At 56.5% G+C, this 43,333-nt stretch carries 36 protein-coding genes and 2 pseudogenes (1 of these 38 running past the window's edge); 23 read left to right on the top strand and 15 right to left on the bottom strand.

The window, feature by feature from the left end:
* Positions 1–438: 438 nt before the first annotated feature.
* On the top strand, positions 439–1,071 hold the full coding sequence (locus HFX_RS19000) for a hydrolase (protein ID WP_004060622.1): 633 nt from the start codon (positions 439–441) through the stop codon (positions 1,069–1,071).
* A 207-nt stretch (positions 1,072–1,278) separates the two neighbouring features.
* Positions 1,279–1,920, top strand: coding sequence for a hydrolase (locus HFX_RS18995; protein WP_004060623.1), 642 nt, complete (start codon positions 1,279–1,281; stop codon positions 1,918–1,920).
* An 88-nt stretch (positions 1,921–2,008) separates the two neighbouring features.
* On the opposite strand, the gene HFX_RS18990 is transcribed toward HFX_RS18995, so the two are convergent.
* Entirely contained in the window at positions 2,009–2,380 is a 372-nt protein-coding gene (locus tag HFX_RS18990; RefSeq protein ID WP_004060624.1) for a winged helix-turn-helix transcriptional regulator, read from the bottom strand.
* Between the two features lie 76 nt (positions 2,381–2,456).
* On the opposite strand from HFX_RS18990, the gene HFX_RS18985 reads away from it, so the two are divergent.
* The 5 genes from HFX_RS18985 (at position 2,457) to HFX_RS18965 (ending at position 6,360) form a co-directional block, all read left to right on the top strand.
* A complete protein-coding gene (locus tag HFX_RS18985; RefSeq protein WP_014732863.1) occupies positions 2,457–3,092 on the top strand; it encodes a VOC family protein in 636 nt (211 codons plus the stop codon).
* Positions 3,093–3,153: 61 nt separating this feature from the next.
* The gene (locus HFX_RS18980; protein ID WP_004060626.1) at positions 3,154–4,098 is read left to right on the top strand and encodes a VOC family protein; all 945 of its coding nucleotides are present in this window, start codon (positions 3,154–3,156) and stop codon (positions 4,096–4,098) included.
* On the top strand, positions 4,098–4,760 hold the full coding sequence (locus HFX_RS18975) for an alpha/beta hydrolase (protein WP_004060628.1): 663 nt from the start codon (positions 4,098–4,100) through the stop codon (positions 4,758–4,760). Before HFX_RS18980 ends, HFX_RS18975 begins: the two co-directional genes overlap by 1 nt.
* 322 nt (positions 4,761–5,082) lie before the next feature.
* Entirely contained in the window at positions 5,083–5,499 is a 417-nt protein-coding gene (locus HFX_RS18970; RefSeq protein WP_004060631.1) for a DoxX family protein, read from the top strand.
* 363 nt (positions 5,500–5,862) lie between these two features.
* Positions 5,863–6,360, top strand: a complete 498-nt coding sequence (locus HFX_RS18965; RefSeq protein ID WP_004060641.1) for an NUDIX domain-containing protein — start codon at positions 5,863–5,865, stop codon at positions 6,358–6,360.
* 60 nt (positions 6,361–6,420) lie between these two features.
* On the opposite strand, the gene HFX_RS18960 is transcribed toward HFX_RS18965, so the two are convergent.
* Positions 6,421–8,145, bottom strand: a complete 1,725-nt coding sequence (locus HFX_RS18960) for a Coenzyme F420 hydrogenase/dehydrogenase, beta subunit C-terminal domain (protein ID WP_004060643.1) — start codon at positions 8,143–8,145, stop codon at positions 6,421–6,423.
* Positions 8,135–9,841, bottom strand: coding sequence for a nitrite/sulfite reductase (locus HFX_RS18955; protein WP_004060645.1), 1,707 nt, complete (start codon positions 9,839–9,841; stop codon positions 8,135–8,137). The genes HFX_RS18960 and HFX_RS18955 overlap by 11 nt, the downstream gene beginning before the upstream one ends.
* Before the next feature lie 290 nt (positions 9,842–10,131).
* Between HFX_RS18955 and HFX_RS18950 the strand changes: the two genes are divergently transcribed.
* Entirely contained in the window at positions 10,132–10,965 is an 834-nt protein-coding gene (locus HFX_RS18950; protein WP_014732861.1) for a DUF7847 domain-containing protein, read from the top strand.
* Positions 10,966–11,174: 209 nt separating this feature from the next.
* On the opposite strand, the pseudogene HFX_RS18945 reads toward HFX_RS18950, so the two are convergent.
* Positions 11,175–11,549: pseudogene (locus HFX_RS18945) on the bottom strand (integrase core domain-containing protein); the annotation flags it as partial.
* An 83-nt stretch (positions 11,550–11,632) separates the two neighbouring features.
* Here HFX_RS18945 and HFX_RS18940 point away from each other — a divergent pair.
* From HFX_RS18940 to HFX_RS18905, 8 genes and pseudogenes are all read left to right on the top strand, one after another.
* Positions 11,633–12,478, top strand: a complete 846-nt coding sequence (locus HFX_RS18940) for a ParA family protein (RefSeq protein ID WP_004060648.1) — start codon at positions 11,633–11,635, stop codon at positions 12,476–12,478.
* An 86-nt stretch (positions 12,479–12,564) separates the two neighbouring features.
* Positions 12,565–12,897, top strand: a complete 333-nt coding sequence (locus tag HFX_RS18935) for a hypothetical protein (protein WP_231512992.1) — start codon at positions 12,565–12,567, stop codon at positions 12,895–12,897.
* A gap of 1,015 nt (positions 12,898–13,912) precedes the next feature.
* The gene (locus HFX_RS18930) at positions 13,913–15,157 is read left to right on the top strand and encodes a COG1361 family protein (RefSeq protein WP_004060650.1); all 1,245 of its coding nucleotides are present in this window, start codon (positions 13,913–13,915) and stop codon (positions 15,155–15,157) included.
* Positions 15,154–15,816, top strand: a complete 663-nt coding sequence (locus HFX_RS18925; protein WP_004060651.1) for an ABC transporter ATP-binding protein — start codon at positions 15,154–15,156, stop codon at positions 15,814–15,816. Before HFX_RS18930 ends, HFX_RS18925 begins: the two co-directional genes overlap by 4 nt.
* 38 nt (positions 15,817–15,854) lie before the next feature.
* A complete protein-coding gene (locus tag HFX_RS18920; protein WP_231512995.1) occupies positions 15,855–16,946 on the top strand; it encodes an ABC transporter permease in 1,092 nt (363 codons plus the stop codon).
* Positions 16,947–17,720: 774 nt separating this feature from the next.
* Entirely contained in the window at positions 17,721–18,623 is a 903-nt protein-coding gene (locus HFX_RS18915; protein ID WP_004060654.1) for a zinc metalloprotease, read from the top strand.
* Between the two features lie 124 nt (positions 18,624–18,747).
* A pseudogene (locus HFX_RS18910) lies at positions 18,748–18,930 on the top strand (terminal quinol oxidase subunit); the annotation flags it as partial.
* A 124-nt stretch (positions 18,931–19,054) separates the two neighbouring features.
* On the top strand, positions 19,055–20,257 hold the full coding sequence (locus HFX_RS18905; RefSeq protein WP_004060656.1) for an ABC transporter substrate-binding protein: 1,203 nt from the start codon (positions 19,055–19,057) through the stop codon (positions 20,255–20,257).
* Positions 20,258–20,451: 194 nt separating this feature from the next.
* On the opposite strand, the gene HFX_RS18900 is transcribed toward HFX_RS18905, so the two are convergent.
* From HFX_RS18900 to HFX_RS18890, 3 genes are all read right to left on the bottom strand, one after another.
* Positions 20,452–23,574 (bottom strand): right-handed parallel beta-helix repeat-containing protein, encoded by a 3,123-nt coding sequence (locus HFX_RS18900; RefSeq protein WP_004060657.1) that lies wholly within the window; start codon positions 23,572–23,574, stop codon positions 20,452–20,454.
* 549 nt (positions 23,575–24,123) lie between these two features.
* Positions 24,124–25,152 (bottom strand): hypothetical protein, encoded by a 1,029-nt coding sequence (locus tag HFX_RS18895; RefSeq protein ID WP_231512996.1) that lies wholly within the window; start codon positions 25,150–25,152, stop codon positions 24,124–24,126.
* Between the two features lie 285 nt (positions 25,153–25,437).
* Positions 25,438–26,172, bottom strand: a complete 735-nt coding sequence (locus tag HFX_RS18890; RefSeq protein WP_004060659.1) for an MOSC domain-containing protein — start codon at positions 26,170–26,172, stop codon at positions 25,438–25,440.
* A 421-nt stretch (positions 26,173–26,593) separates the two neighbouring features.
* On the opposite strand from HFX_RS18890, the gene HFX_RS18885 reads away from it, so the two are divergent.
* From HFX_RS18885 to HFX_RS18870, 5 genes are all read left to right on the top strand, one after another.
* Positions 26,594–27,691 carry a carbohydrate binding domain-containing protein gene (locus HFX_RS18885; RefSeq protein ID WP_004060660.1) on the top strand — a complete coding sequence of 366 codons (1,098 nt, stop codon included), beginning with the start codon at positions 26,594–26,596 and terminating at the stop codon, positions 27,689–27,691.
* Positions 27,692–28,178: 487 nt separating this feature from the next.
* The gene (locus HFX_RS20430; protein ID WP_014732859.1) at positions 28,179–28,337 is read left to right on the top strand and encodes a hypothetical protein; all 159 of its coding nucleotides are present in this window, start codon (positions 28,179–28,181) and stop codon (positions 28,335–28,337) included.
* Positions 28,276–28,434 carry a helix-turn-helix domain-containing protein gene (locus tag HFX_RS20670; protein WP_231512997.1) on the top strand — a complete coding sequence of 53 codons (159 nt, stop codon included), beginning with the start codon at positions 28,276–28,278 and terminating at the stop codon, positions 28,432–28,434. Before HFX_RS20430 ends, HFX_RS20670 begins: the two co-directional genes overlap by 62 nt.
* A 161-nt stretch (positions 28,435–28,595) precedes the next feature.
* Entirely contained in the window at positions 28,596–29,198 is a 603-nt protein-coding gene (locus tag HFX_RS18875; protein ID WP_004060662.1) for a MarR family transcriptional regulator, read from the top strand.
* A gap of 138 nt (positions 29,199–29,336) precedes the next feature.
* Complete coding sequence (locus tag HFX_RS18870; RefSeq protein WP_004060663.1) at positions 29,337–30,698, top strand: dihydrolipoyl dehydrogenase family protein; 1,362 nt, start codon at positions 29,337–29,339, stop codon at positions 30,696–30,698.
* A gap of 34 nt (positions 30,699–30,732) precedes the next feature.
* Here HFX_RS18870 and HFX_RS18865 read toward each other — a convergent pair whose 3' ends face one another.
* The 8 genes from HFX_RS18865 to HFX_RS18825 all read right to left on the bottom strand — a co-directional run bounded on the left by HFX_RS18865 (position 30,733) and on the right by HFX_RS18825 (position 40,809).
* Positions 30,733–31,698 (bottom strand): patatin-like phospholipase family protein, encoded by a 966-nt coding sequence (locus HFX_RS18865; protein ID WP_004060664.1) that lies wholly within the window; start codon positions 31,696–31,698, stop codon positions 30,733–30,735.
* Positions 31,699–31,759: 61 nt separating this feature from the next.
* Positions 31,760–32,623, bottom strand: coding sequence for an SDR family oxidoreductase (locus tag HFX_RS18860; RefSeq protein ID WP_004060665.1), 864 nt, complete (start codon positions 32,621–32,623; stop codon positions 31,760–31,762).
* A gap of 117 nt (positions 32,624–32,740) precedes the next feature.
* Positions 32,741–33,547 carry a sulfite exporter TauE/SafE family protein gene (locus tag HFX_RS18855; protein WP_269321970.1) on the bottom strand — a complete coding sequence of 269 codons (807 nt, stop codon included), beginning with the start codon at positions 33,545–33,547 and terminating at the stop codon, positions 32,741–32,743.
* A 303-nt stretch (positions 33,548–33,850) separates the two neighbouring features.
* On the bottom strand, positions 33,851–34,408 hold the full coding sequence (locus HFX_RS18850) for a carboxymuconolactone decarboxylase family protein (RefSeq protein ID WP_004060667.1): 558 nt from the start codon (positions 34,406–34,408) through the stop codon (positions 33,851–33,853).
* A gap of 69 nt (positions 34,409–34,477) precedes the next feature.
* The gene (locus tag HFX_RS18845) at positions 34,478–34,879 is read right to left on the bottom strand and encodes a hypothetical protein (protein WP_239642378.1); all 402 of its coding nucleotides are present in this window, start codon (positions 34,877–34,879) and stop codon (positions 34,478–34,480) included.
* Positions 34,880–35,941: 1,062 nt separating this feature from the next.
* Positions 35,942–36,592, bottom strand: a complete 651-nt coding sequence (locus HFX_RS18840) for a hypothetical protein (protein WP_231512998.1) — start codon at positions 36,590–36,592, stop codon at positions 35,942–35,944.
* Between the two features lie 147 nt (positions 36,593–36,739).
* Entirely contained in the window at positions 36,740–37,342 is a 603-nt protein-coding gene (locus HFX_RS18835) for a hypothetical protein (protein ID WP_004060670.1), read from the bottom strand.
* Between the two features lie 545 nt (positions 37,343–37,887).
* Positions 37,888–40,809: a PAS domain S-box protein gene (locus HFX_RS18825; RefSeq protein WP_049917530.1), complete on the bottom strand. Its 2,922-nt coding sequence runs from the start codon at positions 40,807–40,809 to the stop codon at positions 37,888–37,890.
* A gap of 496 nt (positions 40,810–41,305) precedes the next feature.
* On the opposite strand from HFX_RS18825, the gene HFX_RS18820 reads away from it, so the two are divergent.
* Both HFX_RS18820 and HFX_RS18815 read left to right on the top strand, forming a co-directional pair.
* Positions 41,306–41,593: a winged helix-turn-helix transcriptional regulator gene (locus HFX_RS18820; RefSeq protein ID WP_231512999.1), complete on the top strand. Its 288-nt coding sequence runs from the start codon at positions 41,306–41,308 to the stop codon at positions 41,591–41,593.
* A 655-nt stretch (positions 41,594–42,248) separates the two neighbouring features.
* Positions 42,249–43,333 carry the 5' portion of a hypothetical protein gene (locus HFX_RS18815; protein WP_004060674.1) on the top strand. 262 nt of this gene lie beyond the right edge of the window, so 1,085 of the gene's 1,347 nt are visible here — the first part of the coding sequence; it begins with the start codon at positions 42,249–42,251; its stop codon lies beyond the right edge, outside the window.

The following is a 43,333-nucleotide window of genomic DNA, read 5'->3' as shown; positions in this document are numbered from 1 at the left end:
TGTGGGCTGATTCATCGATACCAGACCTGAAATGACTTCTCTGTGGCCATCCTACGGAACCCAACACTGGGGTCGGCCTCAGTGAGTGGGAGTGGATAAACCCAAACAGGCTTCGAGCGAGACGTGGGAAACTACCTTATCTCCACGAGAGAGCTTGTGCGGTTCGCAGAGCATGTGTCCTATCGTACGAACAGGTAATAGTCTAAAACTACGAAACGGGGAGCACATTGATTGCTGACTACCTGTCGGTCTCGTCGGCTGAGCAGTTTGTCATTGATATTGTCGTTTGTCATTATTTAATATGGGATACATCGAATAGACAGGTACTCGATAGCACTGTACTCGGGGAAATCTGTACACAGAGACGTCTCGTACAAAGCTTCGAGCAATCAGACTGCTACGGGACCCTGAGTACGTGGATATCGGGTGAGGATTACCATGGTAAACGCGACTGCAACTCCAAGCGATCAGTTACTCACACAGCAGAACTGCGCGATAACACTCATCGACCACCAACCCGAGATGGTACTCGGCGTCAATACCATCGAAACCGGTGCCCTCCGAAACAACGTTGCTGGTCTCGCAAAGACGGCCGAGGCGTACGATATTCCGGTCGTCCTTTCGAGCATCACCAAAGAGTACAATGGACCGCTCTTCGATGAGATACGGGAGACGTTCCCGAACGAGGAGGTGATTGACCGGACAACGATGAATTCGTGGGAGGACGAAGCGTACGTCGAAGCAGTCGAGGCAACCGGACGTGACCGACTGGTCATGGCTGGCCTCTGGACGGAAGTGTGCGTCTGTTTCGCCGCCCTTTCGGCCATGGAGGCAGGATACGACGTCTATGTCGTGGCCGACGCCTGTGGCGGGCGGACGACCGCAGATCACGAATATTCGATGCAACGAATGGTCGAGGCGGGTGTAACGCCAGTTACGTGGGCACAGGTACTCTACGAACTACAGCGTGACTGGGCAGCAGATGGTGCCGAAGATGCCCACCAGATCTCGATAGACCATGCCGGTGACTTCGGAATGGCTGTCGAGTTCGCGGACTTCCAGACTAAATAGAGTGGTCAGAAAATTAGAATATTTGGGCTCACTCCCTCCGAATCGTCTGACGGGATTCAGAGTGTGTTGTTTCAAAACCCGTAAGGACGGCACATAGAGCCTCTTATTTGACAGTCGTATTACGACTACCAGGTGAAGACGATGCAACCTAATTGTTTGTATGTTACTTGACATTTTATGTGCATCGGCCTGTAACTACTATTTGCAATGGCACCAACCGATACCGACGACAAATCGAGTCCGTTCTTTGACGAGGACGACGCTGCACTGCTCCTGATCGACCACCAGACTGGGCTGCTGCAGGGCGTCGAGAATCAGGATACGGTTTCGCTCCGCAACAACGTTCTCGCGCTCGCCGAGGTCGCAAAGCTGTACGACCTTCCGGTCGTGCTCACTACCAGCCGCGCCGAGGGTCCGAACGGTCCGCTCCTCCCCAAGCTGAACGAGATGTTCCCGGAAGTCGAGGTAATCGACCGCTCACTCGTCAACGCATGGGATGACCCAGCGTTCGTCGAGGCCGTCGAGGCGACGGGTCGGTCGAACTTGATCATGGCCGGTATTCTCACCGAAGTCTGCGTGGCGTTCCCGGCAATTAGCGCGGCTCAAGAAGGATACAACGTCCAAGCGGTGCTCGACGCGTCGGGCTCGCTCAACGACCGAGCTGAGCAGGCAGCTATGTCCCGGATGGAACAGGCTGGCGTCGACTTGACCTCGTGGTTCACCGTCTCCTCCGAGATGCTGAAAGACTGGACGAAGGAAGTCGCTCCCGAACAAGCGGCACACTTCAGTGAACGGACCGGGTTCTACGAACTCGTGTTAGAGAGCTTCAACGCAAGCAGCGCAGAATAATACTCGGAGAGACGGGCTCAGTACCCACGACCCGTGTCGTGGATGCTCGCCTCGGCTCTCTGTAAGATACTCCCCCACAAAGCAGCGATTAGTCGGTCGGGTTTGCATCAGCGGCCGACTCCCCTGCCCATTCCCTCGTCCAGTTCTCCAGTTCGTCGAACACGGGACAGAGCGATTCACCCTTTGTAGTGAGACTATAGTACGTTGCGACGGGCGCATCTTCTTCGAGACGGCGATTGACGTATCCTAACTCTTGGAGGTCGTCCAAGACGCGTGAGAGCGTCCGACTCGACGCTCCGGTCGAGCGCTTGAGCTCGTTAAATCGCTTCTCGCTGTGTTGGAGATCGTAGAGTACAAGCAGTCTCCACTGTGATCCGAGTTGGCTGATCGAATCGATTACTTGGCATTCTTCTTCACTCAGAATGTCCTTTTCTTCCGAATCGTCTTTTGGTACCGACATCGCTGTCACCTGGTGGTATCTTTGTCCGCGAGTGTTTATAGTGGTTCGGGTACGAACTAAGTAACATAGTGAAACCATGACTGATAACCAATCCACATCCACTGACCCACCCGTGACCGCCGACCTGCCGGAGAGTGCATTCCACGTGACCGGCACGGACCATATCTCAATCATCGGGAGCAATATCGAGGACACGATTACGTTCTATCGGGACGTCCTCGGAATGCCGCTCGTCCTCAAACAGCCCAACCTCGACGCACCGAATATTACCCACCTGTTCTTCGATACCGGTGACGGACGCATGCTCACGTTCTTCGTCAAGGAAGGCCGTGAGTCGAACACCGGTCGATTGCGAACACCAATTGGCGGTGTCCACCACATTGCCTTCCGGTACGAGCCCGAACGCCTCGAAGAGATTCGTGCTGGTCTCGAAGAACACGGCCACCACTACAACGAGTTCGACCGGGGAATCTTCCACTCGCTGTATACGACCGACCACAACGGGCTCGTCATCGAACTTGCAACGGACAAATTCGAGATTCCCGACGACCGACGCGGTGAGGTGCTTGCACTCGCCCAGCAGAAACGCCTCCAAGCCGGTGCATCGTTCGCCAAGGCAGAACACCTCGAAGCTGCACTCGAGGAACTCGCCCTTCCAGTCGAACGGAAATCGCTCCCCGATGTGCAGTCTGGTGCAGGTGGACTGGACTAAGCCCACCTGCAACCAGCGCAGAGCCGATTCGCTTTCCAACCTACTCAACGAACCACCACACATGCTCACAGACACGCCCGGCATCCACCACATCACAGGTATTGTTCGCGACGCTCAGACGAACGTCAACTTCTACACAGACGTGCTTGGTCTGCGTCTCATCAAGCAAACGGTGAACTTCAACGAGAAGTTTACGCGTCACCTCTTCTACGGTGACGAAACCGGCTCCCCCGGCACTGGATTGACGTTCTTTCCGTACCCCGCGGAGAACGACGGCAGGATCGGAAAACCGCAGATTAGTACCGCCGCACTGGTGATCCCACCGAACTCGGTGTCCTACTGGCGAGACCGCCTCGTCGAACACGACGTCGCCGTCACGGGACCGACCGAACGATTCGACGAGACGGTACTTCGGGTTTCCGACCCGGACGGCACGAAACTCGAACTCGTCACCGGCGACTCGTCTGTGACTCCGTGGGCAGACGGACCGGTTCCAACTCAGCATGCAATTCGCGGCATCTTCGGTGTGACACTGCTCTCGACGAACATCTTCGTCACCGCGAGCGTGCTGGAGACGTTGGGCTTCGAACTCCTCGAACAGGCGGGCGACCGGGTTCGGTATCGGGCACCGGGTGACCGTGCGACCGTCATCGACCTCCTCGACCGGGACGTCGAGTTCGGTCGTGAGGGCGCAGGATCGATTCACCACGTCGCTGTGCGCGTCCCGGAGAAAGAACAGCTCTACGAGTGGCACGACCTCTTTCGGGAGCGCGAGTACGACGTGTCGCGGGTGAAAGACCGACACTTCTTCCACTCGCTGTACGTCCGCGAGCCCGGTGGTATCTTGTTCGAACTCGCAACGGAACAGCCGGGACTCACAGCTGACGCCGACCTCGACACGCTCGGACAGTCGCTGTTTCTCCCCCCGTGGCTCGAGGAAGACCGCGAGATGATCGAGGGTCAACTGCAGCCACTCGAACTCCCTTCTGCGCCGGAGACGAACTAATGGGGCGGAACACAGATTCGACTGGTTCGGAAGCGAACCCACATGAAGAACAGCCAATTGAGACAGCCGGTGCCCCGCCGCAGGCGGCTGAAGCAGCCGTCATTCTACTCCACGGTCGCGGGTCGACTGCGCAGAGCATCCTCACGCTCATCGATGAGTTTCTTCATCACGGCGTGATGTATCTCGCTCCGCAAGCGGCCCACAAGACGTGGTATCCCCGCTCAGGTTATGCCCCAATCGAAGACAACGAACCGTGGTTCTCGTCGGGTCTCGCCCGCATCTCGACTGTGCTCGAGAAAGCTGCTGCGGCCGACATTCCCCCCGAACGGACGCTCCTGCTCGGATTTTCGCAAGGTGGGTGTCTCGCGAGCGAGTTCGTCGCACGAAATCCCCGTCGCTACGGCGGACTCGTGGTGTTATCGGGCAGCCTGCTCGGTCCAGACACCAGACAGGACTACGATGGCTTCATCGACGGAACACCTGTTTTCCTCGGGTGTAGTTCCGATGATCCGTACGTCGCCGCTGACCGTATTCACGAATCTGCGCGCGTGTTCGAACAGCTCGGTGGGGACGTACGCAGTCGACTCTACGATGACCTGGGGCACGCAATCAACGACGACGAAATTCAGCTGATCAATACGTTCATCGAACGACTCGTCTAAGCCGCCGCGTTTGTAGACGTTCAGACCTCTCCGTGCACAGACACAGCAGCACTGCTTATCAGTACAATCGCTTCGCCGACCGAACACGCTTCTGTGTTCTGCTTTTCGACCGATTCTTCGACTGTCCTGTTGTTCGACTATCGTCTCAGACCATCTATATCTCGGTGACATCGATGCCATCTACTATCACTAATGTCGCCAAACATACAAATAGGTTCCAAAACGAACTGGGTAACGTAATGAAACTGCCAATGCAGAACGATGCTGTGGCTGCTGTATCGACTATCGATTCCCTCGCGGACCGTTCGGAGGTGTTGGCCTAATGGTCCTCTCCGGACTCGAAGGGATTGCCCTGCTACTCGCGCGTATCCTCTTCGGCGGTGTGCTCGCCTTTACGGGGCTGAATCACTTCATGCAGACCGAACAGATGGCTGGATACGCCCAGCACAAGGGGCTGCCTGCACCGACGCTCTCAGTGCTCGGTTCAGGTGCGCTGCTCGTTCTCGGCGGGCTAAGCATCATCACCGGTGTTCTTCCCGTCGTGGGTGCACTGGTACTCGCGGGATTCCTCGTCGTGTCTGCCCTCACGATGCACGACTTCTGGGCCGTCCCCGAGGACCAACAACAAACCGAGATGACGCAGTTCCTGAAGAACATCGCGTTAGCAGGTGGTGCCCTCGCGATTTCCGTACTCGGCTCCACTCCGTGGGCGCTCAGTCTCGGTATCCGTCTGTTCTAGCGCCGGGCAACCGGATTGTTGACACGTTCCGGTACTCCCTCCGAAACCTGACAGTAAAATCACATACGCGCAACGACGACCTAACGAGGGACGTCGGTTGACACTTTTGACGAGAAGTGTCTGACTTTTGTGCGGAAAACCATCCGAGTCTTCCGCTCTGCTCGTCGCCTTACCTTAGACGTCTTCCTTACGTAATCTAAGATACGTCGCCAATAACCCAACACAACAGTTGCGATAACGCAACTCAACGGCTAAGCACCCGCAGTGACACTCCCCTGTATGCGCGAATTCGTCATTAACCTCCGTATACTAAATTAATTGAAAGAAAACAGTTGTGTACTGCTACGTTCAAGTCGGAGTCAAATGTCTCACCCCCACGAAATCGCTCCTGAGGCCCCGTGTGTCGAGCAACTATTGCGACTCCCGAAATCGAGACTTGAACTGCTTCAGGAGTGGGCGATTGACGGGACCGGGGTTGCAGCCTCGGCCCGAGTGCGAGACTCCGATGGGCGCATCGCACTCGTTAAGACTAGCTGGACAGACGGCTGGTTCTTACCCGGAGGTGCTGTCGAACCGAACGAAATCCCAGCCGAAGCCGCTCGACGAGAGGTTCGCGAAGAAACGGGACTGGACGCCACTATTGGGTCCCCACTCGTAGTTCTTGACCAGCGCTATCTCTCTGAGAATGGCGACAAAGAATGGTTCTCGGCATTATACGTGGTATATGCGGCAGCAGCTGAGGGTGAGATACCCGATGTTTCCCAGTTAGGAGTTACCGATGACGAAATCTTAGCGGCACGATGGTTCGATACCCTTCCGGAGGAGTTCCACGACGGAGAACTTCTCCGACCATACCTGTAAACTACTACTTTGGACCGTCTCCATTCAAATATCAGCATTTAGACGTGAAATACATCGGAATTAATGGTCTGATTCGTGAGGGTTCAACACCACATCATACTGGCTGGCGTGCTCGGTGTACTCGATGAATCGTGGAGCGTCCGGGTCGAAGGGACGCTGTAGCGACTTGAAGGCCTTCTTTTTGTCCCAGGACTGCAGACCGCCGATGGCCGAGCGGTCTTCCAGGTCGTGGTAGTCCAGGTCGGGTTCGGTCAACTCCCAGGCTTTCAGTCCCTGTTCAGTGCGAATGATGACGCTCGAGTACTCGTCGCTGGAACCGACCGAGCCAACTGTCAGGTCGGCACAGTAGCCGGTGAAGTCCGCACACTCGTCACAGCCTTTCAACGCCGCGCCGTGGAACGCTTCGATGTCCTCTTGGAGAATCATCTCGCCGTCGCGGTCATAGACCATCATGTCTCCGTTGAGGACGTCCATTTTGCCGATCTCCTCGGGAGCAATTCCGCGCTTCGCTTCGAGTTGCTCGCCGATGAGGCGCTCGTAGTTGAAGTTCTTCGTACACATCAGCGCAATCGTGTAATCGATTGCCCTGATACCCTCCTCCTGGCTTGCGTAGTCCCACTCGAAGTCCTGCAGAGCGCGGATGCCCTCGATTTCGCAGGGCGTCCCGACGAGTGCGAGCGAGAGGGATTCGGGGTCTTTCGCTGGGAGTTTCTCCTTCCATTGGTCGACGTTCAGGTTCCCGAGCGCCATCGTCTGGTTATAGAAGCTCCCCGCGTTCTCGATGAGTTCCTCGGGCGTCGTCGCGAGGAAGCTCTCGGCCTTCCAGGGTTCGTCCTCGCTCTCGGTGGCGATGAGCGCCCCGTCGATCTCGCCCGCCTCGAGGAGATGGATGAGAACGCTCGTGACGAGTCCGCCGTCTTGCGCGTTCTCGCGCCACGCTTCTTCGACCTTCGCGGAGAACTCGGTGATCGGATCGCCGGCACCGTTCACGTTGTCCTCGCCACCAGTTATCTTCCACTGGCGCTCGTACCGGAGTCCGCCGCGCGGACAGAAATCCCAGCAGAGCGAACAGCCCGTACACATCTTCACTAGTTTGGGGAGACCGTCGTCACCGATTCCAATGGAGTCCGACGGGCAGGACGCGACACAGGTTCCACACTGAATGCACCGCCCTTCGTCGATGACGGCCGCGTCGAGTTCCATAAACCACGTCTTGTCTTCGGGCTCGTCGATGTCGTTCATCTCCTGGCGGATAGAGTACCCTGGCGTGTCGAGTTCGACCCCTTCGGGAACCTGTACGCGCCTATCCGGGCGGCCGTCGGAAACGTCCTGACTCTTCCCCTCGCTGGGCGTCGTGAACTCGAGGGTCGTGAGATTCCCCGCAGCGTCGACGTTGCTCGGGCGAGTACCGCCGTCAGCGGAAACCGAGGATGTTTCCGTCGTACTCCCGTCAGTGCCGACATCTTTGCCAGCGCTGGTGTCACATCCGCATCCGCGCCCACAGCCACAGCTCTCGTCGCTGCGCCCACAGCCACAGCTCTCGTCGCTGCGCCCACAGCCTTCGTCGGTCTCTTTGTCGTCGGTCCTCCCTGACCGCCGCCGATATTTGATCGGCTTCACGTCTGAGTCGTACCGGGGTCCCGACTTCGAGCGGTGCCCGCTCACAGGCGGAGAGCCAACACCGTCGTATTCTCGATTGTCATCGTTCCTTCGCCTCTCGGTGTCCGTTTCCGGAACGTGGGGCAGCGGCCGCTCGCGCTCGTTCTCGGTGTCCTCAGTCGTCATGAGCGACCCCTCCGGAGACGTTGGCGTTCGCCCGTTGCATGATTCTTCGAAGGCGGTCGTTGCTCACGCGACGGGTCCATTCGTAGAACCGCTCGCCGGGGTCGCGCTCTTCGGCGAAGTCGTCGAAGAGCTGTTGCAACGCCGGAACGACGGCCTGTGCAGGGACCGCGTGCTCGACCCAATCGAGGAACTCGTTGTCGGTGCCGAGGCTCCCGCCGAGGCCGACGTCCATGCCCTCGACGATGTTGTCGCCCTCCTCGTTCGTGGTCCCTTCAGGGTCGTCCACCGCGACGGTCTCACCGCGGAAGCCGATATCCGCGATTTGGGGCTGTGCACAGGAGGCCGAACAGCCCGACATGTGCATCCGAACCACGTCGAGGTCGTCCGGCGTGTCTATCTGGCGGTCTAACGTCCGCGCCCAGCGGTAGACGCGTTTTTTCGTCTCGATGATTCCGTAGTTGCAGAACTCCGAGCCGGTACAGCCGACCACGCCACGGGCGAATGGACCGGGGTCGTGCTCGTACTTCCGGGCGAAAGGCTCGTTCAGCAGTGCCGAGAGATTCTCCTCAGGGATATGTGTGATGAGAAAGTTCTGGTCGGTCGCTAACCGGATCGAGGTATCGTCGGTCCCGTATCTCTTGGCTGCCCGCGCCGCTGCCGTGAGTTCGTCGCCGCCCATCCGTCCGGCGATGACGTTGAAGCCGACGTAGAACAGGCCGTCCTGTTTCTGGGGATGGACACCAACGTGGTCGCCTCGGTAGCCACGGGTGAGGTCCTGCCCCCGAGAATGGAGAGCGACGTCACAGCGGTCGCGGACGGCCGCCTCGAACTTCTGCGGTCCCATCTGCTGAACGAGGTAGCGCATCCGGCAGAGTCCACGGTTGGTGCGGTCGCCCAGTTCTTTGAACGTCTGAGCGACCGCGCGACAGAACTCCACGGCGTCCTCGGGACGAATGAATACATCGATGTTCGAGGCCATCCGCGGACCGTCTGAGAGGCCGCCACCGACGCGGGCGTGGAAGCCGTAGATATCCTCGCCGTCGATATTCTTTCGAGCCGGGACGAGACCGACGTCGTTGATTTGCGACTGGGCGCAGTCCTCCTGACAGCCCGTGATGGTCATCTTGAACTTCCGCGGGAGGTTGGCGTACTCTCGGTTATTCGTGAAAAAGTCCGAGACGGCGTCGATAACCGGCTGGGCGTTGAAGCACTCGTGGTCGTCGAGACCGGCCGCCGGGCAACCGAGGACGTTGCGCGCGGAATCCCCACAGCCCTGAATCGTGGTCAGGCCGACATCTTCGTACGTTTCCCAGATTGCGGGCATGTCCGTGACCTCTATCCAGTGCATCTGGACGTCTTGGCGGGTGGTGATGTCCAGAAATGCGTCACCCCAGATTTCGTTTTGTTCCTCACCACCATGCTCCCCGGGCGCGGTGGCGTATTCGTCGGCGACCGTACCGACGACCTCAGCCTGTTCAGGGGTGAGGAACCCACCGGGGACTTTCGTCCGGAGCATGAAGTAGTCGTTCTGGCGTCCGTGAGCGTACATCCCAGCCCACTTCAGGCGCTCCCACTCGCCGTCGCCTGCCCGTTCTTCAATCTCCTCGAAGGATAGGTTTCCTTCCGCGTACTCGTAGACGTCCTCGATAACGTCGAGGGGGTGTTTTTCTTGTTTCCATCGTTCGACTGTGTTCACTGTGGGCACCTGCCATACCCATGTCCTCAATTACCATGTGGTGTGCTATCAATGCTAATTCTGCCCGTTATGTGTACACGGCTCTACCCAGTTACAGAAGGATAGCGTACCGCTCTACTGGCCCCAAAGGGTCGTTGATTCAGGGTTTGGCGTCGAACGAGCGCAACTTCTCGTCACAAAAACCGGTGAATATATCTCCTATTTCTGACGCTCGTGATGTTGTCTGATTACTCTCATATTTTCTGCGTTACTATCCAAAATTCTTTATTTTGTGACTTATACGTTCCCGCATGGGTGCCCTCCGATCCATCCAAACAGCAGGTAGTACAGTTAGACGCAACCCGATTCTCTTCGTTGTTGCTGCCGCCCTCAGTCTCTTCCAACTCCCCGGCCTCATAGCACAATCTATTAGCCCCCTCCTTGGGAGTTTTATCTCGCTTGGATTCAGTGGCCTACTGATTTTCGTCATGCCGTTTTTCATCGGTGGTATCCTCGGAATGGCGAACGAAGCAATCGACCGTCGGACGTCTCTCCAGACGTTTGTGCACGAAGGGAAAGCCAACTACGTTTCGCTGTTGGTCGTCTACTTTGGACTGTTCGCGATCAACCTCGTGTTCGGAGTCGTCAGCGTCGTCGGCCTTGCCGTCGGCGGTGCGTTCGTGGTGGGAGTGGGTGGGGGGTCCCAAGTCAGCCTGCTTCCGCTCGCAGTTATCGGATTTGTTGGACTCTTGATTCTGCTTGCGTACCTGACGGTCTTGTTTGTCACACAGTTCTTCGGCCACGCAATCGTAATCGACGACGTCGGCGCGGTTAACGGACTCAAACGGAGTGTGACGGTTGTCAAGGACAACTTGGTATCTGTCTTCGGCTATACGATTATCGTCACTATTGGCGGTGCTGTTGTTGGTGTCCTCGGTGGCTTGTTCTCGCTCCTGACGACTCCAACAGTCGCCTCGCAGAGTGCTACTCCGACTTCAGCAGCGATGACTCAACTTCCGAACCTCGGTCTCGCAGGTATTGTTGGACTCACGGTTCTCATGGTCCTGATTAGTGGCCTTCTGGGTGGCTTCTTCGCAGCGTACTCGACTGCATTTTATCGGTCGATTCGACCAGTCGAGCGGTAACTCACGTCGTACCCCTCGACGACGTTCACCCTGTTTCGGAGGTTGTTATCTGAATATGAGCTTCGGTTACAGATTGCTTCGTAATCCACTGTGGTCGAGTTCAGTACATTTCCAAAAATAGACTCTTAGCCAATAATTGTAAACAGTAATTGTAAACAGGATTCGTGTACTGTATATGTATCCGAATATGATCTGTAAACCGGCACTGTCTAGTTAGTAACCTCCTCGACTGGCGTTCGTCCATCGAGCGCTTGATGCGGTCTCTGATAATTGTAGTATTGCGCAAATTGTATGAACCACTCGCGGACGCTTCCGTGACTGCCCACCCACGAATTATGGAAGCGGTCGGTTCGCATTTTGAGGGTGTGAAACCACTTTTCGATGAGGTTTCGCTCGACGTAGTCAAGTCGACCGCTCAATCCTAATCGAGAGAGGGCAGTCTGATATCCGTAGCCATCAACGAGAAACACAGCATCTGAGAGATCGTGTTTCTCCGAGAGTCGATGGAGAAACGCAGCAGTCGGGTCAGTCCCATGTCGTCCAAACAATTCGACGTCAAGAATCAGCTTAGTCTCGGTGTCTATCACGTACTGCATACACAAACACTCTCAAAAAACAGTTTGTGCATTATGTTTATGTATACGGCATCTGTAAACACGAGTTGAAAATGCCATACGAAAACGGGCTCATTACGGCGGCGACATACGTCGAAAAAGGCGGTGTGGGAAAGACAACGACAGCGGCCCACGTCGCAGTCGCTGCGCACACCGACCACAACCTCGATACGCTCCTGATCGACCTTGCGGGAACGCAAAACGACCTCGCAACACAGTTCGGACTCGATGACGAAATTCAGGACCTCGACGCTCCCATTTCTGCAGTGTTTGGATCTGACTGGGATTTCATCCGCAGCAACATTCCTGATGTCGTCGACCGGATGGTATTCGAGACCGACGAGGGTCCGGATCTCATTCCTGCCGACCCCGGACTCGGCGGAGCAGACAACAATCTCGCGAATATCGACGTCGAAGAACGCTACGAGTTCCTTCGAACGTTCATCGAGGAGGATCTCGGTGACCGCTATGACTTCGTGTTGATGGACCTTCCCGGGAAGGAAGACAACATCTCACTCAACGGCCTGTTTGCCGCCGAAAACGTCGTTGCCCCACTGAAGCCCGGTGCCTTCGAAGAAAACCAACTTCGAAAGCTCGAAACGACACTTAGCGAGATCAACGAGGACCTCGCGGTTAACCTTCACCTCGCACTCGTCTTCGCGACGATGGTCGACGGCCGTATCTCGCTCCACGATAATTTTGTCGAGGACCTCGCCGCAGAGCATCCTGAACTCGTCGGCGAACCAATCCCGGCAACCGCTGGCATCGGAAATAGCCAGGACGCAGGCCACACCCTATTTAGCTTCGACGAAGACGAGCGCCTCAATAGTGCCAGCCGAGCACTTGCTTCGTACCGCGAAAACACGACTCGCCTCCTTGATAACATCACCCCCCGATAACTATGTCCGACGACAAACCAAACGCGGAAGAACTTCTCCAGAGTGCAAAGAGTCAGAAACGCCACACGAGTGAACCAACAAAAGAAATGTCTACTGATGACAGTGGAAATGAGCTTGTAGGTGCTGTCGAAGATGCGTACCAAGGACTCGAGAATGATGACCTCAATCAGACGCTCTCGCTCCGGGATGCGAACCTCGCAGCACTCTTTGCAGCACTCGAATCGACCGGCGGCCTCAATTCGGTTGGGAAGCGAGCACTGGAATATCTTGAACGGGACGAGACGACGAACTCGAAGGCAGATGTCCTGAAGGCACTCGTCAGGGTTGGACTCTCAGAGGTTGCAACAGAGGAATTAGAAGCAGGTGCCGAGGGCCGACGGCAGTTTGAGCGGTCGAAAATCGAAGACTACGATTTCTAAGTCCGTTTTCAGTATACATATACAGTATCCGTTTACAGTGATTGTATGCTAATTATGGGGAAGATGTGTATCCAACTCGGGCTCAAGGGACGACTCGGAACACCTCCTCTATGTGGGGCGTGAAACTGAGCAAAGTTTCAATAAGGAAGCCCGCACTGGCTTTGCCGGTTATCAGTCAAGTCGCTCTGCGTCGACGTGAAATGGGGTGACTGGCCAAATCGACCGTAAGCACGCCCACTCACCGACCGAACGCTATATGTCAAGTATAAGTTCAGGTTTAGGCGGGACTACGTGGATTCGAAGCGTTCGTCAGCAACTACTTCCACAACCTCGAACCACATTGTCCACCTTGATGGTGAGTGAGTATAGCCGGATGTAGCTGAGTCAGGGTGCTTCTGAGAGTGCGGTGTCAGACCGCTACTGCTTGTTCGGTCTCCGATGAAGACATGAACTCTCCCATTCGTTATCCCGAACTCGGGGCTGCAGTGTCCGTCTCTGGCGGTAGGTCGCTGGCCTGAGCTGCTTTGCGGTCCTGACAGAGGAGCCGCAGCCCCATTGCCTCGATAGACCGAGCACCCCCAGCGCGCAATCACGTACTCTGTGGATTGGCTATAGTAGCGTTTGCAACTGGTGACACATCAGATCGAACGACAGCGGTCGATTGAGTGTACAATGACTTGCAAACGCTACTATAGTATTCACATGATGGCGGCGTCGTTGGCGAAACGCCAGAAAACGAGGGACCAGAGCCTCACCAACCGGAACGCTACGGCCGCTAGACCGATCCCGAGCGGAAGCATCAGGATGGCACGTCGAGACACGAGATAGGCTGGTGCCGACCGACTAATGTCATCGTTCGAATATCAGAAAGTTCATAACACCTGATATATTATCTGCGGGTGATGTGGGATATGATTCCCAAAATACCCTCCGAGCGACGCCTGATTCGACGGGCGCGCCTTGCTTCGTGCGGATGTACTGTTTCACCGTGTCGCGTTGTCGGGAGTGTTCACGCATGAAACGCGTTCGACTGTTGTCTCTCGTCGTTCTGTGCGCAGTCGCGCTGAATGCTGGTCTCGCCGGCGTTGATGTCGCGTCGGCAGACCAAACGAGCGTTTCAATCTCGGGTGTTCGGACCGCGCCGACGAGTCCGTCACCGGGACAGGATTTCACTGTGACGGCGAACATCTCGAATATGGGCAGTAGCGGGCAGGCCGTTAAACTGACTGACGTGTACGTTCGCGGCCCCGGCGGTACCGACGAGCACGGCCGCGTCGAGAATATCGGCGCTATCGCGCCGGGTAATACGCTCTCTGTTCCCGTCTCGCTTTCCCTCCAAGAGACGGGGAGCCACTATCTCCGGGTTCACGCCGTCGTCAAAACGCGCAACGGCGGCCACCGACACTTCGAGTACCCGGTGTTAGTGACGGTCACGGACCGAGAACCGGTGTTGGTCTCAGTTCAAGCGTCCGAGTCAGCCGCCGAGTCTGAGACCCCGGTCAACGTCACAGTCGCCAACGGCGACGCTAAGCCGATCTCGTCTGTCGAGGTGCGACTCTCGGGGAACGGGTCGGCGACGGACCCCAAGCGCATCACCGGTTCTATCGAACCGGGTGTGGACCGCTCGTTCCGATACAACGTGACGTTCGACGACCCCGGAGCGCAGACGCTCTCTGCGAACGTGACCTACAAGACGAGCGGTGGTGCCATCAAGACGGTTACTGACGAGACGACGTTCGATGTCGTCAACGAGTCGGCCGGCACCGGGAACCGAATCGACGGAAAAATCAGACTCGTGGGCGTCGAAGCGTCCGGTTCGGGTATCGTCACCGTCCAAGGTGACGCCGCGAACGTCGGTGGCTCGAACGTCAAGTCCGTCCTGCTACGAGTCAAGGACACGAAGTCCGTAAGCCCGATGGGTGCCTCTGGCGAGTACTTCGTCGGCGCAGTCAACGACAGTAAGTTCGACACGTTCGAACTAATCGCCCGAACGGAGAGCAACGCCACCGAGATTCCCATCCGCGTCAGATATCTCGTCGATGGCGAACAGAAGACCGAAACCGTACGGATCAACCTCAGTTCGACCCAGGGCCCCTCACGACCGGCTCCGCAGATGGACAGAGAGCCCCCGGAGCGCCCGTCTCAAGTTCGTGACACCTCGTCTTCCGGCGGCTCTCTCAATCTCGGCGGCATCGTCGTTCCCTTACTCGTCGTCGTTGGTCTCGTCGGCGGTGTCTACACTCTCTGGAAACGACGATGAGCGTCATCGAACTCGACGGCGTGGTAAAACGCTACACCAACGGTGACGAGGAAATCGCCGCCTTAGATGACGTCGATTTTACCGTCAACCGCGGAGAGATGGTCGCAATCGTCGGTCCCTCGGGGTCCGGTAAGAGTACGCTGTTGAACGTCATCGGCCTGCTCGACACGCCGACCGAGGGGACCGTCACCCTCGACGGACAGGACGTGACGGACCTCGGAACCGACGGACTCACCGAACATCGCCGCGAGAGCATCGGGTTCGTCTTCCAAGCGTACCACCTCTTGCCCATCTTCACCGCGGTCGAGAACGTCCAAGTCCCCTCGATGTGGGATTCGAGCGTTGACCGGAAAAACCGGGCGAAAGACCTACTCCACCGCGTTGGTCTCGGTGACCGACTCTCTCACAAGCCGAACCAGCTCTCTGGCGGCCAAAAGCAGCGCGTCGCCATCGCTCGCGCCCTCGTCAACGAACCACATATCATCCTCGCGGACGAACCGACGGGGAATCTCGACCAAGATACCGGTGCGACGATTCTCGACGAGTTGACGCGGATCAAAAACGAGGAGAACGTCGCAATCGCGGCGGTCACACACGACACACAACTAACCGACTACGCCGACCGCACGGTCGAACTAGTCGATGGAGTGAGACGGTGATCTGAATGGATGCCAGTCGCAGACTGCCGAGCATCGTTATGGCTTGGCGAAACCTGTGGCGAAACAGGCTTCGGACGATACTGGCGGCTCTCGGCATCGTCATCGGCGTTATCGCTATCGCCGGACTTGGAATCACCGGGTCCGCACTCCGCTACGGCACGGCCCAGCAGTTCAGCGATATTACGGACCAAGCGACGGTCATGCCCGGTGAAGACGCCGAACAGCAGTATCTGACGGAGTCACAGGTGCAATCTATCAGAGGCGTCGCCTCAAATGCGACGGTGATACCCGTCAAGCAAGGCCGAGTTACGGTTTCGTCGCACACCGGAGAGTCGTATGCGAGCGTCGATCAGGTGACGAAACCACGCGAGTTATACAGCGCGCACAAGGGAACGATACCACAGCCGTTTCGGACCGGTGTCCTGATTAACAACGAAACTGCGGCGTATCTGAACGTCACGATTGGCGACCTGATAATTGTCGGCGACCAGTCGTACAAAGTGCGCGCGATTATCTCCGACGGTGGTATCGGATACCGCAATAGTCGCGTCGTTGTCTCGCCGCCCGCACTCTCCAAACAGGGCTATTCATCGGTAATGATTATCGCCGAGGACGGCGACGCCGCCCAGTACCTCGCTAACGCGACGAAAGACCACTTCAACACCGAAGGAGAGGTCGTCCGAACCTCGTCGTACGGGGGACTCAACCAGCGTGTTGGCTCGCTGTTCAGCACGCTGAACTTGGTCCTTCTCGGCATCGGTTCGATATCGCTCGTCGTCGCCGGCGTCAGTATTCTCAACGTCATGCTGATGAGCACCATCGAGCGCCGTAGTGAGATTGGGGTGCTCCGTGCGGTCGGCGTCCGACGCAAAGACATCCTCCGGATGATTCTCGCGGAAGCGACGCTTTTGGGCGTCATCGGCGGAGCAGTCGGTGCCGTCCTGTCTGCAGGAATCGGTGCGCTCCTGTACGATACGCTCTACAGCGACCCGTTACTCGTGTTCCGGTGGGCGAGCGCCCGGTATCTCATAGTCGGGTTCTGCTTCGGCGCGTTCGCAAGCGTCCTCAGCGGTATCTACCCGGCGTGGAAAGCAGCCAACAAGCGACCTGTCGAAGCGATTCGGAGCTAACGTCAGCCCATCCCGGCTGATACTTTCAGCTCTCGTGGGCGAAAACAATCGTCTGAAGCTAATTGTCTCCGATTGCTGCAACGACGGTAGTCGAGATGGAGTAGATGGAACGGTCACTGATAGACGCGCTCTACTGGGGAACAAGGTATCGTTTACACTCTACAATCATTTTGCTGGCAAAGGATTCAGTCACCTCTCCCTATGGATTTACAACTGGGCACTGTCTAGTTTAGAACCTCCCCGACCGCGTTTGTCCGTCAAGCGCTCGATACGGTCTCTGGAAGGTATAGTATTGCGCGAATTGTATGATTGAGATGGTGCTGTGCGACCGAGCGTTTGACTCGAAAGCGGTGTATCAGACGCTCTTGAATCTCGATGTGAACCATCTCATCCCGAAACCACAGTACTGAGCATGAGGTCATCGAGACGATGAACGAAGATGGGCAAATCGGGGTGAACAAGGACACTGAATCAGAGTAAACAGGGACACGGAATCGGAGTAAACAAAGACGCAGAGCTGAATACAAATCGCGGCCGGCACGTACGGGGAAAGTAGCGGAGCTGAAAACGTTGTAAACGAACATACGATTTCTCGACGATAATCACAACATCTATTCTAGAACTATCCAGTTGTCTTCTATGAACCGAGCCGCAATTCTGCTCTGTTTCCTGGTTTTATTTGCTGGCTGTGTCGGACAAGGGTCTCCATCGACCTCTGCTTCGACCCCCACCGCGGCGCCGGAATCGGTCACGACACAGTCGCCGACACCGACTGTGACATCGACGCCAGCGCCGCCGGAAAATCCATTCCAGACTGAACAGATTCGTGTCGGATACGCCGTGGCCGAGGACGCCAAGAATCGGTCGTACGAACAGGCGGTCGTGAGCGCACTCGACTTCTGGAATAATCGGACAGAGGGTTCGTACGATGCGAACTATACGTTTGTCAGCGACCCTGCCCAGGCACAGATTCTGATTCGGTTTGTCGATAATATCACCTACTGCAATGGGTACGATAATTTGACAGTCGGATGTGCACCCGTTCTCACGAAAGCGGACACAGCCACGTCACCGGAGACCGTCACTGTCGAGGACGACTACGCGATGACGAGTACTCAAGAGATCATCATCCACGAACTAGGACACACCCGGGGACTCGACCACGAAAATCGCTCCGAAATCCCGGTCATGAACGCGACGATTGACACGTTGCTCATCCCGGATCAGGACCTCGAAAATCGGTCTTACGGGTGGAATACGACCGACTTCCGAGTCTACTTCGATACGGCTGGCTCAGTTTCCAGCGCAGAGGAATCCGATTACCGCCGGGAGATTCGGGAAGGGTGGCAGTACTGGAGCGCCGAAACTGACCACCTCGAAACACAGACCTCTTTCAAATTTGTTGATAGCAAAGAACAGGCAAACATCGTCGTCAAAGTCGACAGCCGCGAAGGAGTTCGCTGGGAGTGGTGGGCGCTCAACACAGACAGTGATTACAACCTCGAAGTGTACGAAAACGCCACCCTCTACGTCGGCGAACGCAACCCGGATTACATCGACTACAACACCGCCCTCGCTCTGGGGTACCTTCTAATGAACCCGGAGAACGAAACGCAACTCCCGGAGCCATTCGACGGGGATGACGAGTTCGGGAAGACGGAACGCTGGTCAGACTAATCCACTGATTCCGTTATTCTGTACAAGCGGGTCAATTTTTAGATTACTCGCGGAAGCACCGGACCGAACGTCAGGTGTTCACTTAGCCCGAGACACGACCGACGCACCATCGCGTCTCGGTCGCGTGTTGTTCGCAGGCGGCCTCGCCGTCCTTGCGATTCGCAGTCTGATGAATCTCGAAGGCCGTGTCGGATACGCCGAGGCGAAAGGCGTCCCCGAGGCAGACAAACTCGTTACGGCCGCGAGCGAACTTCTGCTCGATGGGAGTCTCGGAATCGGCTTTTGGAAACTCCCCAAACTGGCAGCAGGACAACGGCGAGTGGTATCTACTCCGACCTAATCTTCTCAACTCGACCTCGGAACTACTTCCCGTCTACACTTTAGCCTGCCAAAACCGGAACTACTATGACTATTTAGGTGAGCCTAAACTCATGACGGATACCGACCCGAACCGGGAGGGACCGACACGGAGAGAATATCTCAAGTACGGTGGTGCAGTTGTTGCCGGGGCCTCACTGGCTGGCTGTACGGATGGAAGTGGCTCGACGACGGAGAGACCAACCTCGACGCAGTCGGACGAAGGCACAGAATCGAGTGAATCCGAATCCAGCGATGGGAACGCCGCTTCAGACGGCTCGTACTCGGTCACGATGGAACCAGTCGGAACCGTCGAGTTCGACTCGGTGCCGGAGACGTGGTTCCCATACACCGCCGATTACGCCGACATGGGTGTCGCTCTCGGTGAGGGTGACGGGCTCTCGGCTGTCGGTGTAAAAGCTCGCTTCGGGACGCACCTCTACGAGGAACTGCCCGGTGTCTCCGTCGACAAGAGCAATCTCACCGAGCTCTGGCAGGACGGGACGGGCAAAGAGCTGTTCTATGAACTTGACGCCGACGTCCACGTCATTGACCCGAACTTCATGGTCAACCGCTTGCAGTGGAGCCAAAGTGATGTCGACGAGATTCAAGAGAATGTCGCGCCATTCTTTGGCAACACGGTTTTCTCGCGTTCTTACGACTGGCACGACTACGCCGACTACACGCTCTACGAAGCCTTCGAGAAGGTTGCACAACTGTTCCAGAAGGAGGCGCGTTACGAGGCGTTCAAGGAGTACCACGACAACCTGCTTTCGGACGTACAGGGGCGGCTTCCCAGCGACACGCCCGACATCGCCTTGTTGTACCCCGCTGGGGTGCCACCGGAGTCGTTCTACCCGTACCGTATCGGCGGGGGAACACAGGCGAAACACTGGCAGGACCTGCGTGTCGGGGATGCGCTGGCGAAAAACGACATCACCGACGCGCAAGCCGGTGGCGGAACGATAGACTACGAGATGCTGCTAGACATCGACCCGGACGCCCTTGCAATCAGACTCCAGGGTGAGATTTCACAGGAGTACTTCGAGGAGAACATCGTCTCGCACCTTCGGAACCACGACATCGCGAGCGAACTCAGCGCGGTGAAGAACGACCGCGTCATCTACGGCGGCCTCACCTATCAAGGACCGATTACTCACCTATTCCAACTGGAGCGGGCGGCTCAGGGTCTCTATCCCGATGTGTTCGGTGACGAGCAGTTATTCGACCGCCAGCGGATCGCTGACATCATCGCCGGAGACTCTAATCAGAAGTAGAAATCAACTCCAACACTCACTACGCACGTGTTACTACGTATCTTATTTTACTCTCGATAGCGCTTGAATGTGGACACTTGTAGTTTTATACCGGTAGACGTCACTATACGAATTAGCAACGCAAAATCAGATTCTCCGTTTCGGTACGTTCGTCTTGGGATAACCACGGGAGGGTGTACAGCGTTTGTAGCAGTTCACCCACGCGTGGCTAAGACGTATGCGACCGCGGTGAGACCACCCCACGAGACGACGGCGACGATGCCGATACTAACCAACGGGCCGGCACTCACGAGTCCACCGACGACCCAGACGAGGACTCCAGCCACCGCGAGACCCTGTATCCGACGGCCACTGACCGGTGTCGACCTATTTTGCAAGGTCAGCACCATTCCGTGGCCGCCGAGAACTAACGCACCCAAATAGAGTACGCCTCCGAGAAGACCCCATATCGAGCCCAAGCCGGCAGAGAGACCACCACTATCGATTGCATCTACGCTGGTGAGAGGCCCGTTGCTCGACGTTGTCTTCGACTGAGCCGGCTGTTCCATTGCTACCGGTTCCGCCGTGTCGATTGTGGCTGTAGAGGCGTTATTGCTGTCAATCCCGAGCCTGTTTTCGACGCTCAGTCGAACTTCGAGGGACTGGTTTGGCATCGTGACGTTGAGAACCGGCGAAGATTGTGCCGGTTGAGCGGTACCGTTGACGACGAAGTGGTACCGACCGACGGGTGAGTGATTGCTCGTCGAGTTTGCTCCGGAGAGACGTAATTGGCTCTTGGCGGTTGCTGTTGCTGGCGCCTCGATACGCGTGGTTGGCCGTTCGTATCGCGGTCCCGATGTTGCCGTCCGGAACGGCGTGAAATCGACCCAGCCGCGCTCGGTGACGACTGAGTTCCCATCGCCTGCTGGGAGAATTGAAGAGTGATATGGTCCACTCGCGGTACCCCAGTAATTAGATTCTGCATGGACGGTCCGAATCGGGTCCACGATGATTCGAGCGGTGGTATTCACGTTAATCAAGGGTGCCATATCGACGACCAGTCCGCGATGCTGGCCATAAACGCTGTTGTTGACGATACGGTGATTTTGGACACTCCCTCTGGATTTTTGAATCCCGACTCCAGTTGGCGTGGTGCCGCTCACCTGCCGAATCAAGAGCGAACTCGCTTCCGCAGGCCGCGTCTCACTTTCGCCGTCCGTCCGTAAGACGACTACCGTGTCGTCCCAGAGCTGAGCAACGGTAAGTTCCTCGGTCATCTCGGGGTTCGCCACGAGCTCTTCGAGCGGGATTTTCGCCTGTGCCTGATTGACAATTACGCCGGACGAGCCCTCAGCGACGTAAACACCCGTCCCTAAATAGACGTCAGAGACCGGAACCGGTTCAGTGAACGCGTTCGTGTTGAAGACGATATCGTTCTCTCGGATGGCTGTCTCGACGGCCCCGCGGACGATGACGCCGTAGGAGTTGGCAGCGATGGTGTTGTGTACAACCGAGAGGTTGCTTCGGTGTGTTATCGGACTGGCGACGAGTAGCCCCGAACCGGCGTTGTTCGCTAGTCGGTTCTCGCGGACGTCGACCTGATGGATAAGCAGGTCTGAGCGCACTGTAACACCGTGTCCCGTCCCGTCTCTCACGGTGTTGTTGTGAATCGTTACTTTGCGTGCTGTCGCTCGTGTTTGGACTCCCATCCCCGTCCCCGAGTTGTTGACGACCTCGTTGTGAGCAAGCGTGAGGTTCGACACGGCCGCCCCGGCGAGGGCAAACCCATCGTCGCCGTTGTCTGTGATCTGATTCCCATCGACACTACTTCGTCGCGTCAACCAAGTCTGGATGTTGACTCCGTCGCGTCCGTTGTCGCGAATCGTGTTGTCTGTAAGATGGAATCTGAGTTTAGTGGTCCGTGCATCGATTCCAATTCCGTGGCCGACGTTATCCGTAAGCGTGTTCTTACGGATCGAAATTTCTCCAGCCCGGAAGACTTGTGTACCTGATTGGTGAATCCGGATACCCGTCTGCGCGTCGTGAATACGGTTTCCGTACGCGGCCATCGACGTTTGTGAACGGGCGTCTATCTGGACACCAGCGTCATCAGCTGAGATGTCGTTATTCGAGAGGTCCATCTCGCTTCGTGCCGCGCGGACGGCAATCCCGCTTCCGTCTGTCTCTGAGATTCGGTTGTCGAACAGCCGAAGCCGACGGACGGTATCGGCGGCAACGAATATCCCATTCCCGCCCACTTGGTTAAATGACGACCCACGAACGGTGAGTCGATTCGCACGCGTATTCACCGACGTGCTCCGGTCGATTGGTGACGTGACGTTGCCGACGACGAACGAAGCCCGTACGCCGTCGGATAGCTGTGAGATCGACTCTTTGCGGAGGTCTACTCCGACAGGGTAAATCCCCCGTGTCGATGGGTTGACCGCGTCCTCGTACTCGACGAGGAGCCGACCGTCACTCGGGATTTTGACCGGCCTCGACAGCGAGATTCGCAGGCGTCCATCCGTCGATGAGACATCGGTGACGAGCGAGCCGAAAGACTGCTCGACACTTCCGTTTCGGTTGCGGTCGAGGCCAATCCGTTTGAGACTCGCTGATTCGACGTTTCCGACGGACCCATCCGACAGATACCGCAACTCGATTGTGTCAAATGCCACGCCAACGCCGGCATCGAGGGAGAGCGTGTGCTCTGAACGCAGGTCACGCCCGCTCGGTGACGCCGTCAGCGACACGTCGCCGGTCGTTCCCATCGATGGGGTCGCCCGAATCGCGTGCCCGTCAATCAGCCGAAACGCCGACCGTTCGATGGTAATCGACGGTGTCGCTGCGGTGTCACTGACTGAGAGCCCAGCTGTCGCAAAGTTTCGCAGTGTCGAGTCGACGACTCGAATCGCCCCGTCCGAACTATCCACAGTGATGCCGCTCGTTCCTCCTTCTAACGTCGTATTGCGTACTGTGAGGCGAGATGTGTCCGTTCCGTTGTATCGGATACTTGCCCACCGACGATTGGCCGCGGCTCCGTCAGTCTGTGAAACCGTTACTGGACGGTCGGCCGTGCCATTCGCGTAGAGTGAGCCGTCAACGGACAGCGTGATTCGTTCGGCGAGTTGGACCTCAGTGCCGGGGCGTATCGTCAGCGTGGCACCGGGCGCGACTTGGACATCTTGAACGATTCGATAGGGTCCACCGTCTGGCGTCCACGTCGTATTCGCCGTAATGTCTGACTCGACGAACGTGACGTTCGTACTGGTCTCAGCGGCCGTCACCGGACCGATGAGTGAGATAGACAGTGATGCGACGATGGCGACGATTAGCATCCGTCGAGTCCACTCTTTAGCCACACTAGTCAATCAGATCACACCTCTGGTTAGAGATACCTAATCGTTGAGAAGCTGAAGAGACATATGGCGGGACAAGTTGCTCTAGCGGTGCAGTCTTCTGGGGTGTCACAGAACGGTGGGACCACGTATGCTGGTCGTGCAGTATCCAAAATCGATAAAAAATATCCATACCCGAAATTTGAATTAAATGGGTATATATTCACCGGTTGATACAGGCTCTACATACCGAACGTTCTGCCGCTACGTGGGGTGTTCGACTATTTCGATGCGGCCACTATGTCCAGTACTGTCTCTGGTTTACTCTTCGTTCTCAAATCTGAATCCGTTCGAGCTTCTCTTTCGTTCGAGATTTCCACTAGTGTGAGCCTCCTTTCTCGTCGTTCGAACCACGCCGCCCCGAGTGACGCTGTTCTGCTTCGGTCGTCAGAATCCAGTCGCGGTCCTGTCAGGGCTACCTCGAACAGAAGGGACGAATTATCTCGGTCCTCCGAAACTGTGTTGAGTGGGTTCGAGAAGACCACACTATTAGGTGCTGAAAACCCACTCACCACGGCCTGTCGAGCTGGCGTAGTGCCGATTGGTGTTGAGGAGACTGTCACGCTTCCACTGGAAACTCGTCCGGTGGTCGTAGGCAAGCTTGCCCTCGGTTTGAAAGCCCCCGCAACCAGTAAGCGCGCTGCGGGCCCGCGAACTTGCAGGTGTGACCTTAATCGCGAAAGTGCTTCGCGTGGTGTCCGACACGTTTGCCACTTGAACGCCGTTCTGGGTGTGCGAATTCGGGTAGACCTCGTTGAGGCGTTGGTCATCCGGGAAGTCTGCCTCTCGAACGGCTTCCTCAATAGCATACCTCTCGTTCGCTGCGGAGTGTAGTTTCGTCTGGAGACGCGCGAATTGGCCAGTTTCCTGCTGGCTGACCGACACCTCCGACCGCGAGGCGTACGTCTCTCCGGTCGGAAGCCGGCCGATGACGTGCGCAGCACCGGCGTACTCGAACATATCATCCACGGATGACTCCGGAACGGACGTGTCGCACTCGGGAAGGCGGCCGACGAGTACCCATCCGAATGGGTCGAGTACTGGGTCGTCCCACCCGCCCTCGGCGACGAACGTGTACGTCTCCACGGTGTCGCCACGTGGGTCCGCGACGACGACTTTCACGGGGCGCGCACGCACCATCTCGATGCCAAACGAGTAGTCTTCCCGGACGCTGTTGAGGAGGCCGCGCATGGCGTCAGTCGCGCCGCCTCCTGCGACCGCGACCGGCTTCCCGGCACGGAATGCCTGTGCGAGTTTTGTCCGGCTTGCGGCCGCAGTTGCCAGCACGGCACCCGCGTCCTCAATTGATTCGGTCGTCGACGACGGCTTCGGGAGATCGCTGTTGTCCCCAGCGATGTATACTGCCGCCTCGTCGAGGGCTGGGCCGGTCTCCTGGTCTAGCCCTGTTGCGGGATTCACGTCCGGCCGACGGCTCCCGAGCGCGGAGCAACCAGTAATCCCGGCGAGCCCAGCGGTGCCTGCGACTGCAAGGAAGTGGCGGCGACTTTTGGGGGGCATTATACAGTCGAATGCCAGTACCGGGGCATAAATCTCGTGTTACTTGGTCCTGATACCAATCATCTACTTCTTGTCTAATTACTGTCTTATTCGATACGCAGGGGAACTGAATGCTCATTTCAATTTAATACACGATGGGCGAGATATATGCATCAAAATCATCCTCCGAAGTTGTGTATTCTTACACGAACCGTATCTGATTAGTCACACGGAAGGGTACGGATAAGTTCAACTTGATACCCACTCATCACTGACATTGATCGTTTGTTCGGTCACCCCGCTGGTCTATTGACCTTCGTCGTCAGCGCCGATTGATTCGTTCGGTCCGATAACTCTCGGATTCGAATCCGGATGCGCCCCGGTTTCGGCCCGTCGTTCGAGTCGCTTCGTCCAACTCTTCCCCAGTTCCTCGACGTCGGCCAATTCGCCGGCCAATTCGCGGTCGTCGGACATCCGGTAGCGAACCTTCGTTGCTCGGGCAACCGACCAGTCCGGGTTGGGGCGGTCGACCAGACGAATCGACTCACCGGGTGCGACCGTCCCAGTCTCTAGAACGCGGAGATACCAGCCGGTGTAGCCAGTCTGCTCGACCTGAACGGCGAGGTCTTTGACCCGCCACCGACGAGCCAGTTTCCAACACGGGGACCGGGGTTGGGTGATTTGGACGGTTGCCTCACCGACCTCGTAAATATCACCGATGCACGCCTCACGCTCGGTGAACCCCTCTATAGTGAAGTTTTCACCGAACGCTGCGGGCCCGAGGTCGACTTCCAGTTTTTCTTCCCAGTACGGATAGTGCTCGCCGGGATACACACAGACTGCCTTCTCCGGGCCGCCGTGGTGTCGGAGGTTCGCCTGTCGGTCGCCGTCGAGATTCGTCTCGCCGAGGAATAACTCGCCGTCGACCGGTTGCTTGTAGAAGGCTGTCTCCCAAGGCCTGTCCATCGGGTCGGTAGCACCCTCGGTACCGTACGTCTCGGGCGTCCCGACCTGAATCGAGCGGATGTGTGCGACAGTCATGGATGGGAGTACCGTTGTATCATCTTCTATGCTGATAGGTGTGACTACTGGTTGGTCCTCGGAGTCGAGGTCGTACGGGAATCAAATCTGTCGGAGTTGCCACCGCTTTTCGGTGAACATGTCCACACATTCATGTATCTCCCAACCATCGGTTTATTGGTTCGACTGTTCGTCCGGCTCGTTCTTACTTGTTGATAACGACTATTCGGTGTAGATTCTGGCATTCACGCACACCGTATTGCCAGTGCCCACCACTGATTTTCAGCCGATGATTCGTCCAGCAGAATAGACACAATATCCCAGGATATTCAACAAACAAACATTATTTGTGGATAGACTGTCAAATAAATGTGTGATTTAAGCAAATAATTAAAAATAATTATCAATAGCCAGGTCAATTAACTACTCGAGGTAGAAAGAGATGACTCGCAAGAGCGGAGCGGCTAACAGTGCGCCTGGAATCGGCCGTCGAACTGTCCTCAAAGGTGTCGGAGCTACGGCAGGAGCGTTCACCGTTGGAGTGCCTGCACTCACAGGACAAGTGGCAGCGACTACGCCCACGGAACTCTGTGAAAAGGAGTTGCTTGCGGATCAGACGGTGGATGTAGGGAGTGTCAAGGTATTCAAGAACGGAGACGTCAAGTATACAACAACATCCGGCTGGGTCATCACCCAGATTCACCTCCATGTGGACGAGAATGGTGACCCGATTCCGATCACGGGTGGCGGAAATCCCAAAGTCGGCCAGTTCGAGCATCAGGAGTCGTTCAGTCCGCCAGTGAAATCTGTCACGGTTCCAAGCGGAGAAACGAGATACACTGGAAAGTGTGGGAAGCCAATCGCAGCTCACGCGGTCGTCTTACCCGTCGACGGCTTGGAACTCGTCACGAACGGTGGATTCGAGTCCCCCGCCGTTACCACAGACCAAGAGTGGGATATCTTCGACTCCGGAACCGACGGATTAGGATGGGCTGTTGAATGGTTTGACGGCAGTACGACGTTCGAGGGCCAGACGAGGCCAACTACACCTCACCTCGAACTCCATGGCGGCGTGAATGACTGGGACCCCGCTGATGGTAACCAACACGCCGAACTCGACACAGACTGGGACGGACCCGGTGGAAGTCTGAACAATGAACCGGCGTCGGTCAAAATCTTCCAAGAGTTGGATACATCAGGTTCCCCGTACTGCCAAATCAAATACTCGTGGTCGCCTCGACCAGGTCACGATGACAACAGACTTCAGGTTAAGTGGGATGGAACAGTAGTTAACACTCACTCGGCAGACGGGAGTGAAAACGAAAACACAGTTTGGACTGACGAAGTGCTGGTCGTAGCGTCTCCGAGTGACCTCACGAAACTCGAATTCATCGAGACTGGAGGTTCCGACTCGCTTGGGATGTTCCTCGACGCTGTCAGTGTGCAGTGTATCAGTGGCGACGGTGAGGAGACAGCGTGGGGGAAAGGAACACCCTTCGATGGCGGAAGCTGGGCGATGCACTTCGAGTGCGACTGCTAACAATAACAGTCATCCTCTGATTTTCACGCAATAATCAGTGCCCAGTGGGCGTTTCAGCGCCGCTCGTTACAGCGGGGTTCTCGGTGCGGGGAGTACTAACCGACGACACTACCCAGGGCCTCCACTATACATACTTACGTTGCACGTCGGGACTCACTCTGCTCCGTGTACGCCTGAAATTCAACCCGGCAGTGTCGGAGGATTGGCTGGCTGACCTGTCGACCGAGTTCAAACTGCTGGCGAGTCATCCCACGACGCTGACCTGCTTGGGGCCCTCGAAATTCAGGGACCGGATACGGACGCTATCGTTCGACGCTTCGACGACGCTCCGGAGGTGCGCTCGTATGACGTACTACACACCGACGAGCAAACGGTGTTACTCCGAGCGATGACGCCAGTCTCGGAGGGGCATCGTGCGAACCGGGCGTCTGGAACGCCTCCGGATCTTCCCGCCCGAATGCAAGGTGGGTGGCTACACACCGAGCTGATGGCCTCGAACGAGCAACTATCGCAGTTCACCGACGAGTTAGCGGCCGCTGGCATTCCGTCTCGGGTCCAGTCGTTGACGCAATCACGCGATTCGAATGAGCTACTCACGGACCGCCAACAGGAGTTCATCACCGAGGCAGTCAAACGGGGCCTATGATAACCCCCGAGGCTGTACGCTTACCGAACTCGCAGAGGCGTTCGGTATCAACAAATCAGCCGCGAGCGGGATTCCACACCGCGCAGAAGTCGGCTAATCAAGAATTCGCCGCGGGGCTGGTTCCGAAACCAAGCCGGGACTGAGAACGAGAGTAAACAACTCACGCTGAGTGACTCGATTTGATTCAACTAAATGAGGTTGGCAAGCACTTATCTGGATTCCTGCTAAATGTCATCCAAATGGAGGTACTGGACGCCAATGTCTGAGGGAGAACGCAGTCAATACGCGGGGACCACTGAGGAAATTCAGTACGACCCCTCGTCCAGTCGGTACGACCTCTTCGAGTGTCCCGACTGCGGGAGCGTCGTTCTCGCTCTCGGGCGCGACGATTCGCCGATATCCTGTCACGGTGAACCGATGCAGCGGGTAACCGACTGTACGATGAGTGTCAAGCCACCGGATATCCGACAGGTGCTTCTCCAAGCCTTCGGGCTTCCGAAAGCCGGTCTGGACATCTGTCTGTGTGTCATCGGTGAGGGACCACTCTCGGCAAGCGAGGTTGCAGAAACGCTCGGATACGACCGAAGCACGATGACGCGTTACCTGAACAAACTGGTCGAACTCGGCCTGCTTCGTCGGTCAGAACTGAACCGGGAGGGAGGTGGTGTCGTCAACGTGTATCACTCGGTCGACCTTGAGCGGATGCGTCACAAGACGTTACTCGGGTTCTACATCTGGGCTGGGGAGGCGGCGTCACTCATCGAGGAGGCGAATCTGGCCAAACAGGATTATCTCGAAGAAAACCCTGACCGAAAACTGCCGGACGTGTTCTGGGAGTCGTTTCCGAAAAACCAACAGTAGCCACCCCCGACCGAACTGGCCGAATCGCAGCCCCCTAGCTTACCTCCCACAACTGGTTTCGAGAACACGTACGTCCGTGCAAGTGAGACGAACTACCGACCGAGATACTTTACCACGGATACTGTTACTGTTGAACACATGGCTGATTTTGATGTGATTGTCATCGGTGGTGGAACGGGTAACAACGTCGCCGCGGCGGCTGCTAACGCGGGTCTCGACACTGCTCTGGTAGAACCGGGACCGTTAGGTGGAACGTGTCTGAACCGGGGGTGCAATCCCTCGAAGATGTTGATTCAGGCAGCAAATGCAGCGAATCACGTTCAAGATGCCGAGCGGTTCCACGTGGACGCAACCTTCAACGGAATCGACCACACCGCTGTCGTCAACGAGATGGACGACCTGCTCGGTGGAATCAGCGAGGACATGGAAGCACGGTACCGAGAAATCGAGCAGCTGACACTATTTAAGGAATACACTGAGTTCGTTGACGAGCGGACAATCAAACTCGGGGGCGAAAACGTCACCGCCAAAAAGATAGTCGTCGCGACCGGAAGTCGGCCGGTTGTCCCCCCAATCGACGGTCTCGACGACATCGACTATCTCACGAGCCAGGATGCCCTCTACCTTCGACAACCACCCGAAAGCCTCGTTATTCTCGGTGGGGGCTACATCGCGGTCGAATTAGGCTATTTCTTCCAGTCGGTTGGAACCGAAGTCACAATCGTCGAGATGATGGATTCGCTGGTCCCTCGGGAAGACGACGACATTGCCGCAGCGTTCACAGAAATCGCGTCCGAGCGCCACGATGTCTACACCGGTCACCGTGTGACTGCTGTCGAGGAGCGCAGTGGCCGTTATGCGGTCCACGCCGAAACCGAGGCAGGTTCGGAACTGACCGTCGAAGGAAGCGAGGTACTCGTTGCACTCGGACGTCGACCCAACAGCGACAACTTGGGCATCGACGCGGCGGGTATCGAGACCGACGACCGGGGATTCGTCCAGACGAACGAGTATCTAGAGACGAGCGCCGAAAACGTGTGGGCACAGGGTGACGTCGCTGGCAACGCCTTGTTCAAACACGCCGGTGACTACGAGACTCGCCACACGGTAGCGAACGTCGTCCACGACGAGCGCAGGGTCATTGACTTCTCGGCGATGCCCCACACGATCTTCACCAACCCGCAGATCGCGGGCGTCGGCGCGACAGGGGAGGACCTCGAGGAAGAAAGAACGGAGTACGTCGTCGGTCGGGCATCATTCGCCGACTCGGCGATGGGACGGGCGAAAAAGCTAGAGGAGGGTTTCATGAAGGTCCTTGCCGCTCCCGATGGGGAGATACTGGGAACTCATGCCATTGGATACGAAGCGTCGGCGCTGCTTCACGAGGCCGTTGTCGCGATGCGACACGACCTTTCTATTGACGACGTTGCTGGCACCATCCATGCGCACCCGACGTTGAGTAAGGTGGTCGAGGCTGCGTTCCGGGACGTGCCGAACTAATCGGCTTCCGTCTATCCCGGAGCACCACCGTGAGCTATTTACTCGCCTGAAATTCCGATGCCCGTTGTTCACCCAGGTCCATTAGCTCCTGTAAGAACGCCGGACTTCTGTCGACCTTCGTAGAGCAATGGTATTCGCGTCCCATCTGGATCCGGTGGGTTTCGATCTTTTTGAAGTCGCTTTTGGAGAGATGCCCTTCGTCGATCCATTCGTTGACGCGCTCGACGGCCCGAAGCTCTTGGTTCAGCGAGATGTTCCCTGATAATTCGTTCCGTCGGTCGGCGATTTCCTCGAGCGAGGTTGGTTCTTCTGCCCGCGTCTGGGGATTGATTTGAATCACCCACAGCTCTTCGGGTTTGCGCTCCACATCGGCGACCACAAGGTCACTGATAGGTGGATTTTGGCTGAATAGCCCGTCCCAGTGGTAGTGGCCGTTTATTTCGACGGCTTCGAAGAGGTTCGGGACGGCTGCGCTGGCAAGTACCGCCTCGGGAGTTACGTCCTCGTTCGTGAACGTCTCGAACTCGCCAGCGTTGATGTTGACCGTCCCCACCACGAGTTCGGGAGTCTCACGGCCACAGAGATCGGGCACCGAATCGAAGTCGATGTGACGGTTGAGGACGCGCTTGATACGATTTTTACCGAGCTGTGACCCCGGTAGCTGGTAGGGGCTAAATTGTGGGAACGGGTAGCCGTTGCTCTCCATGTGGTGCCATCCGACAACCCAGTCGTTGGTGATCCTATCTGGAATGGTGTCCGCGGCGAGGTCCCCCCAGAGTGCGTCGAGAAGTTCGATGGAATGTTCCGCGTCGGCCGTGACGAGGCCGTACCACACTGCGAGTGCGTTGAACGCACCGCCGGACGTTCCGCTGATGCCGACTAGCTCGTACTCGTCGTTCCATTCGCGGAGTAACTCCTGCAGTACGCCTGCGGTGAATGCCGTGTGACTGCCGCCGCCTTGACAGGCAATCGCGACTTTCGTGGAATCGGTCTCACTCATAAGTCGTTGTGCAATTCATTCATAGGTTATCGTATGATTTGTCCATAGATTGTCGTGTGATTTACTCATAGGTCGTCGTGTACCCCCCATCCCAGAGCAAGTCGCCGCCGTTGAGATGCTTGCCGTGGCTGGAGAACCCGAACACGAAGAGGTTTGCAACCTCGGCGGGTGTCATCATCTCCTTGGTGCGGGCCTGTCCGAGCATTACGTCCTCGACGACCTCCCGTTTGGAGATACCTCGCTCCTCGGCCGTGTCTTCGATTTGATTTACCATCAACGGGGTGAGGACGTACCCGACGCTGACTGAAAAGCCTCGAAGCGTCCCCTCGCCCTCGGCAGCGATGGCTCGGGTGAGTCCCTCGAGACCGTGCTTCGCAGTGATGTACGCGGGCTTGTCTTGGGTCGCGTAGTGACCGTGCACCGAAGACATGTTGCCGATGGCACCGGCACCGTCGTCCGTCTCACGGATGTGCGGCATCGCGTGCTTCGCTGTTAGAAACGGTGCGCGCAACATAACGTCCAGAAGGAGGTCGTACTTCTCCATTGGGAACTCCGGAATCGACGCGATGTGTTGCATTCCGGCGATGTTTGCGACGTATCTGAGCTCTCCGTGCTCGGCCGCAGCCTCGACCATCGTCTCGACGTCAGCGTCGTCAGTGAGGTCGGTGGTCACTGGATGGACCGTGCCTGACGCGTCGACGTCAGCAGCGATGTCGATTGTCTCTTCGAGACCCTCCTCGTCGATGTCGGCACCGATAACCGAGATTCCATTCGCGGCCAAGGCAACCGCAGTCGCCTGACCAATACCCGATGCAGCCCCCGTCACGACGGCCGTGGTTTCGGGACCGAAGTGTGGGTCGTCGAGAACAAGCAGGTCGTCGGCGGTTAGTTCTGGCTCGGTGAGATCGAACGCTTCGGAAGACATACGTGTGCAGACCCAACGTAGCCAGAGCGTATAGTGGTATATCGGGTGTGTAACGCAGGGACACAACGACGTCAGTCAACTCGTTGTAGCCAATCTTGTTCGCGTTTGAACACCCCCCTACGCGAGAAGTTCGCTTCCGAGCACGATTACGCCGACAATCGCGAAAACCACCCCGAGCGCCGGTTCCATAAGCTCACTCGGAACGTACTTCCCGACCCGTGTACCGATGGTGCCACCAATAAGGACACCAGGAATCGACCAGGCGACAACATACCACACCGGAGTAGCAGCGAGTGCGTGGACGGCCGCACCAGCGATTGCGGCGATTGCAAGGACAAATACACTCGTCGCAACTGCAACCCGAGGCGGTAGCCGACATCGGACGATTAACTGTGTGGTCGTTACTTCGGGGAGTCCGGCACTGATGAGGCCCGTGATGAACCCACCGGCGGTGGCGAGGCCGACCCCGGGTGGTCGCCAGCAGGTATCGTACGTGAACGTCTCACCGTCGGTCGTCTCGATAACAGTTTCTCCACGGCCGGAGTTCTTTTCTTCGAGAAATGCGCCTTCGCACTCGCCCGGAACGCATTCTTCCGGTGGGTCGTAATACACGAGGAAACCACCTAATACGAGCAGTCCGATTCCGAATACGACCGTGAGCAGCGTCGTGGGAACGAAGTGAGCGGCGAGCGCCCCGCTCACGACCGCGGGCACTGCACCGAGGAGTAGCCACTTCGCAGTGGCGTAGTCGACAACCCGTTGGCGCACGTAATTTAATAGGCCGTTCCCCATTCCGAACACTTCGGTCAACAGTCCAGCCCCAATCGCTTGCGAGGGTGAGAGGCCGACGACCAGCATGAAAAACGGGCTAAAGAATAGCGCCCCCGAGACACCCGATGAAAGTGCAACCATCGAAAAGATGATTGACGCTGGGAATACCCACCAGTGCGCGAGGAACTGCTTCGTTGGGAAGTCAGCTAGTGTGGGAAAGGTCTATAGCACAATGTCGATGGCTTCGAGCCCGGCCGACCCGTTCAAAAACGATACGGCGAATAGCCCGAAAACACCGACGAATCCACTAAGTACGACGGTTTGGTTTTTGGTCATCGTTCTGTATCTCTCTGTCTACGGGTGCGTTGAGTACTATTGTCGCAGTTCAAAATGGCCGATGAGAATCCACCGTCACGAATCATAATTTTCGTTGTAGTCGTCCTTGTTCACCAGATACTACTCGAAGAGTTCTGAGATGGCTTCCTCGTCGGGGACCCACCCGACGAACTCACCACCCTCGAACGGAAGGTCGACAGCGGCAATGTAGTTACACAGCCCGACATAGAAGTCCACGAGAAGACCGAGTGCAACGATCTCCGCCGGTGAGTAGTGTCGAGTGAGCGCAGTATGAATCTGATCAGTCACAGTACCTGACTCGACGGCACGGGCGTATTGGAGCAAGACGAATTCAGCGTCGTCGAATGTGGATAAATCGCCGCCACCGATTGCTTGCATCTCCTCAATCGTGACACCCTTGCCACGAGCGATGTCGACGTGCTGGTGCCACTCGTAGCGAGCGCCACGAGCTTTCGCAACGGTGAGGATAACGAGTTCTTTGCGCCTGTCTCCGAGTTGGTCGTACAGCGTGTTCAGATACTCCAGCGTGGCTTCGAGAACTTCCGGATTGTGCGCCCACGCACGGAAGATGTGGCGGTCGCCGAGGTAGTCGTCACTGAACAGGTGGTGATACTCCTCTGGGATGTCGTCTAATTCGAGTAGCGGAAGTCGTGTCATGTGTCTTGGAATTGTTGTAGTAAGTCCGTGTCTGATTTCGGAACACAGTGGTACCTATCGACACTCTCCTTACGCGAGGATTCCGGCCCCGAGGAACGCGCCGAGGACGACGCCGTAGACGACGTGGACCGTCCCGAACATCGTCATCATGTCGCGGTCGGGTTCCGCCCCGATGACCATCCGCATCCAGAATACCATTCCCCCGACCATGAGGAGGATTCCGTAAGCGAGGCCGAGTCCGACGGCAACGATGGTGGAGCTGAGAGCGAGGCCGAGTCCGACGGCAACGATGGTGGAGCTGAGAGCGAGGCCGACCAACGGAACACCGACAGCAAAGACGGCACCAGCGACGATGCCGTAGGCTATGTGTAACACCATTCCGGGCATCGCGTAATCCTCTGGCTCACCTCCCGCGACCTTCGAAACGAGCCGCGCCGTTGGTGGTGGCCCACCATCGCCCAGTATCATCATCACGATAGTCATAACAATCGTTGCAACAACGCCCCCTGCCAGACCAGCAATCACGGATGCCATAATCTCATTTTATCAGACTCGGGATAGCTATTAAACCGCGACGCGGTCGTTGACTGTAGACGCACACTTGCGTAAGAATATCAACCCCGGCAGGATAAACTGGCAGTCATACGGCTCGAGATACCGAGCAAAGCTGTTCTCCTAACCGAGCGAACGCTACTGAGCCAGTACTGCCTACTGTAGACTCTTCTTGGCTGGTATCCGATTTTCAAGCACGCGATTCGACCGCTGAAAATCCATAATTGTGGATGAGAAACACAATTCTAGTGAGGACGAACGTGCCCACCTAATCTGGAATCATGGACGTAGTTGGTGTGTGTTTGAGAAAATTGATTCATTTTCAGATGAATTTTCGGCCGGCGGAGCCACACCAACCGAACTCCCCCTAACGCAAGGATTTCAGCTAAATATCAATAGACATTGATAGAAAATGCAGTTCCCACGAGATCGTATTTCTCAGTGAACTAATCGGGAGATACAACCATTTGGGTTGGTACCGTTTCACCCAATTGACCCGACATCGAAGGCCGATTCTACTCAACAGATATTGTGGTAACAAAACAAAACTAGTTGGCATTTGTTTTGACAACGGTCTCGCCAACCACTATCTGCATCCTGATGCGGCACGACCGTCGTCCAGAAGGCGAACCAACGGATGGCCAAGCAGAGTGGCATAAGATACTTCATACAGTCCGGCGAATGTATATGCATATCATCGGTTTAATGCATTACTGTACTATGTGTCTTACATCAACCCGAACACAGAATAACGTTGTTGAGTCGTCCGTTTCGGGGTGTAGCCCAGTCACCTGTCGTTAGGAGTGCCCCGGGGTGTGGCATCGGTTACGAGCTTTCTTTAATACAGCTGGTGCACTATGCTTACAAGGGTACTGGTGTAACGGTTTATTACCAGTCGGAAACTACCTTTCCCGAGCGTAAGGTACTGCTATCAATTGATTATCTGTACCTCTGCGGTCGTTGCGTCGTGGGTGCGGAACGCTACGCAGTATCGGTACTGCGTCGTGGTCGGTTTATTCGGGAGACTTCGAATTCGTTGTCATCCTTCTCCCACTCGAACGTGATTTCGTTGCCGACCCACGTGAATTCATCCGGACTGTACTCCATCCTCACTCCACCGTCGATTTCTATCTCTATCTCGTCGTCCTTTTCCCACTCGAAGTCCACCGAGACGCCCTCGTACTCGAGTTTCGCGTCTTCGACTTCTACGTCGGTGTCAGCAGCGTCGTCGGGCGTTTCGAACTCGATGTCGTTGCCTCCGTTGTACTCGAAATCGAACGCATCGGTTTCGGTGACTACCGTCACCTCGATCGACTCCGACTCGGCTTCGAAATCAATATTCGGTTCACCGACAGTCGTGAATTCGACACCGTCCGGTCCCGCCTCGAACTCGACGCTCCGGTACTCGAACTCGACGCTCCCGTCCGCATCGAGTTCGTAGCTGAGTTCGCCCCTATCGCGGGCGAGGTCATCACTCGTCGCTGTCGCATCGGCTTTCGTTTGTTCGTCAGGTGTCCCGTCAGGCGCTCCAGTGTTAAATCGGCCAGGCGTAAACAGCCGAAAGCCGACTAACAAGACGGAAACCCCGGACCCAACGCTCAGTACCCACTTTCGTCTCGGGAGGTCAGCCATCCACACTTCCTCCATCTAACACATCGTGAACAGAGAATATCAAGCCGTAGTATCAGTTCGGTAACTGACTTACTACGACGTTTCTACGCGAGACGGAGAACAGCTTCCCGCCCGGATACCCCTCACCGAGCCGGGAGACGGCAACCCTCAGTCGTCGAAGTCGAGGTCGTCGTCATCACGGTGTGAACTGATGAGGGTACCGTTCACGTCGTAGATACGTCGGACGTCGTCGCCGTCCTCATCGTCCTTGTCGAACACTCGGAGTGTGCCGTTCTCGTCGAACTGCCACTCCTTTTCGTCACCGTCGTCATCCTCGTCTCGCCGGAATCGGAGCGTTCCATTCTCGTCGTAGACCCGTTCTTCTTCGTCGCCATCGGCATCCTCTTCCCGTCGGAATCTGAGGGTTCCGTTCTCGTCGTAGACCCATTCTTCTTCGTCACCATCGGCATCCTCCTCAACACGACGACGGACGGTACCGTTACTGTCGAACTCCGTCCGCTCTTCATCACCGTCGTCGTCAATCTCCTCGACGAATCCACCCTCAGGTCCGGTGCAGGACTCGAACTCTTCGCCGTCGCTGGTTTCGTACTCGACGAATCGACTGCACCGGTCAGTCGACCCGGAGTCGAACTCGATGATGTCGTCATCTGCGCGGGCTGAGCCAACGGCCGTTGTGCTCCACGTAATTCCAGCGACCAGAGCACCGACCGCTCTCAGATACCTGCGCCGACAGGTTAGTCGCTCGTTCATCCTTATTGTTGGTTCTCGACGGTAATAAGTAACTGGTAAACTTGGTTCTCGAACCTCCCGACAGTCCAATGTATGACGGTACATGTAGGTGACTGGAACGTCATCGTTGACAGCACACAGTTCCGCTCTTCACCGCCTGTGGAGCGTATCACTCGGTTGATTTCTTGCACATGGTGTGCTGCTACTCACTGGCTTGAGTATCGTAAGAAAAGCTATTTTATTCTACTCGGAGTATACTGCGTTGAGGCAGGTCAGGACACGGCCACTTCGGATTCGGATAACCCTACCGAATCGTATGGTCAGCCATCCACACAACTAGATCCTGTTCCTGTCTCGTGCTGAACTGGGCCTTTTCACACTCCCAACCCCCTACCATCGTTCCCACCCCCTTCACCGTTATTGGGTGTCCGTCTAAGGAGATCTCCGGTACTGGCAGGTCGAACAATAGCTGATTGTTACTCCACGAGAGTAGCTCACTGATTGACTTCGACCTCGCCATGATTGGCTTACACTCGCCAAAAGTCGAGTTCCGAGGCGGTGGGGGTTCACCCGGGATGGTCGTGCGTCTCTTCAAGGAATGTTGTCAGGAGTTTCCACGTCGCCCGTCTGAGGTGCTGATGGAGCGTTGCGGAGGAGACGTCCATCGACTCGGCTATCTCTTCGGCAGTGCTTCCGCGCGGCCAGTCGTAGTAGCCGGCGTGGTACGCGGCTTTTATGGCTTGTCTCTGCTTCTCTGTGAGACGGTCCTCAGCCGTGTTACGGAGGTCAGTAACGGTCTGAACCGAACGGTCGACCGTCCGTTTAGCCGTTATCTCCACGGTGGGATAGAGCGACTGGAGTGCCTCAATCACTTCCTGAAGGTTCGTGGTCTGGGATGTCTCGATAACGAGTGTGCCGTCCCCGTCTTCTGCCACGGCGTTTTGGACGGTTGCACCGACTTCGGCCATGGTCTGCAGGACCGATTCAGTCTTGATTACTTCGAACAGACACTCCTCTTCCTGCTCTTTGATGACTCGGCTGTGGGTAACCGTCTCCATGTCCTCGGCCACCTCGCTCACGGTGTCGGCCGACGCCTCGTCAGCCCAGAGGTAGCAGAGGTAATTGCCGTCCTCTGCGGGAGCAGTCCCCTCAAGTCGACAGCGACAGCCGAGTTTCTCGGAGAAGTAGACGGGGAGATTCGACTGATCTGTGAGCTCGAACTCGAGTTCGACGATTTCGTCTGACTGGAGTAGCTCCCTGTTCCGAAGAGCGTTGATACTGAATCCGATTGCGTCCCCGAGGACTTTCAATCCCGACTGCGCATGTTCCCCGAAGGCGTCTTCACGAGCAGCGTCCACGACGAGCACCCCGTAGATTCGGTTCCCGTAACGCAACGGGATGGCTGCGGTAACCTCGACTTCGCCCTCGGAGGGTGGCTCTACTTCGGGTGTCGACGTGTTACTGTTGACTTGGTACAGTCGTGCGATACTGAGTTCACCCGTCTCGATTGCCTGTTTGACCGTTCCGTTTCCAATCCGGGGCAGTTTCATCTGCTCGATTGCATCCAGATACCCGTCTTCGACGCCTGCACCCGTCTTGATAAGAATTCCATCCGTGACCCCGTTCACTTCAGCTATCCACGCGCTGCGGTAGAGGTTCGATTCGGCCAACTGCCGGCAAACCTGATTTTCGATTCCATCGCGCGTGCCAGCCTTGACCAACTCTCTGACGACATCCTGGATGAGTATGTTAATCCGGTTGAGCGTGTCGAGTTGGTCACGTTGGTTTCGGCACTCATGTTTTTGCTCCTGGATGGTGTGCTCGCGCTCGGCGCGATTGAGGTGGGCCGTAACGGTCGCTGAAAGCACTTCCAGCAACTGGATGTCGGATTCAGAGACCTCAGTTCCCGAAGGGACGAACACGGTCAACGTTCCGTGTTCCCCGAGTGGGAAGTGAAAGCTCGTCTCGCCGCTTGTCTCCCCAACGACGGTCTCGCTGCCATCAATTTCGTCGTTACGCACCGCTTCGCCTCGGCGGTACGCATGGCCGGCGAGGGTAGCGCCGAGTTCGAATGCAGGCCGCGAGTCGATGAGTTGCTCGGCAGCGTCGGTCATCTCGATAGGGGTAAGGGTGTTCGTCTCTTCGTCAAACATCCGCACGCCACTAACGTCGAACCCAACGACCTGCTCAACGGCATCGAGAGCGGCTTTCGCGATGGCCTGAGGGTCTTCCGCCTGAGGCAGTTCTCGGCTCGCCTTGTTGAGCGTCTTGAGTTGTCGCTTGTGTTCCTTCCGGTCGGAGATATCGATAAGCACGCCGGTCGTTCCACGGAACTCCGCATCGGGTCCAGCAGGGAGTTCGCTGAACCGAATTTCGAGTGGGATGACGTTCCCGTTTTTGGTTCGGATCGGTGCCTCAGCAGTCATCACGTCTTGGTCGGATTGGTAGAGCTGTTTACGAGCTTCTCGGGCGCTCTCGGCGTCAACAACCCGCAGCGGCTCGCTTGATGATGAGGTGTTGACTAGCAGGTCCTCGTAGTCTGCCGGATCGACATCATCGGCCTCACCCGCAAGAAGGTCCGTCAACGGTCTTCCGATGAGTTCCTCTCGGTCGTAGTTCGTCAGCTCGCACGCGCCGTCGTTGACGAGAGTGAACCGGAGGTTCTCGTCGGCGGCGTACACCCCCTCACCGACTGCTTCCACCATTGTCCGATACCGCTCTAGTTTCTGCTTTCGCTGAACCCGTCCGGAGATGTCCCGAACGCAGGCGAGTACGTGTGGGTCACCCTCGAATTCGATTCTCGATGCCGAAATTTCAACTGAAAGGGTCGAACCGTCGGCGGTGCGGTGTTCGAGGGCGTCGGAACAGGCTGTGCCCGCTTCTAACACCTCGTCGACGAACCGGTCAAATGTGGTCGTATCGTACGAGTAGAGTTCAGACGGAGCAGTCGACAGGAGGTCATCTCGATTGTATCCAAACAACTCACATGCTCTGGGGTTGCAAGCAACCATCTCGTCGTGCTCGTTGTCAAAGACGACCATTGCATCGTTGCTCTCTTCGAAGATTTTCCGGAGGAGGGATTCACCGACGTTCGCTCGGGACTGTGACGGTTCACCGTGTCTAGTCCGTTCGTGAATTCGCAGAGTAAAAAACCGGGATTGCTCGTAGTCGGTCGCGTCCACGGTGAACGACACGGGAACTTCGTGGCCCTCGGCATGGACGAGAGAACTATCAGTGACTGCTCTATGCGGTCGCTCGGGTGGGGTCGCAGCACGTTGGATAGTCTCGAGTGGGGTGTCGTGGTCCGTCGGAAAGAATCGAACGATAGACTTGCCAACTAGTGTGTCTGGGTCATGCCCCAAGAGCCGCTCAACTGGTGGGTTCGCGAAGACAACAGTCCCTCCCTGGTCAATCGAGATGATTCCTTCGCCGGGGTCGATGATCACCTCCCGTAGGAACCGCCTTCCGGACGTTGTTACTGATGACATGTGTTATAATCGGCTGTGTGATAGCATAATACTGCCTTGGTTTCGTAGTTATCCCGGGTTGACGATGGCGGCGAATAGCCATTCTTGACGAATTACACGAGTAAACGAGAGCCTCGAAAGCCAAACAGTCAACGACACCGAGTCGTTCGGTGGGTCCGATTTTAGTCGACTGTTGAATGGGTCCGACTACGTGTTCCAGACGCTTCTGTGTGGCAGACAGCGTGGGTGTTCCGCTCTGCTACGTGTCTCGACGGAGGACCCAGATAGAAGCATCGTAGGGGTAACGAGGTTCGAGTAGACCCCGGAATTTAAGCACGTAGGTAGGTGTGCTGCTAGCCATGTTGCCATTCGTTCTATAGAGCTAGGTCCCTTTTGTTAGTCTGGACTAGTCATGGGGACGAAAAACCAAACGTATGGGGGGGCAGCGACCCACAGTAGCCGAGACGGACGGCCGTTCCGTCACACTTCGAAGTCATTCCAGCAGGAGCTGAACACCTTGGCACAGCTCATTGGGCGGAAGTGGAACTTAGTTATTATTGCGACACTCCTCAATGAGGGGCCGATGGGGTTCAGTAAGATCGAAAGCGAGGTCGAGGGGATTTCCAATAAGGTCCTCGCGGAGAGCCTCCGGACGCTTGAAGAGCACGGAGTAATAAACCGTGACATACTCAGCGAGCGTCCGTTTCGAGTCGAGTACTCGCTGACGAAGCAGGGTGCCGCCTTCGAACCACTCATCGAACGAGTGCGGTATGGCGACCTTCAGGTCACCTCCACAGATACCTGAAGCCGACATTTTCGGTGGTCGGTCGTCGGAGAGGGCATGGGAATCCCTCGCCGACTGGAGTGTTCGTGACTATAGTAGGGCGGCGTCTCGAAATCTCAACCGGAGTCCACACTCACAGTTGCTCACAGGCGTACCGAAGGACTGCCAGCAACACTGCTGCTGGCCTCGTATCGGGCCGAAAAATACGGCTACAGGATAGACTGCTGCCAGGGTGATGGACACGTGAAATCACGCCGGGTTCGTTCTTTATTTGGTGATACGATACTGGTGGCAGCACCGACGAACATAGTAATTGCTAGGCATGTTTGCGAACACTCTCATAGATATACGTCCAGATTTCGTTTATATACCTCTCGGGGCCGCATTCTCTCGAAAACTGAATGTACTGATTGCCGGGTAACCGGGTGTCTGATGTCTCACCGTCTGCGCATGGCCTCATGGTATGAAGATATTTTTACTGAGGAACCCATTAGTTATAATAATATTATATATCCCTAATCCCTACAGCTATATGCCCACAGTCGGGATGGATTCGAAGTGATTCTGCTAACATAGATTCAGCCGATTCTGTCCTAACTCGTGGGGTGATAGACGACGAGATGAGACCATGAAAGACACATTCCGATTAGTACTGATACTGTTTCTGGCGATTGGTATGGTTACCGCTGGTGGCGCGATGTCGGTAGCTGCCGATCACCAGAGCAACGAAGTTGACATCGATACCGACGACGGCGAAATAGAACACGACGGCGACGACGCCGAAGTCGAAGACGACGACGGAGACCTCGACTTCGAATCCAACGAGGACGATAAAGAGGCCGACATCGAGTTCGAAGATCTAGAACTCGAACAAGATGACGATGACCTCGACTTCGAAGACGATGAAGACGACCTCGACTTCGAGAGCCACGACGGCGGTGACGACGTCGACGTAGAGACAGACGACCACGAAATCGAACAGCACGACGACGAGGTCGAAGTCGAGGACGACGAAAACGACCTCGACTTCGAGGCTGACGAGGACGGTGACCGCACCGATATCGAGTTCGATGACGTCGAAATCGAGCAAGATGGTAACCGCCTCGAGGTTGAAGACGATACCGACGGCCACGACCTCGACTACGAGGCCGAAGACGACGACCTCGACGTCGAACACGACGAGGCCGAAATCGAGAAGCACGGCGACGAAGCCGACGTTGAGTTGGAGGACCTCGAGTTCGAGAACGACGGCGACCTCGACATCGAGTTCGACGGCAGCGGCGGAATCGACATTGACCTCGACGGTGACGACATCGATGTCGACACCGACGACCACGAGATCGAACAGGACGGCGACGACCTCGAAGTCGAGGATGACGACAATAACCTCGACTTAGAGAGCGACGGCGACGACCACGAACTCGAGGCCGACGACGAACACGACATCGAACACAACGGTGACGATGTCGACGTCGAAGGCGAAGACTTCGAGTTCGAGAACAACGGCGATCTCGACTTCGAGACCGACGAGCAGGAGATCGAGTTAGATGACGACGACCTCGAAGTCGACACCGACGACGGCATCGACTTCGAGAACGACGGCGACGAAGTCGAGTTCGAGGATGACGACCACGACATCGAACAAGATGGTAGCGATGTCGACGTCGAAGACCACGATGAGGACTTCGAGTTCGAACAGGACGACGACGAGGCAGAGCTAGAGACCGATGACCACGACATCGAACACAGTGGTGACAACCT

It is taken from the genome of Haloferax mediterranei ATCC 33500, from assembly GCF_000306765.2.
Classification (GTDB): Archaea; Halobacteriota; Halobacteria; order Halobacteriales; family Haloferacaceae; genus Haloferax; species Haloferax mediterranei.
This window is presented reverse-complemented; position numbering and strand designations above follow the sequence as displayed.

Excerpts from the sequence above, each read along its gene's own strand:
- HFX_RS19000 (WP_004060622.1), top strand. The coding sequence starts at position 439 with ATGGTAAACGCGACTGCAACTCCAAGCGATCAGTTACTCACACAGCAG.
- HFX_RS18995 (WP_004060623.1), top strand. The coding sequence starts at position 1,279 with ATGGCACCAACCGATACCGACGACAAATCGAGTCCGTTCTTTGACGAG.
- HFX_RS18990 (WP_004060624.1), bottom strand. The coding sequence starts at position 2,380 with ATGTCGGTACCAAAAGACGATTCGGAAGAAAAGGACATTCTGAGTGAA.
- HFX_RS18985 (WP_014732863.1), top strand. The coding sequence starts at position 2,457 with ATGACTGATAACCAATCCACATCCACTGACCCACCCGTGACCGCCGAC.
- HFX_RS18980 (WP_004060626.1), top strand. The coding sequence starts at position 3,154 with ATGCTCACAGACACGCCCGGCATCCACCACATCACAGGTATTGTTCGC.
- HFX_RS18975 (WP_004060628.1), top strand. The coding sequence starts at position 4,098 with ATGGGGCGGAACACAGATTCGACTGGTTCGGAAGCGAACCCACATGAA.
- HFX_RS18970 (WP_004060631.1), top strand. The coding sequence starts at position 5,083 with ATGGTCCTCTCCGGACTCGAAGGGATTGCCCTGCTACTCGCGCGTATC.
- HFX_RS18965 (WP_004060641.1), top strand. The coding sequence starts at position 5,863 with ATGTCTCACCCCCACGAAATCGCTCCTGAGGCCCCGTGTGTCGAGCAA.
- HFX_RS18960 (WP_004060643.1), bottom strand. The coding sequence starts at position 8,145 with ATGACGACTGAGGACACCGAGAACGAGCGCGAGCGGCCGCTGCCCCAC.
- HFX_RS18950 (WP_014732861.1), top strand. The coding sequence starts at position 10,132 with ATGGGTGCCCTCCGATCCATCCAAACAGCAGGTAGTACAGTTAGACGC.
- HFX_RS18940 (WP_004060648.1), top strand. The coding sequence starts at position 11,633 with ATGCCATACGAAAACGGGCTCATTACGGCGGCGACATACGTCGAAAAA.
- HFX_RS18935 (WP_231512992.1), top strand. The coding sequence starts at position 12,565 with ATGTCTACTGATGACAGTGGAAATGAGCTTGTAGGTGCTGTCGAAGAT.
- HFX_RS18930 (WP_004060650.1), top strand. The coding sequence starts at position 13,913 with ATGAAACGCGTTCGACTGTTGTCTCTCGTCGTTCTGTGCGCAGTCGCG.
- HFX_RS18925 (WP_004060651.1), top strand. The coding sequence starts at position 15,154 with ATGAGCGTCATCGAACTCGACGGCGTGGTAAAACGCTACACCAACGGT.
- HFX_RS18920 (WP_231512995.1), top strand. The coding sequence starts at position 15,855 with ATGGCTTGGCGAAACCTGTGGCGAAACAGGCTTCGGACGATACTGGCG.
- HFX_RS18905 (WP_004060656.1), top strand. The coding sequence starts at position 19,055 with ATGACGGATACCGACCCGAACCGGGAGGGACCGACACGGAGAGAATAT.
- HFX_RS18900 (WP_004060657.1), bottom strand. The coding sequence starts at position 23,574 with ATGCTAATCGTCGCCATCGTCGCATCACTGTCTATCTCACTCATCGGT.
- HFX_RS18895 (WP_231512996.1), bottom strand. The coding sequence starts at position 25,152 with ATGCCCCCCAAAAGTCGCCGCCACTTCCTTGCAGTCGCAGGCACCGCT.
- HFX_RS18890 (WP_004060659.1), bottom strand. The coding sequence starts at position 26,172 with ATGACTGTCGCACACATCCGCTCGATTCAGGTCGGGACGCCCGAGACG.
- HFX_RS18885 (WP_004060660.1), top strand. The coding sequence starts at position 26,594 with ATGACTCGCAAGAGCGGAGCGGCTAACAGTGCGCCTGGAATCGGCCGT.
- HFX_RS20430 (WP_014732859.1), top strand. The coding sequence starts at position 28,179 with ATGGCCTCGAACGAGCAACTATCGCAGTTCACCGACGAGTTAGCGGCC.
- HFX_RS20670 (WP_231512997.1), top strand. The coding sequence starts at position 28,276 with ATGAGCTACTCACGGACCGCCAACAGGAGTTCATCACCGAGGCAGTCA.
- HFX_RS18875 (WP_004060662.1), top strand. The coding sequence starts at position 28,596 with ATGTCTGAGGGAGAACGCAGTCAATACGCGGGGACCACTGAGGAAATT.
- HFX_RS18870 (WP_004060663.1), top strand. The coding sequence starts at position 29,337 with ATGGCTGATTTTGATGTGATTGTCATCGGTGGTGGAACGGGTAACAAC.
- HFX_RS18865 (WP_004060664.1), bottom strand. The coding sequence starts at position 31,698 with ATGAGTGAGACCGATTCCACGAAAGTCGCGATTGCCTGTCAAGGCGGC.
- HFX_RS18860 (WP_004060665.1), bottom strand. The coding sequence starts at position 32,623 with ATGTCTTCCGAAGCGTTCGATCTCACCGAGCCAGAACTAACCGCCGAC.
- HFX_RS18850 (WP_004060667.1), bottom strand. The coding sequence starts at position 34,408 with ATGACACGACTTCCGCTACTCGAATTAGACGACATCCCAGAGGAGTAT.
- HFX_RS18845 (WP_239642378.1), bottom strand. The coding sequence starts at position 34,879 with ATGATGATACTGGGCGATGGTGGGCCACCACCAACGGCGCGGCTCGTT.
- HFX_RS18840 (WP_231512998.1), bottom strand. The coding sequence starts at position 36,592 with ATGGCTGACCTCCCGAGACGAAAGTGGGTACTGAGCGTTGGGTCCGGG.
- HFX_RS18835 (WP_004060670.1), bottom strand. The coding sequence starts at position 37,342 with ATGAACGAGCGACTAACCTGTCGGCGCAGGTATCTGAGAGCGGTCGGT.
- HFX_RS18825 (WP_049917530.1), bottom strand. The coding sequence starts at position 40,809 with ATGTCATCAGTAACAACGTCCGGAAGGCGGTTCCTACGGGAGGTGATC.